This window comes from Legionella antarctica (assembly GCF_011764505.1).
GTDB lineage: Bacteria > Pseudomonadota > Gammaproteobacteria > Legionellales > Legionellaceae > Legionella > Legionella antarctica.
On sequence record NZ_AP022839.1, the window covers coordinates 1,277,743 to 1,335,413 of the forward strand.

The following is a 57,671-nucleotide window of genomic DNA, read 5'->3' on the forward strand; positions in this document are numbered from 1 at the left end:
TAAAAAAAAGACCGGTCATCTAAGTTGAGCGTGCGGGAGAAGCGAGCCATGATTGATGTCAATCACCCTACACTCAGCATCGTACGCCAATGTGCATTGGTTAATTTGTCACGCGCTAGCTACTATCGCACTGCTGGCGAAGGAATATGTACCGAGAGCCCAGAGAATCTGGCTTTGATGGTCTTGATTGATGAGGAATACATGCGCCATCCTTTCTATGGAAGCAGAAAGATGCGTTCTTATTTACGTCGCCTTGGCCATGACGTTAACCGTAAGAGAGTGCAGCGTTTGATGCGGATCATGGGTCTGGTTTCAGTGGCACCAAAGCCGAATACGAGTAAAAAGAACAAGGAACAAAAGGTTTATCCCTACTTGCTACGTGGTTTAGTGATTGATCGACCCAATCAGGTTTGGTGCACCGATATTACCTACGTTAGGATGCAAGGAGGCTTTGTATATTTGGTGGCAATAATGGACTGGTATAGCCGCAAGGTGCTCTCTTGGAAGGTATCAAACAGCATGGATGATGACTTTTGTGTAAGCGCGTTGGAGAGCGCCATCAGGCTCCACGGCAGGCCTGATATTTTTAATACGGATCAAGGCTCCCAGTTTACCAGTAAGGCGTTTACCGATGTTTTAAAAGACCATGACATCAAAATTAGCATGGACGGGAAAGGTCGATGGATGGATAATGTGTTCATTGAACGGCTATGGCGTTCAGTCAAATATGAAGATATTTACATAAAAGAATACGGAACAGTTTTAGCACTACGAAATGGTTTAAGGGTGTATTTCAAGTTTTATAACGACGAAAGACCTCATCAATCATTTGGAATATACACGCCGTCAGAGGTTTATGCTGGCCTATATGAGGCTGCAGCGTAATGGAATGCCTGTGGATATGTGGACGCGTCCTGCGGATCAGCCATCGCCCTTCGGGACATGTGGACAAGCCATGGATAACAAAAAGACGTTATCCACCGCTTGACCACACTCGATGGCTTCGCGCCCACATACCCACAGGCTCAATAACAGGTGTTTCATTAACTGCTATTGTGGTTGACTCGTGTGCTACGCACCCTCGTCAACGAAAGAAAGTAGAATTAAAGTTATATCTTAAATTAAACGGATCGCTGTCTTGACAATGGGGTCCACTGTAATCATCGACTTTTACCCCTGTTTCTATTTCTATACCTAATTCTTTTGCAATGTTTAAAAAAGTGGTTTCAATTTCTGAAGTGGGGACGAAGCCATGTAGTTTCCTAACAGCATCAAAAGCTTCGTAAGTTTTTGAATTTGATAATGACTGACTTTCCAGTTTAAGTATGTGATGACGACTTTACTCTTTATTACGATCCAGAATTTTGATTTGCAAGGCAGGATTATGCAGTTTCATCTCAATAGCAGTAAACAAGCCTACTGGTCCGGCTCCAACAATTAGGACATCAGGTTTCATAGAGTAGTCAATAATGAATAAATGTTGACGCATTATACCGAGAGATTAAATATTGATCAATCATTGTTTGCTATTTTAATTACTCTTCAATTTTATCAATGATGGTATCTAACAGTGGTCTTTTAAATGGAAGGGTACAAACGAAGGTTGTTCCTTTTCCTGGAGTGCTGGTTAATTCAATTTCACCTTCCAAATCAGTCATAAGTTGCTTTACGATATGTAAGCCAAGCCCAGCTCCTGAATATTTATTTTGGTTAGCAGGATGAATACGGTAAAATTTTTCATAAATCAGAGATTGTTTTTCGGGTGAGATTCCAATTCCGGTATCATTGACGATTAACTGTAAAATAAGGTGTCTATCGTCTACCACTCTTCCTAATTTAACTTGAACAAATACATGACCTTTGGTGGTAAAACGAATCGCATTGCTTAGTAAATTTAATAAAATTCGGCGCAGTCTGTAGGGGTCGCCAATAAAAATAGTAGGTAAATCTATATCATACTCAGCGCTCAATTTAAGTTTTTTGGAAATAGCAGCTGATTGTTGCATCGTAACTGTTCTCTCAATGAGTTGTTTAAAATCAAATTTTTTGGCAAGAACGGCAGTGTATTCTGACTGGTAACGTGAGAAATCGATAATATCATTTAGTAAATCAAGGAATTCTTTTGCTGAGCCATAGGTTAGTTCCAGCAGCTCTTTTTTTTCCGGTGCAGTTTCAGCTTCGGCAAGCATCTGGACGATACTGTAAATTCCACTAAATGGAGTGCGTAATTGGTGCTCCATATTGCGTAAGAATTCAGATTTAGCCTGGTTGGCTGTTTCAGCCGCAATTTGAGCCTGACATAGGTCTTGTTCGATTTTTTTTCGATCCGTGATATCAAAGGAAACACCTAAAACACCGATCACTTCCCCTTTTTTATTGAATAAAGGAGCTTTTTTAGATAAAAAAATGGAGACTTGCTCTGAATTTGCCAGTTGAGAGGCTTCTTCAGTAGTCAGGGTTTCTTTATTATTAATTACTGCCAAGTCAGATTCCCTCAGAATATCTGCTTCGTGATGCCAGGGCATTTCAAAATCTGTTTTGCCAATCATCTCATTGGGGTCTGAGAAGCCAGCTGATTTTGCCTGGGCTAAATTGCACCCTTGATAGATCGAGTCTTTATTTTTCCAATATACGTGTCCCGGTAAATTTTCAATAATACTTGCAAGAGTCAGCTCAACTTTTTCTTTTTCAAGCCGAACTTTTTCTTCTGCGTGCTTTCGGGCAGTTATATTAATTGAAATACCAGCAATTCCACTTAATTCTCCCTGCTTATTAAAAATAGGAATTTTCTGGGTCAGATATATCTGGTTCAATCCATTAATATCTTCTATTTGCTCCTCAAAGATGCATGGACCTTGTTTAAAAATTACCTCCATATCATTTTTTCTAATTTGATTCGCTATATTTTGGGGGAGCAGATCGTAATCCGTTTTGCCAATAATCTGATCAGGACTGGAAAATCCCAGATTTTTGGCCTGCAATAAATTGCATAGCAAATATTCAAAATTTAGATTTTTCCAGTACATATGTACTGGCGTAGATTCAATCATTTGTTTGTATAAATCAGCCTGACTGAAGTTATAAAAATCTTTATTTGCCATACTATACCTTTATCATCAGTTTATGGGTTAATCACCTGATAGGCGTCAAAAACAGACCCCACATAAATTTTTTCCAATTGACTGATCTCATCTTGTACACTACTGGCATAGATATGCCTTAAGAAAAAGAGAGATGGATTTTGTCTGGAGCATCCTGAGTGTAAAGCAAATTGTTGCATAAGCAGTAACTTATTTTCATGAAGTTTTTTTCCCTCCAGGTTGTCATCAGGATTTATCAATTGAAATGGGTTTTCTCGAAAAGATTCCAGTCGTTTACCGGAGTACTGAGGATGACTGGCTGTATTAGCTAAAATTAATTTCAATGGAGTTTCACAGAGTACACGCTCAATATATTCTTTGGGAGATTCAATAGGAGTATTTTGTGGATAAGAGATATCTCCTGATACCACCATACAATGTTTTGGCAGGTACTGTTTGCTCGGAACGAGTATAAGAGCAGAGTGGTTTTCTGTACTCGTTAATAAAAAATAAATAACGGAATTTTCCTGTCTATTTTGGTCTGTCAATTGATGGACAATAAAAAGGACAGGTAGTTGTTCTTTAGTACTGTGATGAAAAATTATGTCACTAACTATGTAACAAGGTAACACGGCACGGTCTTCATCAGATATTTGGAAGAGGGCGGGTAAAAGATCCGTATACCCCTGTTCTTTGGGTAAATCGTGTGCAATCTTAATTATGAAATTACACCCCAGGGAGCATATCAGTTGTTGGTATTTGTGGGTTAGTCTTTTCGATTTATACTTGGAAATATGAAATTCTCTACTAATGTACTCGAGATTAATGGCAACGGGGATCTTATTTTCTCGTATATTGAAATGAGTTAAGAAATAACAGGCAATTATAAAAATAAAATCATTGCTTAGAGGAATCAGGAGCTGATGCCTTGCAAAAAAATCATTAATATCTTCTCTTCCATCAAGGTTTTTATTATAGGTTTTTGAATGTTTAATTTCATTTTCCCAGTCAAAAATAATATGTTCCAATTGGACTTTATAATTTCGAAATAGTTCAATTTCATGGGAAAATTGGGTTTTAAGAGGGGTGGAGTAAAGCCATTTTTTTGCAAGATTAAGTATTTTATATGCTCTGATTTGGCATAGGTTTTCTCCTACCTGAGCATCGAATGAGGCTAAACTGCCTGCCATGAAGAGTTCCAGAGCACTAATAGAGAAATCAACAATTGATTTGATAAAATAAAGATCCCCAAGTTTTTGATGTTTATTAATCAATTGAGCATTATCCGAATAGGGTAGCAAAGAAAGAATATTATGCTGTTCGTCTTGTTCATCAATAAACTTTTTCATAATGTTCCTTGTTATTAATGAGACTTGAAGTATTTATAATAAATAATCAAACACGACACCCAACCACAAGTAATAATACTCAAAAAATACCCTCCAGCAAGTAAATAATCTTTTTCTAATAATCCGTGTAACATAGTGAAAAGTTGAATGATATTAAATCCAACAAAGGTTACTAATGAAACACCTAATGCTGATTTATTTTTAATTAAAGTAATAATTTGAGGAATAAATAGTGCGGCATTAGCCAATAAACTAATTGAAAAACCATATTGAACAACGTATTCTGTTAGTGACATGCTATTCCCATTTTATTTATTAATATCATAATATTGTCTTTTGCTAGCCGCCCATTAGTTTCTCTAATCTATCTATTAATATAGCAGCATTTTTCCGGATATATTGTGTTGCTATAGTTTGATTAGGTATCTTAATGGCGTTTAGAATATCCTGTAGTTGTTAAATAAAATGCATTATATCATCCAGAGTTGAATATGACAGATAATTACACACCTATAAATATAGAAACCTTAATATTAGTTGCAGTTTGGGAGTATCCTTTTGTCTTTCAGGGGTCTTTTAGGATTATTGATAAGAACAGGCATAGTGAACGGTTTATTTTTTATAGGTGCGAATGTCTGAAGTCTGAAAAAACTGATATTCTTGAAGATGAATTTTCTCCCTATGATTACCAATTTACTCATTTATACTGCGTTGCTTCAGATCAGACACAGATTGAATTTATGGGGCAATTAATTGGAGAGGCTTTATATTTATTGAAGTATGCACTTTATACAACGTTGACTCAAATGATCCGCAAGAATAAGCAATACCTTACGTATATAGATGAGATTGCCCTTTTAGCTATTAGTAAAAGGGTTGAGGTTATATTGAAAGAGGGGTTGGATACTCAAGAGGATATAGAGCTTGGTTTTGCTGTATCCATGGACTTTAATCCTGGGGAACCCTTGGGGCAGGCAGCAGTATCTGCATTGCTTTTCCATAACTGACGTTAAGCAATGATTCTTACTAGTTACTCGACACTTAGGACAACTCCCTGGTTCAGATCAGGGAGCGGTAAGTTCTTAAATCCCTGATTACAAAGCCTTAATTCTAATTTGATGTTGCATCAACTTTTCTTTAGCTTGTTGTGCCTGAATTAGTTTTTCTTGCTCTTTTGCTATAATTTCAGCAGGCGCTTTATCGGTAAACAAGGGATTACTTAACTTTCCTTGGGCAAGGTTAATGTCTTTATCCAGTTTAGCCATTTCTTTAGCCAGTCGAGAAAGCTCCGCTTCTTTGTCTATTAAATCTGCCATGGGAATTAATAATTCAATGTCGCCTAATACAGCCGTTGCAGATACCGGTGCTTTTTCATCAGCGCTTAAGTAATGAATCTCACCTACCCTACTCATCGCTTTTAACGTTTGTTGATACTTCTCAATGCGTTTTTTAAGTACTGGTGTACTATTACGAATATGCAGCGGAATCATTTTGGCTGGAGAAATCGACATTTCGCTGCGTATGGTTCGTAAGGCTTGAATTGCTGCTTTTAACCACTCCAATTCTTCTTCAATAATATCATTAATGAACTCTTCGTTTACTTGAGGATAAGTACTAAGCATAATACTGACCCCATTTTCACTGGTGAATTTAGTTGTTCTTTGCCAGATTTCTTCGGTAATGAAGGGCATTATAGGATGTAGCAGCTTCAGAATACGATCCAGTACATGAATTAAAGTCCTGCGTGTTCCTCTTTTCAGAGCACTTAAGGCCTGTTCATCCTGAAGCACTGGTTTGGATAGCTCCAGGTACCAGTCACAATATTCATGCCAGACAAATTCGTATAGGGTATTGGCTAATAAATCAAATCTGTAGGTTTCGAAGTAATGGTGTACTTTACTAATGGTTCGTTGAAGTCGAGATAATATCCATTCATCCGCTGGACTGTATTGGAATGCACCATCGCCGAAATCAATTTGCTCTTCATCAGTGTTAAGTAACACATAACGTGCAGCGTTCCATAATTTATTACAAAAATTTCGATATCCTTCAACACGACCTATATCAAAGCGTACATTACGACCTGTTGAAGCAAGTGAACAATAAGTGAAGCGTAGTGCATCTGTTCCATATGCACTGATACCTTCAGGGAATTCTTTACGAGTGGCCTTAATGATTTTGTCGCGTACTGAGGGTAACATCAAATTTGAAGTACGTTTGGCTACTAATGATTCGAGATCTATCCCATCAATAATATCCAGAGGATCAAGTACATTTCCTTTGGATTTGGACATTTTATGTCCTTCACTATCGCGGATTAATCCAGTAATAAAGATGTCTTTAAAAGGAACTTTCCCGGTGAATTTTAAACCCATCATAATCATGCGGGCAACCCAGAAAAATATAATATCAAAACCGGTAACGAGTACAGAGGTGGGGTAAAACTGCTCCAGCTCAGTAGTACGCTCAGGCCAACCCAAAGTTGAAAAGGGCCACAGAGCAGAAGAGAACCAGGTATCAAGAACATCTTCATCTTGTTTTAAGGAAGTATCCTCATCAATTTTATATTTAAAGCGAACATCATTTTCACTGTAACCCACATAAATATTACCCTGACTGTCATACCAGGCCGGAATTCTATGTCCCCACCATAATTGGCGACTGATACACCAATCTTCAATGTTCTCCATCCACTGAAAATAGGTTTTGTTCCAGTTTTCCGGGATAAAGCGGATTTCACCTTTTTTTACTGCCGCAATTGCTGGTTCGGCCAAAGGTTGTATTTTTACATACCATTGATCAGTTAACAGTGGTTCGATGATCACATTTGATTTTTCCCCACGAGGAACTTTTAATTTATGGGGTTCTGTTTTTACCAGAAAGCCCTCTTTGTCCAAGTCCTGGATGATTTGCTCTCTGGCAATAAATCTATCCATACCTTGATATTTCAAGGGGACATTTTTATTAAGCATCGCCTTTTTGTTTAATATATTGATCAAGGGTAAATCGTGCCGTTTTCCTACTTCATGATCGTTAAAATCATGGGCTGGGGTAATTTTAACACAGCCACTGCCAAATTCTTTATCTACATACTCATCTGCAATAATGGGGATGGTTCTGTCGCAAAGGGGGAGATTTACTTGTTTGCCAATTAAATGTTGGAAACGAGGATCAGCAGGATGAACTGCTACTGCCGAATCACCCAGCAAAGTTTCAGGGCGTGTAGTAGCAACCACTACAAACTCAGAAGAATCAACTACAGGGTATCGAATATGCCAAAGAAATCCATCCTCTTCTTCAGAAAGTACTTCAAGATCAGAAACGGCAGTTCCAAGTTTCGGATCCCAATTAACCAAACGAGTGCCTCGATAGATCAGACCTTCATCATGAAGCTGGACAAACACTTTTTGTACCGCCGCGGATAAACCCTCATCCATAGTGAACCGTTCTCGATCCCAATCTACTGAATCCCCTATGCGTCTCATTTGCTGAGTTATCGTGTTGCCAGATTCATTTTTCCATTTCCACACATGTTCTAAAAATTGCTCACGACTTAAATCTTTTCGAGCAATTCCTTGAGCTTCTAATTGTTTTTCAACAACAAGCTGAGTAGAAATTCCCGCATGGTCCGTTCCAGGTTGCCACAACGTTTTGTCACCCGACATTCGGTGGTAGCGAGTTAAAGCATCCATAATGGTGTGTTGAAAACCGTGTCCCATATGAAGGCTTCCTGTAACATTGGGAGGGGGAAGCATAATGCAAAATCGTTTGCCATCGCCTTTGGGCTGAAAGTAATGCTGACTTTCCCACTTTTGGTAATAAGCTTGCTCTATCGCCTCGGGTGAATAGGTTTTATCCATGTTATAGCCTGTACTGGTAAAAAGACAGAATGGTATCACAGACTGATGGGGCATAGCCATTTTCATGAAGGCACATAAAGTTGTTTATTAATAATGAAAATAAAGACTGGTATTTTTGGGGAATACTCAACTATGTTGTTTATTGTTTATTGTTTATTGTTTATCGTTTATCGTTTATCGTTTATCGTTTATCGTTTATCATCTGAAAGATGAAGGATAAAAGTAATTAATTGCCGTATTTTCTCGGACGAGGCTATTACCCCTCCTCAGCCCGAGCGGAACCAGGTCAAATCTTTAAAATCCTTAAATGAGAGTCTCAGACTCTAACGCAACGGGTTCATCCGGTTTACGACGATGGTCTTCAGCGATGTAGGTATAGAGTGTAGGTACAACAAACAAGGTGAAGCAAGTTCCAATCATTAAGCCCGTTGCAATTACCAGACCAATATCAAATCGGCTCACAGCCCCAGCTCCACTTGCAATCAATAGCGGCAGCACACCAAAAACCATCGCCGCTGTAGTCATCAATATTGGGCGCAATCGAATGGCTGCTGCTTCTTCCACAGCTGCACGTCTATCCATATTTTTTTCTCGTTGTAAATGATTAGCAAAGTCAACAATTAGAATGCCGTGTTTACTTATAAGACCTATTAAGGTAATCAGGCCAACCTGGGTATAAATATTAATGCTGGCCAAGCCTAGGTTGAGTGGGATTAAAGCGCCACAAATAGACATAGGCACACTGATTAAAACAATTAGTGGATCGCGGAAACTTTCATACTGAGCCGATAAAACTAGAAAGATAATAATGATGGCAAAAAGGAAAGCAAAAACTAATGCGCTCCCTTCCTGCATAAATTGTCTTGATTCTCCGCCAAAATCATAAGTAAACCCTTTAGGTAAGGTTTCTTTCGCTGCATCTTGTAAAAAATGAAGTCCTTCTCCTAAGGTTTTTCCAGGCATCATCACGGCCTGTATCGTTGCTGAATTTAATTGCTGGAAATGAGTCGCAGCATTAGGTTGTGTTTTTTCAACGGGGGTAACAACAGTTGATAGGGGGACCATAATACCCGCCATAGTCTTAATATAAATTTGACCTAATTGTTCTGGGGTGAGTCGAAATTTACGATCAAGTTGAGGTATGACCTGATAACTACGACCTTCCAGGTTAAAATAGTTTACATAGTTTCCGGAAAGGGCGCTGGTCAAACTGCTTCCTACTGAGCGCATATCCAATCCCATTTCCGAAGCTTTAGGGCGATTTATAGAAAGCTCAATTTCTGGTTGATTGAATTTAAGCGAGTTATCAATATAGATAAACAAACCACTGTTTCTCGCTTTTTCCGTAAGTTTATTAGAGATATCAAATAAACTTTGGAAATCATTAGTAGTCTTTATGACGAATTGAACCGGGGTACCACCTCCTCCACCTGGAAGAGGAGGAGGGACGATAGCAAAGGCGTTTAGTCCAGAAATATTTGATAATTTGTCTTGCAGTGGTTGTTTTAAATCAAACTGACTTTTGGTTCGTTGATCCCATGGCTTAAGAACCATACCCGAGACAGGTTGACTCATATTAACGGTAAAATAATTTTCTGTTTCAGGGAAGCTTTGGTAGATTTTGTCAAAAGGTTTGGTAAACGCTTCGATGTAATTTAAAGTGGCAAATTGAGGAGCAGTAGCCATTACAAAAAAGAAACCCTGATCTTCATCAGGAGCAGTCTCAGCAGAAGTATTCAGGTAAAGGTAAGGGAGCATCAGAACAACAACTGCTGCAAAAAGCAGCATGATTGCTCGGGTATTCAATAAACTATGTAATACCCTCTGGTAAGACACTCTGAGCTTGTTGAATTTATCATCCAGGTAATGAACGAATTTACCGCTGCTTACTTCTGTAGTTAATATTTTGGAACACATCATGGGTGATAAAGTTAAGGCTATTACCCCTGATATAATGACTGCACTAGCTAAAGTGAACGCGAACTCCTTAAATAAAGCGCCGGTTAGACCGCCCATAAAACCTATGGGGGCATAAACTGCAGCCAAAGTAATGGTCATTGCAATAATAGGTATTGCAATTTCTCGGGCACCGATAAGTGCGGCCTCCAAGGGGCTTTTCCCTTCTTCAATGTGACGGTGTACATTCTCTACAACCACAATCGCATCATCGACCACCAGCCCAATTGCCAGAACAAAAGCAAGCAAGGTGAGCAAGTTGATACTGTAGTCTAATGCAAGCATAAGAGTACAAACACCAACCAAAGAAAGTGGGATAGTGACCATAGGTATTAAAACGGAACGAATGGAACCAAGGAATAAGAAGATAACCACAATGACGATAAGACCCGCTTCAATAAGGGTATGGACTACCTCGCTAATTGACGCTCTGATGAAATCGGTAGCGTCATAAACTATGGTACCAGTCAAAGAAGGTGGAAATTCCTTGATGATGGATGGCATCAATTTTCTTACATCACTTATGACAGTAAGAGGATTTGCCGTAGGAGTTGGCGTAATAGAAATAAATACGGCTTTTCTTCCATTAAAGGTTACTGAATTATCATAGCTTTGCGAACCTAATTCTATTTTCGCTATATCACGTAATCGTATAATTGACCCTTTGTCACTGCGAACAATCAATTTACTGAATGCATCAGCATCATTCAGATCGGTTTTCGCAGTCATATTAATTGCAACATATTCACTTTTAGTATTGCCTGCGGCTGTCAGGAAGTTATTACTGGCAAGAACTGCAGAAACATCGGCTGGGGTTACGTTTAGGGCAGCCATTTTAATTGGATTGAGAAATATTCTCATAGAATAGGTAGCGCCTCCCAAGATTTCTGCTTTTGCAACGCCCTCAACAGTTTGTAGTTGGGGTTGAACAACTCGAGTTGCATAGTCAGTGATTTGTTGGGGGGTCATTTCTTTACTGTCAAGACTGATGTACATCAATGCTGTGGACGAATCTGATTTTTTTAGAATGACAGGCTGTTGTGCTTCCTTGGGTAGTTGGTTAATCGTTTGCTGGACTTTACTCATTACGTCAGTAAAGGCTATTTGGGGATCGAAGTTCAGTTTTATGGTTAAAGTAATGGTACTAAGACCTTGAACACTCGATGAGGTCATATAGTCTATCCCTTCCGCACTGGCAACTGCATTTTCTAAGGGTGAAGTAATAAAGCCAGCCATCAGATCCGCATCAGCACCTGGATAGCTGGTCATGATTGTAATCACGGTATTGTCCATTCGAGGATACTGGCGAATTTGCATTTTATAGATGGAATTAATACCAAAAAGAAAAATCAGCATACTAATTACTATGGAAAGGACGGGTCGCTTGATAAATAGATCAGTAAATTTCATAAGTTATCCTGCAAAAAAACCAGCAATTCATTTAATTTTAAAGCCAGCAAATATTATTGTTTTTCCCTGGAACCATTTGAGTCCAGGGTTATTTTTAAACTATATTGGTAACTTCTAAATAACCTCTGGAAAGTCGAACATCTCGACCCCGCACGAGATTTCTGGATTCCATGGACAAGCCGCGGGAAACAGGAAAAGTATTTTTCCGGCCTTATTGAGAAGTAACCTTTATTGTCCCAAAGTTTCTGGAGTACTGTCATTATTTAGCTGAACGCTGTTATTAATGACTACGGGGGTGCCATTTTGTAATTTCAAATCACCAGTAGAAACCACCAACTCTCCTGCTTTGACCCCTTTCTTTATTACCGTGTAATTTCCTTGCTGCTCACCAGTAGAAACGAAGACCCGATTTACAACCAATACGTCTTCACCGTCTTTATTTTTCTTCCCTTCTTTATTTTTTTTGATGATATAGACAGCGTTTCCATAAAGACTATAAGACACGGCAGTTGACGGAACGATAACGGTACCTGGTTCCATAGATTGTTCGATGTCAATGGAAGAAAACATGCCTGGTATAAAGACATAGTTTTTGATTTTATTTTTTTTATTTAAATCACTACTACAGGTGACGATAGATTTATTACCTCTGGTTTCCTGTCGTGTTTTTACCAGCAGGGATTGCTTGGGATTTGCTATTGCAGCCGCTGGGCAATTTGGCAAAGTCGCTTGTACCAATACATTATGGGTATTCAAATCAATTTTAGAGTTAATTGCAGTTATTGTTCCTTCAAAAAGGGCATTGGGAAACTCTTCAACCGAGAATATAATACTTTGATTAATATGAATGCGCTTGTATAGCTGTTCCGGAAGGTAGAACTCAAGAAATAGAGGGTCCAGGGATTGCAGGGAAACTATCGAGGTTTGCCCAGGACTTATATACTGTCCCAAATTAACTTGCCGAATACCCAAACGACCTGCAAATGGTGCAACTATATGCTTATGATTAATTTGAGACTGAATTTGCTCCAGTTTGGCCTGAGCTTGCTGCAGATTTGCTTTAGCCTCATCTACGTTTGAGCTGGGCGTAGCCCCTCTTTTAGACAAATCAGTTTGCCGTTTGTAATTTAATTCTTTAAGCGTAAGCTCTGATTGGTTAAATTTTAACATTGCTTGATCAACGCTATCATCAATAGTAATCAGAGGTGCATCTTTCTCAACGTATTGACCTGATTCAAAATCGATTTTAACAACTTTTCCTGAAGCTTCAGAGTTAACCTCCACACCATTCATTGCCACGAAATTACCTATGGCATTAAGGGTGGGTTGCCAATCAACAGCCTGGGCTACAGCGGATGAAACAGTAACCGCTGGGGGTTCATAGCTGGCAAAGAATTGTTTAATCATAAACGACTTAATCAGATTAAAAGCAATGATTCCACCGAAAACAACCAGTAAGGTCATTCCCATGATAGTCATGCGCTTTTTCATTATCTACCCCTACTCATATACTGTAAATTTTAATAGGCGTGCAATATATCATAAAGACATACTTTATCACCTTATTGTAATGATTTGTTTCAATTTTTATTTATTCATGGGTAGAAAAAAAACCTATTGACTAAATTGAATACTTTGTTACTATGCCATCTCGCTCTCACTAAGGGGAAAACCATGAAGTTGAAGTCTTTGTTGTTTCTGTTATGTTTTAGTCTGTTTTCGAATGTTTTTGCAGCTAATTTGCACATTAATCCGAAAGCAGATGCTGAAGATAAGAAATCTATAACCAAAAATATCTCATATCCTGGCTATTGCCAAATTGAAATCATTAATAACAGCTTCACTGACGTTACTGTATTTGGTACTTATGAAGATGGATCATCACTTGCTTTTGATATTTACAGTTTCGATGCGCCTCATTATATAAGCCTTTTTTATAATTTCTATTGTCATAGTCAAATGTATATCACGGTTCAGTCACCTTATTACACCCTTTACTCCGGTTGGACCAACGTGAACAGTACTATCCGAATTCTTCCTTACTTGAAAAACCAAGCTAAAGCTGAGTTATCAACTCGATAAATAATTAAATTAAAGGAAGGCTCATTTTAAAAATGAACTTTCCTTTTTTTGAGGAGTTTTCCATGAAATACCTCGTTTCCTGTCTTTTAGTACTACCTCTGATTACATCCTGTGTTGAGCAAGATCAATATTACGAACGAAATTATTACAATCCTGCCCCCAGAGTAGAGGTTCAACGCAATTCTCCAAATCATTATCATCACAATGAATACTTTCGGTCAGTGCCTCAAAGTAGTGTTTATCATGGAAGGGCTGATTTAAATCAGAACAGGATTATAGTTAATCCACGCATATCTCAAGGTGATGTTGTGGTACAACAGAATGGCCCCAGGCAAAGTAGAGCCAAGCAAAACAATGCAGTGAGATATCCTTCCACCAATAGAGGATCAGGTGTGGTGCAAGGTAAGATACACGGACATGACAATAATGTTCATAGTAAGCCACAGCAACCCGTTCATGCCCACGAAGACACCCAAGAAACAATACATGGACATAATTAGTATTTATAGTTTGCTTCTGAAGTACAGGTTGGGTTAACAACGGCAGTACCTGGGCGGTTAAATTTGCTGAAAATCGCTCAGGGTTTGGCACAGGAAGTAGGGATATGAAAATTTTTATTTTCTAAAGTTGACAATTCCTCAGGTTTTTAACTTAGCTTTATTTTTAAATTGTGTAGAAAAAATGTGATGGCCCATGACCCAAAGAACTAAAATTGCAAGAATGTTCCCTTCGTATCTGAATTAATTTTGTGGTAATCTTATAAGGTTTTTTCTTTAAGGAGCCTTAATGCGTGACTCACTTAAAATATTATTGATTGGTTTTATTTCCCTGATCATTATTGCGTGTACTGCTTCCCCTCACTCTGAAAGTACAGGCGAGTATCTTGATAGTTCAGCAACGACCACCAAAGTGAAAGCCAGTTTAGTCGATGAGCTGGGAACGAATGGTTTTTTTGTAAAAGTTAAAACCTACAAAGATGAAGTTCAGCTTAGTGGTTTTGTTGATACTCAAAGAGTAAAACTAAGAGCTGGGACTATTGCTGCAGGTGTAGATGGTGTTAGAAACGTACGTAACGATATTATAGTTAAATCAAGGTAAGTATCACACTCCAAGCTAAGGAATACTCATGTTTGATGGAAATTATACCATAGAAAATTTTGATGAAGCACTTTTTCAGGCCATTACTAATGAAAAACGCCGGCAAGAAGATCATATTGAACTGATAGCGTCCGAGAATTATGTAAGTCCACGCATCCTGGAAGCCCAGGGGTCGGTACTTACGAACAAATATGCAGAAGGATATCCCGGTAAGCGTTATTACGGTGGCTGCGAATACGTTGACGTAGCTGAAGAACTGGCCATTGACCGAGCAAAAAAATTATTCGGTGCAAATTACGTCAATGTCCAGCCTCACTCAGGTTCTCAGGCGAATGCAGCGGTAATGTTGGCTTTATTAAAGCCGGGGGATGTCATACTCGGTATGTCATTACCTCATGGCGGTCATTTGACACATGGATCCAAAGTTAATTTCTCAGGTAAATTATATCAGGCTGTTGAATATGGTGTTGATGTTCAGACCGGATTAGTTGACTACGATGCATTGGAGCGTTTAGCTGTAGAACATAAACCGAAATTGATCGTTGCTGGCTTCTCTGCTTACTCAAGAGTACTAGATTGGGCCAGGTTTAGAGCAATAGCAGATAAAGTGGGCGCCTATTTGTTAGCTGACATGGCTCATGTAGCGGGGCTGGTCGCAGTTGGTCTCTACCCATCGCCGTTACCCTATGCAGATGTAGTTACTACAACAACCCACAAAACATTAAGAGGTCCCAGAGGAGGTTTAATCCTTTGTCGTTCTAATGAGGAAATTGAAAAAAAATTAAACTCTTCAGTATTTCCAGGCATGCAAGGTGGTCCATTGATGCATGTTATTGCCGCAAAAGCAGTGGCCTTTGCTGAGGCTTTATTGCCAGAATTCAAACTATATCAACAGCAAGTTTTGCTTAACGCGCGGACTATGTGTGATGTACTAAAAATTCGGGGATATAGCATTGTCTCTGGTGGAACAGATAATCATTTACTGTTAATTGATTTAATTAACAAGGATATAACCGGTAAAGAAGCGGATGCTGCTTTAAGCAAAGCAAATATTACCGTAAATAAAAATTCAGTTCCTAATGATCCTCGCTCACCCTTTGTAACCAGTGGGTTACGTTTGGGAACACCTGCTGTTACAACCAGAGGGTTTAAAGAGAAAGAGATAGAGTTTTTATCTAATTGGGTAGCAGATATCCTTGATAATATAAACGATGAAGCGATTATAGCCAGAGTCAAAGCTCAGGTTTTGCTTTTATGTCGTGAATTCCCGGTTTATGCCTAATCATGCATTGCCCATTTTGTCATGCAGAAGAAACAAAGGTTATTGATTCCCGTTTAGTCGCGGACGGTGCCCAAGTGCGCAGAAGGCGACAATGTCTGGACTGCCATGAGCGCTTTACTACTTTTGAGACGGCTGAATTAATTATGCCATTAATTATAAAACGTGATGGAAGACGAAAACCCTTTAACATTGATAATTTGCGCTCAGGAATGTTGCGCGCTTTAGAGAAAAGACCAGTTAGTGTTGATGCTTTGGAAGAAGCAATTATATCAATCACCCAGGAAATTCGCCGTAGAGGGGAGCGTGAAATTGATTCACAGTTGATCGGTGAACTGGTGATGAAAGAGTTGTTTCGACTCGATCATGTTGCTTATGTGCGATTTGCATCAGTATATAAAAGGTTTAAAGACGTTAGCGACTTTAGACAAACAATAGATCAAATGAAAGAAGACAAAGAGTAGAAACTGTTGCTCTTAGTAAAATTAAAGAATAAATTCATGAGGTAATAGTGGAAAAACAATCTATAAGCGGTAAAAGACGAGCACGTAAACTAGCACTTCAGGCCCTTTATCAATGGTTAATGTCTGGCAGCGATCTTCATGAAATAGAAGCCCAGTTTCGGGTTATTAATAATATGGAAAAGGTAGACGGAGACTATTTTTGTCGTTTATTACACGGGATTCCCGCTCAGATTGTTGATTTGGAGTCCAGCATCTCTCCGCTTATAGATAGAGAGATCAGTGGCTTAAATCCCATTGAGCTTACCGTGTTACGAATTGGATCCTTTGAACTCTTTCATTGTCCTGAAATACCCTATAAGGTAATACTTGACGAATCAATATCCTTGACAAAAGAATTTGGATCACAAGACGGATATCGGTATGTCAATGGGGTATTAAACAATTTGGCAAGACAGGTGCGCTCCGTTGAAATCAGTCTTGGCAATGAATGAATTTTCTATAATTGAGCAATTTTTTAAACCTTTTACGGTTAAACGTAAAGAGGTTCTATATGGCATTGGTGATGATGCTGCCTGTTTGCAAATTCCTACCGGAAATGACGTTCTGATTAGTACAGATACCTTAGTTTCAGGTGTTCATTTTCTTCCTGAGTGGGATCCTTATGATATAGCGTGTAAGGCAGCAATGGTTAATATTAGCGATATGGCAGCAATGGCTGCCGAACCTTGCTGTGCGACTCTTGCTTTAACCTTACCTGAGTTGAACCATAATTGGCTTGAGTCTTTTTCACGGGGCCTAAATGCATCGTTCAACACGTTTAATGTAGACTTGATCGGCGGTGATACCACGCATGGACCCCTATCTATAACTCTGACCATTATGGGTTTGGTTCCACAGGGACAGGCTATCAGACGTAAGGGAGCGAAACCGGGTGATATAATTCTGGTTTCTGGCCAATTAGGTGCTGCAGCTTTGGCGGTCAAATTACTTACCGATCATGATCTTCCTGAGGAAGACAAAACGGAAATGATGAATGCCTTGTTGCATCCAAAACCACGAGTGGATTTAATCCCAATACTGCGTTCTTATGCCTCTTCTGCCATTGATATTTCAGATGGACTAAGTGCCGATTTAAATCATATATGTGTTGCTAGTGGTGTAGGTGCCTGTTTAACTAAAGAAGCAATCCCAATCCATAGATTACTGGACATCTATTGGGGGGACGAGGCTGTTGATTTGGCACTTACTGGCGGTGATGATTATGAATTATGTTTTACCGTATCACCTCAACTAGTAGATACTTTAATGAAAAAATGCCATAGAGCAAATTTAGTGTGTTATCCCATTGGCGTGATAGAAGATCATCCTGGATTAAGAATGAAAGCGGCAGATAAGGCATGTGAAGAATTAAGACCTGCTGGCTACTCACATTTTTAGCTTAGACTTTTTTTGCGATGGCTACTGAGGCCAATCTCGAAGAAAACATCTTCAACATAAGTATGTATTTCGTGTACACTGAATTTTTTCAGATTTATGCCGTGACTTTGTCTCCTCATTGATTGTTTTTAAACGAGTTGAGATCAGGTTAAAGAAGCGTTGTTGCATAAGCTTCGAGAGGGCGTAAACGCCTCCTCAGCGCGAACGGATTTTGGGGTACAAATCCTTAACTTATTGGCAGCGCCTCCAGCTCTCATTGCCATTAAGTTAAAGGACTATCTGGATCTCCGTTCGGGCTGATGAGGTGCGATAGCACCGTCTCGAAGCCTTGATAGATAAGCTTCGAGAGGGCGTAAACGCGCTCTTCAGCGCGAACGGATTTTGGGGTAAAAATCTTTAACTTAATGGCAGCGCCTCCAGCTCTCATTGCCATTAAGTTAAAGGACTATCTGGATCTCCGTTCGGGCTGATGAGGTGCGATAGCACCGTCTCGAAGCCTTGATAGATAAGCTTCGAGAGGGCGTAAACGCGCTCTTCAGCGCGAACGGATTTTGGGGTAAAAATCTTTAACTTAATGGCAGCGCCTCCAGCTCTCATTGCCATTAAGCTAAAGGACTATCTTGATCCCCGTTCGGGCTGAGGAGGTGCGATAGCACCGTCTCGAAGCCTTGATAGATAAGCTTCGAGAGGGCGTAAACGCCTCCTCGGCCCGAACGGATTTGGAATATCAAATCCTTAACTTAATAGCAGTGGACGTGGGGGCAGAAATTGATGCAGCAACACCAGGCAAACCTTGGGATGCAGGTAGTTATATAAAAACTAATTAATGCAACACCGCCGATTAAGGAGCGAAAATGAATCAAGTGAATATAGTTAATCGTGTTTGGCAAGACCCTGTTTACTTTATCGCTTTTGGATTTGGTAGTGGATTGATGCCTATGGCTCCGGGTACCTGGGGCACTTTAGCGGCTATTCCCCTCTACTTCTTACTAGTTGGGAGTCATTGGGGTGTTTATCTGACTTTTACCATTCTGGCTTTTATTTTAGGGGTTTGGGTAAGCGATAAGGTTTCTAATGATTTAGGGATACATGATTATAAAGGAATTGTTTGGGATGAAGTGGTAGGCTATTTGTTGACCATGTTTTTGGCACCTAAAGGATTTATCTGGATGCTATTAGGGTTTATTTTGTTTCGCATCTTTGATATTTGGAAGCCACAACCTATTGGTTATGTCGATAAAAAGGTACATGGTGGATTGGGGATTATGCTTGATGATGTATTGGCTGCAGTTCCTGCATGGTTGATAATGCAAATTTTAGCCTGGAGTTTTGTCTGATGAATGAAACGCATAGAGAACTGATTAGTATGGGCCTGACTGTCGGGATCATTATTCTCACGCTCTTTATTATTCATAAATTCATACCATCGATTACTTGGGCCGCTATTATTGTTATCGCTACTTACCCGCTATACAAGCAGTGGCGTAAACTCTTTGGAGAGAAGCACAATTCATCTGCGTTACTATTTACCATTCTAATAGGTTTGGTGTTCCTTATTCCTTTAAGTTGGCTTGTTGGCATTCTAGTTAAAGAATTACAACTATTTGTTAATTTTTTGCAAAAAACGAATACGAGTGGGGGAGCCGCCCCCGATTTTTTTAAAAATTTACCCCTTATAGGTAATGATGTAATTATGTATTGGGATGAACATATTGGGAAACCAGGAAATATTAAAAGTTTTTTATCTAATTTACATTTAACAATAACACCAACAAGTTACTATATTAAACAAATTGGATTCAATTTGGCACACCGAAGTTTTCAAGTAGGTTTCACCTTGTTAACTTTGTTTTTTTTCTACCGAGATGGAGATAAGTTGCTCTTGCAAATTCATCATTTAGGGGAATATTGCTTTGGGGATCGCTGGTTTCGCTATTCTGACCGTCTACCCAGAGCTTTGCGTGCTACAGTGAATGGTACAATTGTAGTTGGAATAGGAGTTGGTGTCCTGATGGGAGTATGTTATGCCCTGGTGGGTTTTCCTGCTCCTACTTTAACCGGATTTATAACGGCCTTAGCCGCAATGATTCCTTTTGTCGTGCCTATAGTTTTTATTGCGGTTGCACTAATCTTATTTTCTTCGGGTAGTGTGATTGGTGCTATTATAGTACTGGCTTGGGGAACTTTTGTGATGTTTGTAGCGGATCATTTTATTAAGCCAGTGTTAATCGGCGGTGCCATTGAGTTACCGTTTTTAGCAGTACTCTTCGGCATTTTAGGCGGAGTTGAAACTTTAGGTTTATTAGGTTTATTTGTGGGACCAATGATTATGGTATTATTCATTACCTTGTGGCAAGAACCACAAGGTAAGCCTCATCTGCGCTGCTAACAATCAATTGCGCCCTTATCAAAAGCGAAATTAATTGTGAAATTCAGAGAAATAAGTCCATATCTCTGGTTATCCATTTCGGGAAGACTTTTCGTTGTGATGTAACGCAAGTCCATACCTGCCCAGGTAAAGTCATCCATAAAATAACTTAATCCGAGTATTCCTTGGGCTACCTGGGTAGTAAACGTATCATTGAAGCCATGTGAAAAAGAGGTATTCGTATTGACGAAATCACTAAAATTTCTGATTTGTGCCATTCCAATACCGAGTCCAATATAAGGAACAACGTTCGTATTGCTGTTGGGAGTAAAAAAATCATAATAGAGATTTCCGATACCATAGGTTACGGCACTGCTCCCACTATATCCCAAAGCTTTCTCCTGAAACCTATCAAATATTCCTGGAGGACAAAAACCACTGGGGGTAAGTACATTGGGACTTTCAAGAGTACAGCCACCTGGGTTTACTTGTAAGGGGCCAGTGGAAAATCTGTTGTAAAGTATTTCTCCTTCAAGACGAAAATGGCTTAATTTATAACCAAGCATAGCGCCACCACCACCTCCAACTGAGCTGTAGTTAACTATACCTGTAAATAAGGTTCTATCTTCTTCAAAAATCACACTATTATTTGAAGGTCCATGACTTATTCCTGCCATTATTCCTGCATAAAATCCCTGAATCGGATTATTTAGCGCCAAGGCTGCCGAACTTGCTAAAAAGCTGGATAGGACACCAAGTTGAATTAACTGCTTCATTCTAAATCCTTACTTATAATTACCGTAATCAAAATGGTAAACTGCTCCAGCATTAGCTATATGAGCCTGATATCTGGTTCCTAAATTGTCAGATGATGTGGTTGATACATAACGGTAAGCAAGGTTTAAGGTATAGTTTTCAGAAAAATTATAAGTGATTCCAGCTGTTCCTTGATACGCAAATGAACTCTCATCCATGGAAATGAAGGTATGACCTAAAGGACCAAAGCTATTTAGTCGTTGTTGGATATAGGCATAACCCAAGCCCAAACCCAGATAAGGTGCGATACCAGGCAGCATCTCTGGAGTATCATAATAAACGTTGAACATTCCCAAATTAGCGGAAGAATAGCCAGAGACATCAGCTTGTCCGATGAAATTGATTTTAAAGTAACGAGCACCAGCATGAATATAAGTGTATTCAGCCTCGTAACGAAGTGGATTGCTTTGATAACCCATCCGAGCTCCAGCATTATATCCCTGATTAAAAGAGGCACTATTAATATAGTACCCAAAAGAATAATTCCTGACATTATCAGGTACATAGGTATAACCACCGAATACGCTGGTATACCATCCATCAACTGTTGTTGCAGCTGAGGCAATGCCAGTAGCTAATAAGGCAGAAGAAAATAGTGTAAGTCTCATGACATCCCTTTGTTATTATTTTTTTCTAGCTCATGTTAGCGTTTTGCTTTAAATTTGCAAGTATTCTATCATGTTATGACTCAACTAAAATTTTATGCATTAGCACAAGGATTTAGTTACTTGTATAAAATTATTATTAAGGTAATATGAATAATGCAACATGAAAAAGGAGTTTCGCATGCCCAAAAAAAAACCTGAGATTATTGATCACTTAGATAATTTTGTAGATATATTATTAAATCAAATTGCTGATGAATCTGAGAATGGACATAAAGCATTATTAGTGACGATGGGAAATGCCAAGTCATTGTATAACAAGCCTATGGAATCCTGGTTTACCGGCTGGATTTATAAAAACACAAGGACTCGTGGTCCAGATATAGAGCGAGCCATGGAAAGTATCAAAGCATTTCCAGATGCGTATACTCGTTTGCAGGACATCAAAATATTAGTTGAAGAAAAAGGGGCATGGCATGCTTACAGTTCTTATAATTATTATTTATTTTCTGGATTAATAAAATCAGTTCCAGGATATAAGCCTTTAGAGGAGAGCCTGGAACATCATATTACGCTCAAAGTCAGAGATAAAATTATCGATAAAATTGATAATTTCATGTGGCAATACAAAGCCAATCAAGAGGTGATAGCAACTCGAGAAAAAGAGTTTGAGGCAATTCGTCAGAGTGTGCAAAAAGCAGTAGATCACGTACTTATTTTCGATAATTTGGAAGAGGCTCAAATCTCCGCTAAAAAAAACGCATCGCAAACTCACTTTTATCTGACTTCGATCAGCAATAAATGGCATCTTTCATGGATTGATCTAACAGGAAAAGCCTACACACTTTATCCTACTGATGAGTTGATCAGCCTCCTTGTAGACCAAAAAGCCCAAAAAGATGAACAACTAAATCTAATTCAAATAAAACAACAGAAAAAAGAATGTCTTACCGCCCGGGATATATTCCTGGATAAAGTTCAATTACACATTAATCCCAGAGATCCGGCGACTCGAGTCGTATTAAATAACGAGAGTCTCATTGCAGGAGGAGTTGTAGCCACTTTTATTTTAAGAGGTAAACCTAATCAATATTCTCTTTGTTGGATCAGTACTCTAGGTAAAGCACTGGAGATTCCCCTAGTGAAATATCCGCAATTTAAAATGTGGTTAGACTCTCAAAATTCACTAGGTCATGAACAACTTCCCCAGTTAAAAGCTCATTTACTCAGTGTCAATACCTCCAAAGCTCTTACTGGCATCGAAGACTTTAAAAATGAGCTACAAGATTGTTTGACCATGGGACCAAAAAAAGCAGTAAGCAAAGGATCTGAAAAAATTGCTCCTAAACGTCTGGAGATGGGATTATTTGCGAAAATTGTAAAGACCGTAGAGGAACAATATGGAAAGCCTCCAGAAAAAGAACTGACTCGAACAATTGAACCAGAACTAACCAGCAAGAAATCGAATGATACCGAAGAAATACCTGAGCTGGTTCTATCCAAGGTTACCGGACCACAACAGGGTAAATGTGCTCCACAGTTACCGTTATTTAAACAGAAAGAAAATCAGTTCCCTGAGTCAAAGGATGAACCGAAATCAGTTTATCAGCCCAGTTAGTTAAATCCATTACTAATAGGATACCGCCAGTCTTTACCAAAAGCGATTGGGCTGATCTTGATTCCGGGAGCAGCCTGTCGACGTTTGTATTCATTGTGTTTAATTAATCTAATAACTTTATAAACTTCGTCAGGATAAAAACCTTGCTTGATAATTTCAGCTGGGCTGATGTTATGCTCCATGTATGCGACAATAATGGCATCCAAAACGGAGTAATCAGGTAAGCTGTCCTGATCGGTTTGATTTGGTTTTAGTTCAGCGGAAGGGGCTCTTGTGATTACTCGTTCCGGGATTACTTCTGAAAGGGAGTTACGATATTTAGCCAAAGCATAGACTTGGGTTTTGAGTACATCTTTTAAGATGGAAAACCCCCCAGCCATATCACCATATAAAGTAGCATAGCCGACTGCAGTTTCGCTTTTATTACTGGTAGTAAGAACCATTTTACCTGTTTTATTGGATATGGCCATAAGCAACATACCCCTTATCCTGGCTTGAATATTTTCTTCCGTGGTATCAAAAGGTAATCCTTTAAAAACAGGATCCAGGGTGGATAACATGGTTTTATAAACAGGTTCTATAGGAAGAAAGGAGTGCGAAACATGAAGGGTATTAATTTGCTGAATGGCATCTTCATTGCTCATCGAAGCAGTAAATTGAGATGGCATCATGACGACATAGACCTGCTCACTTCCCAGAGCATCAACTGCAATGGCCAAAGTTAGTGCTGAATCAATTCCACCAGAAAGCCCGAGTAAAACACCGGAAAAATGATTTTTCCGGACATAATCTTTGGTACCACAAACCAATGCTTTATAAATCAAGGCCTCTCTGCTGAGAAGAGGAGTAACATAACCAGTGACTTTATTAGGGCTTATTTGTACACTGCATAAATCTTCTTCAAAGGCTGGAGAGCGAGCAAAAACAGTTCCTGTGTGAGCCATTGCTATCGATTGGCCATCAAATAGCAACTCATCCTGACCACCGATTTGATTAACATAGATAATGGTTATACCTTGTTGGGCATAGGACTTAATAAGTTTCTCTCGTCTGAGGTATTTATCATAATCAAAAGGAGAGGCATTCAGGACCATCAAGGTTGAAATACCCTGTTGAATCAGGTCTTCTACCGGCCCTGGGAGCCATAAGTCCTCACAAATAATAACCCCGATTTGATGCTCATGCAGTGCAAAAATGCAGGGGGTTTTTTCGCCTGGAGTAAAATAGCGTGCCTCATCAAATACATCATAATTTGGCAGATTTTGTTTATGGTATTCGCTGATTTTTTGTCCCTTATAGAATATGGTTGCCGTATTGTAACAACATTCTTCTTGCTGTTTGGGGTGACCAATAATCACATGACAATTTTTTGTCGCAACCTGGATTAACTTTAAGCTCTCAGTAACTGCATAATGAAACTCCTTGCGAAACAGCAAATCTTCTGGGGGATACCCTGTTAATGCCAGTTCAGGGAACAGAATCACATCATGTCGATCTTGGCAGGTTTTAATGATGTCAATAATTTTATCACGATTAGACTCAATAGCGCCTACTGTCGGATTAATTTGAGCCATAAGAATATTGAGAGCAGAGTGCATTGGTTCTATTAATTATAAAAGTTTATTAGCCGATAATTGTAGCCGATGCACGAGTAAAGATATACGAATTCCACAGATCATCAGTTCGGCTGACAAAATTAATAATAATTTTGTCAGCTCGCATACCAGGAATCAATTAACAAATTATGAGTGTTCCAGCTGCATCCCTGACTCAATTACTGATTTAGAGGATATAACCTCACGGGATTTAGTTCCATTAACAATCCAGGGAACAGTAAAATGTTCCTGGATAGACTCCAGAGGTAATTCCTCTGCAGGTTCAGGTTTTACATTACCCATTTGAATTAATAACTTTTTATATGAACCTTCAGCCTCATGAATAGTATGGGTTGGATGTGCTATAACACTAGCTTTTAGTATTTGATTGGGGTAGAAAAACTCTCCGATGCTTTTAAAAAAGCTATGTACTGATGCAAATGCTCCATGCAGAGCATGTCCCGATTTTACATCAAAAAGAGCGGTTACCCTGCCTAAAATCATTCCTAGCACATATGCTGGAGGTTTGACCAGTACGCTTAATCCTGTATAAACCAAATACAGCAAGTGCGTTGAAAAAACGAGTAATCTGCTTAAATCTCTGGTTATTTTTTCAAATAAAGCTATTGACGCTCTTTTGATCGGTTCAAATGGATGGTTTTTGCCACTTCCCAATGCAAAAGCACACAATACGAACGACGCGGTAAAACGTAAGACAGCTGGAATATAAGAGAGTGGAATAGCGAATAGCTGATATGCAATAGAATGGTGAGGTTCAGGATAAAGTATTTTATATAGTGATTTACTTTGTTCTTGATCAAAAAGGGCATCAATTTGTCTTGATATGTCAAATCGTAATTTCTCATTGAGTTTGGGAATAGTATCAGTATTCATCGATATCCAGGATGCTAAAATAAAACGATCAATTATTTTTTGCTGTTCAGGATCCTCTGATCTCAGCGAACGCGCTTTTTCTATCAATTCAAATAAGAACTCAGGTTGCGAGTGATGCCCTTCTTTATGTATGAGTAAGGCTTCATAAAGCAAAACTGCAATTTTGGCACCGATGAATGGATAACTACTCTCTGGAGAGGTACCCAAATCCTCTTTAAGAAAATCACTAACTATGGGAATTGGATAGCCAGCTATACCATTTACCAGAACATATCCTACTAGCGTAGCGGTTGCCAAATAGGTACCGACTGTTAGAGGGTCTTCACCCAATTGATACAGGGCATTCGTTGCTAAACCACTAGGTCCATGCATTAAGCCATCCCATCCCGTGGCGAATAGCTGTGCCTGAGTTGAGCCACCTGAAATAACCGCAGCTATTTTTGACGAGCCTACTGAATAGCCAAAGTGAGTAAACCAGTTGACATAAGCAGATCCAAAAACTGCTGAGGTGGCAGTGGGCAGATAAATTGCCCCAGCACCCACTGCAAACGCCGCAGTAAATACCAAGCCCGCTACCGGATCTTTTGCATAGATATTGTGACTGAAGACTGATGCAAACTCATTAAGTCCTCGAGCCATGACAGTTAAAATATCATTTTGTTCTCCAGCAGTAAGAGCATATTCCACGGTGGCTAATTTGCTATTGGGCGTTGAGGCAATTCCAATAGAGCTGCTGATGTTGCACCGATTCAAAATAGTCTTTAACCGCTCATCTTCGATACTTTTAATTGCAGCAATTTCTTTTTCGGATTCCTCAAATACTTCTTTTAAGGTTGGTAATTCATTACAGGAATCCCAATCATTTAACATATCCTCAGGCATTTTAAAGGCCAATTCGCTACCGAAATCACGAACTCCATTGTAAACATCAACAAGTGCATAACCTATTTGTTTAAATAATCTTATGGGTTTTTGCCACATGGGCTCATTAGGGGTGACGTGTTCCCGTAGGGTTGTAGCAAACAGATGAAAATTTTGATTGGTCCAGGCTTCTTCTTCCCAGGTTTTGGTGGGAAGAAGAATACTTTTAAAAAAATTCAGGAGATAAAATCCCATGCTTTTGGCAAAAGTGGTAAAATTACGATGATTTTTCCATCGAGTTGCGTTAATGACATCCAGTGATTCTGAACCGGATTGATTGCTTATTGTTAGTGACTCAGTATCTACTTTGTCCCATCCTTCAATAAAACTTATTGCAAGCAGTACTTCACGCTCTCTCTTGCTGGATAAGCCATCTCTTGAAAAATCGTAAGAAAAAAGCGTGTCACATTCTTTTGAGAAAAGGCCATGATGATTCTCGGTCACTGCATTGCGCATATCTGCCTGTTGGTCCTCAATTTCTTTACGAGCATCCTCGATAAAATCGTTGAGTTCTCCTCGTGTCAAAGCAAAGGCACGTTTGGTACTGTAAGTAAGATCTTGATTTATTCCTTGCAGCTCATAAAGCCCATGCATCATTTGGTTTTTAACAAACTCAAGAATCGATTTATGACCTCTGGCTTCATTGTAATTTGAGAGGTTAGGACTATTTCTTAATGAATCCAAATAAGAATTTGTTCGTTCTATATCTGTTTCGAGATCTTTTTTAAGTTGTTCGATTGTTGTCTGATCCAGCCCACCCTGGTTAAGCACATCTAAAACATATGTAGCTAAATTAGCTTTAATATGATCCAGTTTTTCCAGGTAAGATTCAAATTCGGATTCATATTCAACCAGGCTATTATCCTTATTTACCATTGATTCTAAAGATTGTAATGCTTCAAAGCGATCTTGGTAAAGGTCGAGTAATTTAAGTTTAACGGCTTGGGAGTTGCTTATCATGCCCTTTGCAATTCGCTCATGGGCAATTACACGATAGTTTCCTAGCGCTGAAATGACTTTACTGGTAATTGAATGAGGCTTGAGAATACCCCATCGGACCGCATTTTTTAATTTTTTGGCGCTCGTCTGCCATATAAAAGAGTGGGCTTGATCATTTTTAGTAATAAATTTAACGTGGTGAGCATTGCCAGGATATTGGTCGTTACCAGGATTAATTATTTTTTTTCTATAAACATCGCTTCGCTGAGAAGCACCAACACCTGGAACTGATGAAACTGCTGTTAATTTTAGTACTTCATCACTATTGAGAGTGAATAATCTGTATTGATTTTTATTGTAGCGATAAAACAATTTTTTCGCGCTATGTGCTCCGCTCATATAATAATTCCAGGCAAATTAATCGACTAAGGATTCTGTTTAATTTTATTCATAGTGAGTCATGTGTGGTCAACTATTGTGCATTATATCATAATAATATATTTTTTTGGTGTAAATTGATTATATTTAGATCTTCGGGTATTGTCCCCTGATTATAGAGGAGAGAGGTATACCCTCATTGTCCAGACTGACCTTACTGGGGTGTGACCTCGAATTAATGTCTTGTAGCAAAGTCACTAAGTGAGCGATTCCGGTGTGTGCTAACGCTCTTTACGCAGTCATACTGTTCAAGTATAATCCAATGATTGATTGATTGATTGATTGATTGATTGATTGATTGATTGATTAATCGTTCATCCAAGGAATCCCATGCAAGATAAATCAGAATCTACATTAGAAATTGATATACCCGCCGACATGCAGTGTGAAATCGTTAAACATTTGCCAAGAACTGATTTATTTAATTTTTATCTGGCTTCAAAGACACATCAGGCTTTATTTCAACCCGAACTGAATGCTCGTAAAACGATTCATACTTTTTTACGTCATGTTGTCTGTGGGGAGCATGAGCAGGTTAAAGCCATGCTCGAGAAAAACATCGATTTGCTCTTTAAAAGAGAACAGGTAAAGGATTGCTCTGAGCGAGTTTTTTCCGAAATTAGTGGTTTTGAATACGCACTTTGGTCCTTGGATAAAGACCTGTGGACGCTGATGCTTGACTGCATACCTAAAAACGAAGAGGGCCAAGAGGTATTGGCGAGGTTATTGACACAATACAAAAAACTAGAGGCAAAGGTTGTTACTTACAGCCTCAATGGCAATCCCATCACAGAAGTGCATTTTGATTTTAAAGAAACCATCATTAAGGAATTGGAAACGCAAGTGACTTCCATCAATGCATCTGGACCAAAGAATTGGGATGCCATTAAGGAGCAATGGAGAAAAGGTGTTGGCGGTGCGCAAAGGCTATTACCTGTCCATGTTGTTCATTGGTATTGCTGTGAAACACCCTTTTATCCGATTCCAAAATTTAGGGAGCAACAACCCTCACGCCAAAAACAATTTTATAATTCGCTAACCGGAAAAGACGAGGATTGGTTTCATAAAGGCTCTAAATTAAGTGTGGATTTTGCAATATTTAAGGGCGTGCGGGGCGTTGTTGTGTGGAGCGTAGGGCGGCCGGAGGTGGGGGCGTCGTCGGTCGATGATTTAGCCGCCATGAAGGAGTTATGTGAAGTAAGAACAAATGATTTTAACAATATTAACCAACAGCTGGAAGATCAACTGTTGGCAGATAATCGGCCCATGGCCGCTCATATTTGATTGATTGACTACCTTGCGTGTGAAGAAGCCCAGTGGCGTAGGCCGCCACGGGGTTTGGAGTCCACACGACCGGAAACGTACGCTAAGATAAAAAACCCTTATCTTTCAATGGGTAAAAATTTTAAGCACTTGATAAGTAGTTTAATATTTGCAAAATAAAGCTCAAAATAAATCTTTTAGAACAAATATTTAATAAAATTTAAATTAATTCTAGCTTAGCGTACGTTTCCGGTCGTGTGGACTCCAAACCCCAATTACTGCAGAAGGATTTTATCAAAAGCTTGGGTATAGCGTGTTACGTAACGAGTACTATGGGGAAGAAAGAACTATTATCATGGAGAAAAAAATATCTGAGCTTCCTTAGCGTACGTTTTCGTACCATTGGACTTCAAACCCCAAAAAATTTCTATCTGTCTCACCGGCGCAATGCCATTGCTGCGAAGCGATTTTTAAAGAAAATGATAAAGAGCAATCCAGCGTGTGATGTTGGTGAAATTAATACGGATAAAAATCCTGCTTACGGTCAATCGATTAAAGAGTTAAAACAAGAGGGTACAGTTGCTGAACATGTTCAGCACTTACAAATTAAATACCGTAATAATCGCCTGGAAGCCGATCATGGGAAGCTTAAGCGACTTATTAACCCAGTAAGGGGGGGGCAGTCCATGAAAACTGCCTATGCAACGATTAAAGGTTTTGAAATTATGCGGATGTTTAAAAAAGGACAGTTCGATATCTGGATGTATGGAGCTCGAACCGAAGTATCTTTCATTAAGGAACAGTTCGGACTATACAGTTGAGATCTGCCCAAAAACCAAGATTTTTTAATTTGAATCTTTTTTGCAACGGAGCCTTTATTCGGCATAATCCCGTTGCTAAATTCAAACGGACAGCATCCTAACAGATTACAGGAAAAAGTCATTTGTATGTTTGATTATTGAGCTAAGAAACAAAGCCCTACACAGGCTGATGACGATAGAAACCCGTTTTCAACTTCTCAGGAATGTGCAAAATGCACAATAATCGATCTATTTGGTTGACTATAAATTATTCTGCTGCTAATATGACATTTTTTATGATTAGTTGTTACCATACCAATTAAATACTACAAACCAAGTAAGAGTTAAATTAAATGCGCATTATACATATAGCCCAGCTACATAAAATTCCTTTTATAAATAAACCTACTAAGGAAGTATTTGATAGAGTTATTCAATCTCAATTAAAAGTAGCGCAAGAAATTAAAAAACATCCTCACCACTTTCCAGTAGTAGTTGAAGGTCTATCGAAGAATTTAAAAGATGCATCCTTCTCTGGGATGTCCAATTACCTGAAAATGAGATTTCCATCTGGACTCCCAACAAATTCCAATGAGTTAAATCAAAAGGAGAAAGAATTTATATACGAGTATGGTGCTGCTCTCACACTGTTTATTCTTGGCGAGATACCATCGATATATAAATCAATTCATAAGGAGGCTCATGAAGTTATTCGCACTGAAATATCAAACGGTAACTTTCAAAATATATTCGCCCCACGAGAAGAAGAAGCCATAAAATGTATTAAAGAGACAGCCATCAATCATTTTGGAAAAATTGATGATTCGACCGTCATCATCGTTTTTGGAGCAAAACATAACTTTAAACCTTATTGCATTCGTGAAAATTTTGATCTCGAAGTAATTGATACTACTTTAATAGATAGTCCTTTAATAGATAGTCCTTTAATAGATAGTCCTTTAATAGATAGTCCTTTAATAGATAGTCCTTTAATAGATAGTCCTTTAATAGATAGTCCTTTAATAGATAGTACAACCGCTAGTAAGCTGAGTGATGAAAGATATAGTTCTGTTTATAGAAATACGAACTCAGCATTTTTTTCACATGAGATTAAAATCAGGAGGATTGTTCCAGAAGGACTTCAGAAGATTATAGAAGAATCTGGGGTAGAATCTGATTATGTTGAAACCGGACATACATCGATGGATAATTTAATTGAGCTTTATGAAAAAAAACCATGGGTCATTGACGCATTACGCTACAGTAATATCCGAGAAGGGATTTGGGATGATTATATCAGCATTGAACAATACAGTGGACCCCATTGTCAAGACAGCGATCCGTTTAATTTAAGATATAACTTTAATTCTACTTTCTTTCGTTGACGAGGGTGCGTAGCACACGAGTCAACCACAATAGCAGTTAATGAAACACCTGTTATTGAGCCTGTGGGTATGTGGGCGCGAAGCCATCGAGTGTGGTCAAGCGGTGGATAACGTCTTTTTGTTATCCATGGCTTGTCCACATGTCCCGAAGGGCGATGGCTGATCCGCAGGACGCGTCCACATATCCACAGGCATTCCATTACGCTGCAGCCTCATATAGGCCAGCATAAACCTCTGACGGCGTGTATATTCCAAATGATTGATGAGGTCTTTCGTCGTTATAAAACTTGAAATACACCCTTAAACCATTTCGTAGTGCTAAAACTGTTCCGTATTCTTTTATGTAAATATCTTCATATTTGACTGAACGCCATAGCCGTTCAATGAACACATTATCCATCCATCGACCTTTCCCGTCCATGCTAATTTTGATGTCATGGTCTTTTAAAACATCGGTAAACGCCTTACTGGTAAACTGGGAGCCTTGATCCGTATTAAAAATATCAGGCCTGCCGTGGAGCCTGATGGCGCTCTCCAACGCGCTTACACAAAAGTCATCATCCATGCTGTTTGATACCTTCCAAGAGAGCACCTTGCGGCTATACCAGTCCATTATTGCCACCAAATATACAAAGCCTCCTTGCATCCTAACGTAGGTAATATCGGTGCACCAAACCTGATTGGGTCGATCAATCACTAAACCACGTAGCAAGTAGGGATAAACCTTTTGTTCCTTGTTCTTTTTACTCGTATTCGGCTTTGGTGCCACTGAAACCAGACCCATGATCCGCATCAAACGCTGCACTCTCTTACGGTTAACGTCATGGCCAAGGCGACGTAAATAAGAACGCATCTTTCTGCTTCCATAGAAAGGATGGCGCATGTATTCCTCATCAATCAAGACCATCAAAGCCAGATTCTCTGGGCTCTCGGTACATATTCCTTCGCCAGCAGTGCGATAGTAGCTAGCGCGTGACAAATTAACCAATGCACATTGGCGTACGATGCTGAGTGTAGGGTGATTGACATCAATCATGGCTCGCTTCTCCCGCACGCTCAACTTAGATGACCGGTCTTTTTTTTAAGCCAGTCTAACTCAACCGCTAGCTGGCCTATTTGCGTGTATAATCGATCTCGTTCTTGTATGATGGAGTCCATGTCTTTGTCATGCTTGCCGCTAAACAATTGCTTGCTTCCATCCAGTAATTGTTTTTTCCACAGATTGATTTGTGTTGCATGCACCTCAAATTCAGATGCCAATTCATTGGTCGTCTTGTGACTTTTTAATGCCTCAATTGCTACCTTTGCTTTGAAGTCAGATGTAAATTTTTTTTTAGCCACTTGGTACCCCGTTTAACAATGGTTTCTATTTTACACCACTGTCTCATTTTTGGGGTCCACTATACAACTTGCTAAATTAACTCAAAAACAAGTTGAATATATTCAGTGTAAATATTTTTCTGATGAAGAACTAAAATTACAAATAGAATCTTTACAGAGTTCGCTTGTAACAGAGGAAAGAGAGTATGAGGGTAGGCCGGAATTCTGACGAAATTAGGGTGCTAATGGTGTAAGTTTTTTCTTTATTTGGCAGGGAAATTCAATCTTTAAATGGCATGATTATTGAAAAGGAAAAGGCGGATTATTTTTTTCTATTGTTTCTTCAACCGCTTCAGAAGATTGTACCTTATCAGATCGATCTTCGGCTAAAGCATTTCGAAATCGTTGAGTTAATTCTCGAGCGGATTCTAACCTCCCCACCTCTTCTGCATTATGCACAGGCATATCAGCCTCATCTGCATATTGCCTCTGCACCTCATGAGCCGGCTGATGATCTGACAATTTTGAAAGAGCAGAAAAAAATGAAGCGTGTTCATGAGATTCTGGTAAAGATTCTTCAAATAAGTATTTCGGGGCGCTATGAAGAAAATGAATGGTCACTTGATCTTCCTTAATGCTTATTTTGAAATCTTGATTCTTTTCAGGTAAAAAGTCAGTCTCTGAGATTCGTATAAGTTTTATTTCCTTATCGAATTCTTTGCATATTAAACCGCCATCTTTGACAAATAACTCTCGCTTCTCTTTGAAGGGGTTCTGATATACTCCCTCAAATGTTTCCAATGGTGGGGAGAGTTCTGGCCTTGCTTGTTTGGACTGCCGCACCACATTAAACCAATCCAGGCGCAGTTGTCTGGATTGGTCATCAGGCGATGACTCAATCGCTGCTGCAAAAAAACTTCTCGCTCTTTCAACATCGCCTTGATCTTCAGCGAGCATCCCCTCAAACGTTTCTTTCCATCCTGGTTCATCACTTTGAGTATAATGAGGCATGTGTTTAAATAGCTCATGCAAGTCACCAACAGGTGCTAAATCAGGAGAGCTCAATATTTGGGTTGCAATACTCATCCCATGTTCAGAGTTAGTAAAAAATGCTGCCCCTTTTTTATCGGTGACATTGATTGCAATAAAAGATCGCGTATTAAGGTTCTCACCATATTGATATGCGATCAGCTTAACTGCATCTTTATATAAATGCCAACCTAAGCCACATGTTTTCGTGATGCTGTAAGTCCTTATTGGCTCAGACACCAATTTCGAACTTAAATCCCTGATTTCCGTTTGTGTTGATTCGTCCATAGCACGTTTTAAGGAATTAAATTCAGTCTGGTTGAAAGGAACGCGCTTATAATTCTTATCTGTTGCACTCTTGAGGTATTTTTGGGTGTTATCATCGTTGCTTAGACTATGGAGTTCTTCTGGTGTCAAACCTGAAAGTGCTAAACTTGTTTCAAATTCAAATGCTTGTTGGAAGGTGGGATCGCCCATATTTCTTAACCAAGCGGTCATGAATTTTGAAAAATCTTCGGCAGTTGTAAGTAGTGAACCGGCAGCATTAAGATGAGGGGTGTGACCTGCTTTTGATGTCATCGCCAACATATCGCTTTTAAATGAAAGATTATTAAGTTTTTTTGCCAGGTTTGTTAAATCAATCTCTGGAGGAATGGACGCTGGTTCACTCATTCCTTTTACATAGTACTCATTATCGGATAAATAAATTTTACCGCTTTCAGATTGGCTGAGAGTTGACAATGATGACATCAATTCAAGGTCATAGATAAGGTCAGGAATACTTTCATAAATTGATGTGGGTTTCCCTAACTCAGTATGAACTGAAACAATATTGCTGCTGCTATCTGGTTGTGGTAAAAATGTAGAGTGCTCCATACCCAGAGGGCCAAAAACATACTCTTTAGCCAAGGCCTCCAAATTTTTACCCATTTTTGTCTCGATGACTTTTTGTAAGTAAAGAATAGCTTCACCTGAATAAGAATATCCCTTGCCCAAGTCTGAATCATCTGTAAATGATAGCGGAGAAGATAAATCAGACCCTGCGCCAAAATTGGGTAAGCCTGTGGTGTGCGACAATACATCTCTAGCCGTTAATTGTGTCGCTTTTTCAGGATATTCACCATCTACCTTGAATCGCTCATATTCCTGACCTTTTTGTTGCAAAACAGGAAGTAATGGATCATCTAACGTGATATGCCCTTCCTTGACCAATTGCAATACCAAATAAGTAAATACAATTTTGCTAAGGGAGGATGCCGGAAATTGGGTATCATTATCTACTCCATTCCTGCCAGTATCGGTGGCGTCTTTTTGGCCAATAGCGAGTGAAGTGCTTACAAATTCATGTCCACTTCCTTCTTTCGGCTCGACATAAGCATAACCTATAGCTGGAATATGAGCAGGCTCTGTTAGTTTTTGTAAAGCATGAATAGAGGGTATAGGCATGGTGTATTGAAAATGATTTAAAGATATATTTATTATAAACCAAATCTTCGTGAAGGGTTTAGCCTTTACCTCTTACGAGTGGGAGTATCCCCAAAACCTTCTAACTAGGTAGGATTTAATTGTTGAAAATGGCAATGACTCTAATCATCATTTTTTCTCTTGCTCTTCAAACTATTAAACTCCTGCTCTGAGCTTTCTTTTGGCTACATAAGTATTAAGTCCGATATGATTACTATATCCTAAATAGTTTGCAATTTTTCTAACCGATAGACCTAATGCTAACAGTTCTTGGATTTTAACAGCATCTTTGTCAAATTTACTTTTTTGAATGGTGCCTTTTGGTTTCCCTAACTGAATTCCTTGCATTTTTTTACTTGCCAATGCTTCTTTAGTTCTTAAACTAATAAGATCTCTCTCCAACTCAGCAAAGAGTGAAAATAGGGTGATCATGATTTTAGAATTCATATCATGTTGCTTCATATCCAGATTTTGCTTTATGGCAATTACTCGAACCTGCTTTTTGATTAATTCATTAACTAATCCAATAACCTCTGCAGTGCTTCGACCCAGTCGACTGAGCTCAGTGACAATTAGTGTATCGGCATCATCCAATACTGAAAGCATTTCATCAATGCGACGTTCTTTGCTGGTTTTTCTACTTGAGATAGTCATCTCAATAAAATCATTCACCTCCAACTTATTTTTTTTGGCAAATTCAAAAATTTCAAGTTTTTGATTATTCAAGAATTTCCATATAATTTAATTGTAGTCCTAGTTTATGAGCATACTTGAAAAAAGATTTATTTAGCTTCATAAGCGGCAACGTTCGCAAAACCCCCCGGCCTGTTGAAAAACATGAGGAAACTTTACACAAGTTGTCAATAATGATCTAATTCATAATTTTCAATAGGTTACAGTGGTTGTATGCAGGGAATAATAAATTTTAATAAAACCGTTTCTAATTCTGATTTTGAAGATTTGATACGTAAGCGCCAAACCAAAGACCTACTTGTCTTCATACTGTAAAACAGGAATGATTCTTTGATCCTTGAGTAACTCTGGGTTGACGTTGTAGGGCAATAAGAGTTGAATATCATGCTCATTATTACATTTGGCGACACTCTCAAGCGCGAATTTAAAGTAAGCAAAGACATCCACGCTATGCTCTTTGCATGTTTGCACTAGAGAAAAGAGAATACTCGAAGCATCAGCACCTTTAGTTGATGTATTAAACAACCAATTTTTCCGCCCGATCACAAAGGGTTTGATGGCGCGTTCAGAACGATTATTATCTATTTCAAGCCGACCATCATTAATGTATTGCGTGAGACTATCCCAGTGCTTTATTGAATAAAAAAGTGCTTTTCCGAGTGGCGACTTTGGCAAGGTGGTTTTTTGTTGTGTTAACAACCACTGCTTGAACTCACTTAAAATCGGCTTGGCTTCAGTCATTCGTGCCTGTTTAACTTGCTCATTTGTTGCCTTGTCTTCTTTTAAGCGCTTTTCAATAGCATAAAGTTTCGCGAACCACTCAACCGCTGATTTAGCAATACCGGGTTTGTTTTTAGTGGCTTTGACAATATCAACAAAGTAACGTCTGGCATGCGCCATACAAGCAACATGCTTAATGCGCGACTTATCAAGATTTACATAAGCACTGTAGCAATCGGCATGAAGATAGCCTTCAAACGAATCAAAGAACTGCTTGGCAATCGCATCTTGGCGACTCGAATGATATTGATAAACAAAACAGCGCTTATCTGGTGGACCCCCACCAAAAAGCCACATGTAGGAGGTGCTGGTTGATAACTTGCCTTGTTCATTAAGGACTTGAAGTACGGTTTCATCAGCATAGGCTACATCATAGCTTTGTATTTGTGTCACCATTTTATCAACGATGGGCTTGAGCAGCTCGGCAGCTTTTACCACCCAGTTACCCAAATTAGTACGACTAATCTCAGCGCCCATGCTTTTAAACATATCCTCTTGGCGATATAGAGGTAAATGACGGTTGAACTTAGCATCAATGACCGCTGCCACAAGACCTGCCGTGGCAATGCTCTTTGGAAAAGGTTGTTTAGGTGGCTTGGCTGTTTTAATAGTATCTTCGCATGACTTGCAGGCGTATTTTCTTCTGATGTGAATCACGCGATAAGTGACTTGAGGCAATACATCAAGTTGCTCACTGGTTTCATTGCCAATGTGTGTTAAGGCACAACCGCAAGCACAGTGTTTGTCTGCATCATTGATGTCATGAATGTGCTCGATATAAGGCATGTTTGAGGGGAGTGGCTTGCGGCCAGGTTTTTTCTTTTTAATCGTAATGGTTTTGGTTTCAATAACTTCTTCAGATGTAACATCTTGTGAGCTCAACAGTTCTGCTTCATCAAAGCCTAAATCCAGCTGTTTGTCTTCTTCAAGCTTCTCGCTTTTTCGGCCAAATTTAGCGTTTTTTAATACAAAGAGCTGATGGTGCAGCGCAGAAATAATAATGTCTTTTGATTGAATATGTTCTTGGTGTTTTTTCTCGGACTCGACCAATTTCAGCTGTAAATCAGCCACCATTTGTTCCATGGTTTTGGAGTCTTTTTGAGTGATGTAATTGGTCTTTTTCATGGGCTTATTATACCAAAAAACCAGTGGCCAAACCATCATTTGACCCAATAAAACCAACACGTTTCATTAATAAAAACCACTGTAATCAAGGGCTTTATTCTGAGCCATCAGGTCATAATCAAGGCCTGCCAATAACCAACTTAATTGCTTGTTATCAAGTGTTGCAACATCCATATTTTCATCATATTTTATGATTTTAAACCGGCCTTTTTCCAGACGTTTATAAATCAGGACAAAGCCATTCTTGTCCCAGTACAGCAACTTCACTTTATCACGAGCCCGATTATAGAATAGAGTCAGTGAACCATCTTGTACTATATGGCTCGATAGGTCACTAATAATATAACTCAAGCCGTTAATTGATTTGCGCATATCTATGGGCTGGCTGTATAAATAAATCTGCTGCTGGTCAAATGATATCATCGTGCATCGCCTAATAGCTGGATAAGCGCACTGGCTTTGCTGATGTCTGCTTCAGTTTTAATGTGCAATTTAATACCCGTAGGTAGGATAACTTCCAGACAGGATGTCGGCGCAGCTTTAACTTGGGATAGTTCACGTGCTGGGGTCGTTGATACCTTCAACAGCTTCGGCTCAGCGTTCCCGGAGATCTTTTTATTAAGTCTTCCGCGCCAATAAACAAATTGCTTATATACCAGACCTTGTTGTTCACAAAATTTTGGTTGCGCTAATCCACTTGATTCCCAGAGGCTGTTTTGCTCTGACCAATAGGCCTGTCGATTTGAACTCATACTCATGTCTCCTTTGTTTGTAATTTAAAGGAGTTTGAGTTAATTCACTTGTCCTGTGTAGATGGGGTTGCTTTGGCGCTTACTTTGATACCAGCTAATCACTTCTTGAAAAAAGTGAATCATTACGTGGATTTTTCTTTTGCTAATAAACTTACTGAGGCTCTCTATAGTCCTAATAAAGGTCCGTCCCAGCATTTCCCCTGAGCTCTATTTGCGAATAAAATTAATCGGCCACTTTTATAACATTCATTCTAATCGTAATTTGATCGAACACATTAAATACAATATTTGTTATCGTTGGTTTTGTGGGATAACTCTAAAGGATAAGGTGCCTCATCATTCTTCTTTAAGTAGGATAAAAAAACGCCTTGGAGTCGAGATTCTAGAACTATTTTTTTTAGAAATTGTGCAGCAATGTAAAAATGCCGGTTTATTAAAAGGTAGTAGTGTAATGACGGATAGTACATTACTTGATGCAGATGCATCGCTTGATTCCTTAACTTTAAAAGAAAAAGATGCAAATGCTCCACCTATTGAGAAAGGTAAACGTCCACTATCCAATATAACTCATATCAGTAAAACAGATCCGGAAGCTACATTAGCCTTTAAATCAGGTACGCCAAGAATATTAAAATATAAAGCCCATGTCACTAGTGACAGCAAGAATAGGATCATTCTTGCCATAAGAATAACTACTGGTGCAGTTCATGATTCTGTTCCTTATTTAGAGCAATTGGATTATGTTAAAGAAAAAGTTTCATATAATATCAATGAAACCATAGCGGATAGGGCTTACGGCTCAGGGCAAATCATTTCTACTTTAAAAGATAAAAAGATAACTACCTACATTCCTTTGTTCAGCTCACGAAGCGGAAGTTCTGAGAACAGTAACATTCCAGGTTTTCAGTATGATGAAGTAAATAATTATTATGTTTGCTCCCAAAAGAATGTATTAAAACCTTGTAAATCACAAAGTGATACCACCATTTATCTATCATCGACCGCTGACTGTAAGAAATGCTCTTTCTCAGAAACTTGTTTGGCAAAATTAAAAAATAAGGGACCAGCACGATATGTTACAAGAAATAGATATGCGGAGCTTTATACTCAAATGATACAAGAAATGGAACTCCAATTTTTTAAAGAAAAATTGTACGAAAGAATGTGGAAAATTGAAGGAATCATGAACGAACTAAAGAATTATCATGATTTAAAACGAGCTCAATACAGAGGTCTGCAAAACACGCAGATACAAGCTTATTTTGCTGCTATAGCTCTAAATATCAAAAGATTAGTATTTTTTATCATTTATTATTACATAGCATGTTTGTATCCTGTCAGAATCGCCGGGTAAGTGTCTGCCACTGAGTCCGGATTAATCCGAGCCGCGCGCGTCAGCAAGCGGAATTCTTTAAAAATATTCAAAATACCTATTGACACGGTTTTTCTGTAAAACTGATGTTTTTCCATATCAAACGTAAGTCATGCAATATGCATGCCCTAAGATCCCCAAGATCACAATGTAGCCCCTTTCACTAATAAAACATCTCCCTCCTGAGGTCAGATTTTTTCTTAGCCCTTAGTGGCGTTAAAACTCGAAAAATGCGTTCAAAAAAAGTCATGTTATGATTGCCGTATCAGCATTAGTAACGCAGTGGTAGATGATGAAACGCCAAGAAATCAAACAAGTTTTAGATGAGTTAACAAAAGATATCGATAGTCTTGCCGACAAAAAGGCCGTGACTATCATTAAGGTATTGGTTAATTTGGTCGAAATGCTTGCCGAAGAAAATGCTTTGCTCAGAGAGGAAAACCAAGTATTACGTGATGAGATAAACCGCCTTAAGGGTGAACAGGGCAAACCTAATATTCGCGGTCAATCCAAAGGTAGCAATGGCGATAATACAGGCAATTCCAATCATTCATCTGAAGGAGATCGCAATAAACGTGGTAAAGGGAACAATAAAAACACAGGCAAAGACAAAAAAAACGTACGTATTGATAGACGTGTTACGATTGCTCTGGACAAAGCAACGCTGCCAGATGACGCCAAGTTCAAGGGTTTTGAGATTCGAATCATCCAGGATCTAAAAATCATCACGGATAATGTTGAATTCAAGCTGGAAACGTATTACTCACCATCTTTGAAAAAAACCTTTATTGCGCCGATTCCTGGCGAATATAAGGGCAGTGAATTTGGTCCTGGGGTTAAAGCGCTGGTCATCACATTATACCGTGATGCAGGGATGACGGAGAGCGCCATTGAGCGCTTTTTAAAAACATGTGGTATTCAAATATCACATGGTAAAATTGCTTCCATGCTGACAGAAGGCAATGATATTTTTCATCAGGAAAAAGAAGATATTGTCGATGCCGGTAGCAACGCAGGCTTGTACCAGCAGATGGATGACACAGGCAGTCGTGTTAACGGCAAAAATCACTACACCCATGTTTTATGTAATGACTTTTTTACAGCATACTTCACTCGTCGTAAAAAAGATCGCTTGACCTTATTGGAGTTGCTGTGTCGAGACCAATTAAAGTTTATGTTTAATCAGGAGGCTTATGAGTTAATGGATGAGTTTGGTCTCGCAAAAAAATGGTTGGATCAAATTAAACCAATGCTGCATGCACAACCCCTCACACGTGAATCAATCGATAGTTTGATGGGAACACTTTTTCCAAATCCAAAAAAACACAGCACGAATCGACGCATAATTCTTGAGTCAGCAGCTCTTGCCTATTATCAGCACTCGAAATACTTCATCCATTATTTAATGACAGATGATGCGCCTCAGTTTAATAAATTGGCCCTACATCATGCGCTGTGCTGGATCCATGAAGGTCGTCATTATAAAAAACTCACTCCATTCTCAGATATGAATCAGAATATATTGGCTGTATTTCTTGAGCAATTATGGGATTTCTACCATGCATTATTGACTTACAAGACGGCTCCATCTCAATCAATGGCCCAACAACTATCAATGCAATTTGATACTTTGTTCGCAACCACGACAGGCTATGATGTTTTAGATCAACGCATTGCAAAGACACGTGCTAAAAAACAAGCGTTATTATTGGTGTTAGACCATCCATTTCTGCCATTGCACAACAATGCCTCTGAATTAGGGACACGGTTTCAAGCAAGGATACGCGACATCAATCTCCAAACGGTCTCCCAAAATGGCACCAAATCAAAGGATACGTTTGCCACGATTGTACAGACGGCCAGAAAACTGAAAGTTAACGTTTATCAGTATATTTACGATAGGGTGACTAAAAAATTTGAAATGCCATCATTGGCTGAATTAATCTTACTTAAAGTGCGGCAGGTTCCATGCACCACATAAGCATCTCGAGATAATTCCGCTTGCTGACGCGCGCGGCTCGGATTAGTCCGGGCTCAGTGGCAGACACTTACCCGGCGATTCTGACAGGATACGCATGTTTGATCTTTATTTAACCATGTTTTTCAACAGGCCGCCCCGTTTTATTTACTAACAATACTTGTTAAGTATAGTAAAATTTGCTATAGTAATATTTACTATAAAAGGCAGATATAATGAGAATAATAAAAACAAAATTGTTTGCCAAATGGGCTATTAAAAATGATGTTAGTAATAAATCACTTGTTGATGCTGCTAACGAAATTGCTAGTGATAACTACGAGGCCAATTACGGTGGAGGAGTTATAAAAAAACGCGTTGCCAATAAGGGCAGAGGTAAAAGTGGTAGTGTAAGAACTATCGTAGCCTTCAAAAAGAAGAATCACTGTTTTTTTGTGTTTGGGTTTGAAAAAAACGCAAAAAGTAATATTTCTTCGAATGAAGAAAAAGCCATTAAAATTATTGCTAAAGCTTTATTGGCTAATTCTGAGGAAGAGCTAAATAATTTAATTAAAGATGGATCATTAGAAGAGGTTCAAAATGAGTAATATTATTGATGCGATGTTAGAAACAGCAAAAGATCTTCGATTAGATTCAATTACACTCAAGGAAATTGAAGTCCTCAACTTAAGCGAAGTTAAACTTCTTGAGTCTGAAGATATCAAAAAAATGCGAGTTAAAGAAAAACTAAGTCAAGCGGTAATGGCAAAGATATTAAATGTAACGCCATCAACTTATCAGAAATGGGAAAGGGGTGAAGTACATCCTAAAGGTGCCAATTTGAAATTACTTCGATTAGCCCATGATCATGGGATCAATTATATTTTGTCATAAGCTTATTAAATGGAATAAAATTAATATCTTGGAGCTGTACATCAATGAGTAATTTTTCAACAAGAAAAGGTCTTGCCATACGAGTATTTCAACAAGAATCAATTAATACGAAGCTTATGACAAGTTTATGGAACTGTATTTTTGAAATATTTAAGGAAAATATAAAAGTTCGTTCATTTGATGGTAGTTGCTTTTGGACAGAAGGAATGCTGGATGCTGTTCAAAAATGTTGGACTGATTTCTTTTATTGTGAGTATGATAATTTTCCTATGTCACCAACTAATTTTATTAACGCATTTAAAAGTAAATTTTTTAAATTAAAGTGGAATGAAGTTTATGATTTGCTGGAATTTCTTGCCGAAACTCTTCCAGAGAGTTTTAAAAAGAAATGTAACCTAATTTTAGAAAAAGAGTACTCCGCTTATCGATTTGTTGGAAGTGCTATCTTAGAAATAATTAATGGTAAGGAAATATTATCAGTTGAAAGTGCAATGCAATCACCATTTTATTTAGTAAATGAGCATATAGAAAAAGCGGTTAAGCTCCTATCCAATAAAGAAAATCCAGATGTACAAAATAGTATCAAAGAGTCAATTTCTGCGATAGAGGCTTTAATCAGAATAATTACGAAAAATAAGAAAGGTACACTGGGTGATTTAATGAATCATCCAAATTTACAATTGCATCCTTCATTGAAGGAAGGAATTAAAAAATTCTATGGTTTTGCCAGTGACCAGGGCGGTATACGTCATTCAAATAAAGAAAATAGTATAAGTGTTGGATACAGTGATGCACTATTCAAAGTCGTTTTCTGTTCTTCATTTATTAATTATATGATAAGTAAGCTAGGTGACGATAATTTGGTGGCATCACAATAAGTCTGATTAATCTGAAAAGTAGACCTAAATACACACCTGGTCTTTTAATAAAAAATTACTTGAAAAATGATTTAATGAGCTCCATGAATCGCGCGTTCGTAAAACCCCGTTATATTTATTTGAAAAGTTCCCGGAATTTGGGTACAATGTTATATTATAAACTATAATAAAAATCATTGATGAGTATATATGTAAGCGCCAAACCAAAGACCTACTTGTCTTCATACTGTAAAACAGGAATGATTCTTTGATCCTTGAGTAACTCTGGGTTGACGTTGTAGGGCAATAAGAGTTGAATATCATGCTCATTATTACATTTGGCGACACTCTCAAGCGCGAATTTAAAGTAAGCAAAGACATCCACGCTATGCTCTTTGCATGTTTGCACTAGAGAAAAGAGAATACTCGAAGCATCAGCACCTTTAGTTGATGTATTAAACAACCAATTTTTCCGCCCGATCACAAAGGGTTTGATGGCGCGTTCAGAACGATTATTATCTATTTCAAGCCGACCATCATTAATGTATTGCGTGAGACTATCCCAGTGCTTTATTGAATAAAAAAGTGCTTTTCCGAGTGGCGACTTTGGCAAGGTGGTTTTTTGTTGTGTTAACAACCACTGCTTGAACTCACTTAAAATCGGCTTGGCTTCAGTCATTCGTGCCTGTTTAACTTGCTCATTTGTTGCCTTGTCTTCTTTTAAGCGCTTTTCAATAGCATAAAGTTTCGCGAACCACTCAACCGCTGATTTAGCAATACCGGGTTTGTTTTTAGTGGCTTTGACAATATCAACAAAGTAACGTCTGGCATGCGCCATACAAGCAACATGCTTAATGCGCGACTTATCAAGATTTACATAAGCACTGTAGCAATCGGCATGAAGATAGCCTTCAAACGAATCAAAGAACTGCTTGGCAATCGCATCTTGGCGACTCGAATGATATTGATAAACAAAACAGCGCTTATCTGGTGGACCCCCACCAAAAAGCCACATGTAGGAGGTGCTGGTTGATAACTTGCCTTGTTCATTAAGGACTTGAAGTACGGTTTCATCAGCATAGGCTACATCATAGCTTTGTATTTGTGTCACCATTTTATCAACGATGGGCTTGAGCAGCTCGGCAGCTTTTACCACCCAGTTACCCAAATTAGTACGACTAATCTCAGCGCCCATGCTTTTAAACATATCCTCTTGGCGATATAGAGGTAAATGACGGTTGAACTTAGCATCAATGACCGCTGCCACAAGACCTGCCGTGGCAATGCTCTTTGGAAAAGGTTGTTTAGGTGGCTTGGCTGTTTTAATAGTATCTTCGCATGACTTGCAGGCGTATTTTCTTCTGATGTGAATCACGCGATAAGTGACTTGAGGCAATACATCAAGTTGCTCACTGGTTTCATTGCCAATGTGTGTTAAGGCACAACCGCAAGCACAGTGTTTGTCTGCATCATTGATGTCATGAATGTGCTCGATATAAGGCATGTTTGAGGGGAGTGGCTTGCGGCCAGGTTTTTTCTTTTTAATCGTAATGGTTTTGGTTTCAATAACTTCTTCAGATGTAACATCTTGTGAGCTCAACAGTTCTGCTTCATCAAAGCCTAAATCCAGCTGTTTGTCTTCTTCAAGCTTCTCGCTTTTTCGGCCAAATTTAGCGTTTTTTAATACAAAGAGCTGATGGTGCAGCGCAGAAATAATAATGTCTTTTGATTGAATATGTTCTTGGTGTTTTTTCTCGGACTCGACCAATTTCAGCTGTAAATCAGCCACCATTTGTTCCATGGTTTTGGAGTCTTTTTGAGTGATGTAATTGGTCTTTTTCATGGGCTTATTATACCAAAAAACCAGTGGCCAAACCATCATTTGACCCAATAAAACCAACACGTTTCATTAATAAAAACCACTGTAATCAAGGGCTTTATTCTGAGCCATCAGGTCATAATCAAGGCCTGCCAATAACCAACTTAATTGCTTGTTATCAAGTGTTGCAACATCCATATTTTCATCATATTTTATGATTTTAAACCGGCCTTTTTCCAGACGTTTATAAATCAGGACAAAGCCATTCTTGTCCCAGTACAGCAACTTCACTTTATCACGAGCCCGATTATAGAATAGAGTCAGTGAACCATCTTGTACTATATGGCTCGATAGGTCACTAATAATATAACTCAAGCCGTTAATTGATTTGCGCATATCTATGGGCTGGCTGTATAAATAAATCTGCTGCTGGTCAAATGATATCATCGTGCATCGCCTAATAGCTGGATAAGCGCACTGGCTTTGCTGATGTCTGCTTCAGTTTTAATGTGCAATTTAATACCCGTAGGTAGGATAACTTCCAGACAGGATGTCGGCGCAGCTTTAACTTGGGATAGTTCACGTGCTGGGGTCGTTGATACCTTCAACAGCTTCGGCTCAGCGTTCCCGGAGATCTTTTTATTAAGTCTTCCGCGCCAATAAACAAATTGCTTATATACCAGACCTTGTTGTTCACAAAATTTTGGTTGCGCTAATCCACTTGATTCCCAGAGGCTGTTTTGCTCTGACCAATAGGCCTGTCGATTTGAACTCATACTCATGTCTCCTTTGTTTGTAATTTAAAGGAGTTTGAGTTAATTCACTTGTCCTGTGTAGATGGGGTTGCTTTGGCGCTTACGTATATATAAAGTAATTATCGAGAAGAGTGCTAAAAGAGATTTACAAAAGGTTCCTAAATATATAGCAATTAAATTATATGAATGGATTGAGGCAGTATCCCATGATGGTTTATTAGAAGTTAGAAGGTTTTCATGATGAGCCTCTGAAAGGCAAAAGGAGTGGCCAGAGATCAATTCGTTTAAGTAAGAATTATAGAGCAATATACAAGATTGGTAACAATGGTGCGATGGAGATTGTTGAAATAGTGGAGGTGAATAAACATGATTACTAACGAAACAAAAGAAACTCTAAATTATTTAGAGTCATTAATTGGAAAAAAACCTACATTAGGCGATTATATATTATCAATTCGCCAAGGTGAGGAAGTAACACAGGTTGAGTTTGCCAGATTACTTGGCATTTCTCGTCATAATTTATGTGATATTGAACATAACAGACGTTTTATTAGCCCTAAAATGGCAGCGCAATTTGCAAATAAATTGGGATACTCCGAAAAACAATTTGTACGTTTATGTTTACAGGATATGCTTAATCGGGAAGGGTTGGCTTTAACGGTAGATATTGAAAGTGCCGCTTAAGTATCAGCTCAACTCGATTACAAAAGAAGAGCTTCATGCATTATCAAATGACGATTTATGTGATCGTATGGAGAAAACCTTAATTAATATTTTACATGAATCATATTCAGATATTCGGGCTATTGAAAATTTTCCACGACATAGTATCAAGGATTTTTATGAAACAAAGACAATCACAAGATTAGAGCCGGAGCATCAACGAAAAGTACTTAGAAAGTGTATCCTGTCAGAATCGCCGGGTAAGTGTCTGCCACTGAGCCCGGACTAATCCGAGCCGCGCGCGTCAGCAAGCGGAATTATCTCGAGATGCTTATGTGGTGCATGGAACCTGCCGCACTTTAAGTAAGATTAATTCAGCCAATGATGGCATTTCAAATTTTTTAGTCACCCTATCGTAAATATACTGATAAACGTTAACTTTCAGTTTTCTGGCCGTCTGTACAATCGTGGCAAACGTATCCTTTGATTTGGTGCCATTTTGGGAGACCGTTTGGAGATTGATGTCGCGTATCCTTGCTTGAAACCGTGTCCCTAATTCAGAGGCATTGTTGTGCAATGGCAGAAATGGATGGTCTAACACCAATAATAACGCTTGTTTTTTAGCACGTGTCTTTGCAATGCGTTGATCTAAAACATCATAGCCTGTCGTGGTTGCGAACAAAGTATCAAATTGCATTGATAGTTGTTGGGCCATTGATTGAGATGGAGCCGTCTTGTAAGTCAATAATGCATGGTAGAAATCCCATAATTGCTCAAGAAATACAGCCAATATATTCTGATTCATATCTGAGAATGGAGTGAGTTTTTTATAATGACGACCTTCATGGATCCAGCACAGCGCATGATGTAGGGCCAATTTATTAAACTGAGGCGCATCATCTGTCATTAAATAATGGATGAAGTATTTCGAGTGCTGATAATAGGCAAGAGCTGCTGACTCAAGAATTATGCGTCGATTCGTGCTGTGTTTTTTTGGATTTGGAAAAAGTGTTCCCATCAAACTATCGATTGATTCACGTGTGAGGGGTTGTGCATGCAGCATTGGTTTAATTTGATCCAACCATTTTTTTGCGAGACCAAACTCATCCATTAACTCATAAGCCTCCTGATTAAACATAAACTTTAATTGGTCTCGACACAGCAACTCCAATAAGGTCAAGCGATCTTTTTTACGACGAGTGAAGTATGCTGTAAAAAAGTCATTACATAAAACATGGGTGTAGTGATTTTTGCCGTTAACACGACTGCCTGTGTCATCCATCTGCTGGTACAAGCCTGCGTTGCTACCGGCATCGACAATATCTTCTTTTTCCTGATGAAAAATATCATTGCCTTCTGTCAGCATGGAAGCAATTTTACCATGTGATATTTGAATACCACATGTTTTTAAAAAGCGCTTGTCATGGGCCACGATTACTAGCCCACTAAAGGTCGGGTTTGGCCACGATTAATGGCCCACTCCATGGCCATCTCTGAGTCCCACTTTGAGTAGCAAATAAACAGTGTTAGTTTGGTCATTACCAATAACTAACGGATTTGTTATGAGATGAGGATTAAAACAATGGCAGAAATTAGAGAGGTGCTATATCAGCACAAAAAAGGGATGACTCAACGCAATATTGAAAAGTCTCTAAGCGTTTCACGAATGAGCATACGCAAGTACGTTTCAATGGCCAAGGATTTGGGTTATCAGGAGGATATTTCCAATGATGAGCTCGAAGTTATCGCTTTGCAGATACATAATAAAATCGTTAATACTACAGCCAACAACAGACCCAATAAATCAGAAAAAGAACTTGAGGCGCATCACGAAAAAATAGCATCACTCCTCACTGAGAAGTGGATTACCCATATGCAGATACACCGAATTTTAAGCGATAATGGTCTTGTTAGCAGTCGAAGAAGTCTTAGTCGTTATATTGAACGTCATTTCCCCTCGTTGCCTAAGGCTACGGTACATTTGTTAACAAAGCCTGGGCATGAAGCACAAGTTGACTATGCGTTTGTTGGGTTTATCAATAATAAAAAAACATACGCTTTTATTATGACGTTATCACATAGTCGGTATCGATATGTTGAGTTTGTACATTCTCAAAATCAGCAATCATGGGCGCAAAGCCATATCAATGCCTTTCATTTTTTTGGAGGCGTGCCCAACTGCATTCTTTTAGACAATTTGAAATCGGGAATTATTAAAGCACATATTTATGATCCAACGGTCAATGAAACCTATGCAGAGTTATCTCGCTTTTATGACTTTATAGCCGATCCGGCGAAGGCTCGAACGCCCGAGCACAAGGGGAAGGTTGAGCGTAGTGTTCAATTGGTAAAAGAACAGGTTATCGCGGGGATAACCTATGATGATTTGGCCTCGATGAACGCCTTTGCACGTGATTGGTGCGCTAATAAGGTATCGCACGTCATCTGCAGTACCACTGGTGAAAAGCCAATTGACGTATTTAAAAATGAAGAATTTAATTTATTAAACCCACTGCCAGCAGGCGCTTTTGATATGCCCATTTGGATGGATGCTCAAGTTCATCGTGACCATCATTTTGTTGTTGCTGGTAATTTTTATTCTGTGCCAACGATACATATCGGGACAAAGGTTAAAATTAGAGTTGGCTTGAAGACCGTTCAGGCCTATGTGAATCATGCTTTGATTAAGACCCATATTCGTAACTACGGGCGTGGACAGTGGGAAACGGATCCCAATGACTACCATAATTCTGCAAAGTATTACTTAGAAAATACTGCTGGCGTTTGTATTGAAGCGGCCAAAGCAATTGGTCAGGCAACGGAGGAAATGGTCACAAAGGTACTGGCTGAAGGCTCTAGAACGAGCTTAAGAAAAGCCCAGGCTATCATCCGCTTGGTTGAGGAATACGGTAATGAGCGCCTTGAAAATGCATGTTTACGCGCGATTTTATTTGATAATTATACTCATCAATCATTGAAAAAAATCCTCACGGAAGGCCTGGATAAAAAAGACACGAGAACATTCTCCACTAAGCGCTCGGCCAATCATGAGAACTTTGCCTATATTCGCGCAGCAAGTGATTACAGCTCAACGATGGAGGCTCATTATGAGTGATATCAATATGTTAGAGCTTGCAAAAAAACTACGTTTGACAGGGATCCCAGACACACTGCTAGCAAGAGTAGAACAGGCTCGCGCAGCGTCCCTCTCTTATGAAGAGTTGCTCTCAATGTTGTTTCAGGATGAGGATGAGGCTCGTCAACAAAAATTGCTTGCTGGGCGTGTAAGGCAAGCTCGATTTGAGGAGCCTCAGTGTTTTGAAAATTTTGAACTGGCTCGATATTCAACACAAGTCACACAAGCCATCCGCACCCTGATGACAGGGAAGTTTATCAAAGAAAAAAACCATGTCATCATCATGGGACCTGTTGGCACCGGAAAGACTCACCTGGCTCAAGCCCTGGGTCTAATGGCATGTCAACGACATAAAAAAGTCTGCTTTATAAGAGCGAATGAACTGTTAAATCAGTTCCACCAAGCAAGAGCGGATGAAACATGGACTGCGCTTTTTAAACGTTACTCACGATACGATGTGCTTATTTTAGATGACTTCGGGCTGAAAGCATTATCGCCAGAACAGTCCACTGATCTGTATGATTTAATAGCAGCTATCCATGTAAACTCTATGCTAATTATAACTACTAACCGTAAAATAGAAGGATGGATGGAGCTATTTTATGATCCGGTTATGGCAAACGCAGCATTAGATCGTATCGTAAATAAAGCTTATCGAATTGTTCTTGATGGGGAGTCATACAGGAAAAAATTTATACCGAAATTTAATTTAGTAGATGACAAGTGAGTTAAAAAAATTTACCCTAAGTGGGCTACTTTGAGTGGCCAGAGGGTGGGCTAGTAATCGTGACCCATGACAGCGCTCAATGGCGCTCTCCGTCATCCCTGCATCACGGTATAATGTGATGACCAGCGCTTTAACCCCAGGACCAAATTCACTGCCCTTATATTCGCCAGGAATCGGCGCAATAAAGGTTTTTTTCAAAGATGGTGAGTAATACGTTTCCAGCTTGAATTCAACATTATCCGTGATGATTTTTAGATCCTGGATGATTCGAATCTCAAAACCCTTGAACTTGGCGTCATCTGGCAGCGTTGCTTTGTCCAGAGCAATCGTAACACGTCTATCAATACGTACGTTTTTTTTGTCTTTGCCTGTGTTTTTATTGTTCCCTTTACCACGTTTATTGCGATCTCCTTCAGATGAATGATTGGAATTGCCTGTATTATCGCCATTGCTACCTTTGGATTGACCGCGAATATTAGGTTTGCCCTGTTCACCCTTAAGGCGGTTTATCTCATCACGTAATACTTGGTTTTCCTCTCTGAGCAAAGCATTTTCTTCGGCAAGCATTTCGACCAAATTAACCAATACCTTAATGATAGTCACGGCCTTTTTGTCGGCAAGACTATCGATATCTTTTGTTAACTCATCTAAAACTTGTTTGATTTCTTGGCGTTTCATCATCTACCACTGCGTTACTAATGCTGATACGGCAATCATAACATGACTTTTTTTGAACGCATTTTTCGAGTTTTAACGCCACTAAGGGCTAAGAAAAAATCTGACCTCAGGAGGGAGATGTTTTATTAGTGAAAGGGGCTACATTGTGATCTTGGGGATCTTAGGGCATGCATATTGCATGACTTACGTTTGATATGGAAAAACATCAGTTTTACAGAAAAACCGTGTCAATAGGTATTTTGAATATTTTTAAAGAATTCCGCTTGCTGACGCGCGCGGCTCGGATTAATCCGGACTCAGTGGCAGACACTTACCCGGCGATTCTGACAGGATACTAGAAAGTGTTTTGAATTTCTTATACACTCATGTTACGCACATGGACTTGCAGATTGAACAAAAAGCATTAGAATTCCGCCCTTAATTTTAGGGAGGGATTCAATGGATATGATTGATCTTTATAGTGAGTATTTAATTTTCCAAAATAAATATGCGACAGCTACAGGGTTGTCTGATTTGGTTGATGGAGCATTTGCTCATGACAAAGTAACCCGATTTCTTCGTCTTGAGGACTTTGGTTCAAAATCACTTTGGTGCTATGTAAAAAAGCCAGTTAGGTCGCAAGAAACAGTTGGTGGAGTATTGATTCTTGATGACTCCATTGAGGAAAAACCTTACACCGATGAGAGTGAAGTGAATTGCTGGCATTACTCTCATGCTAAAGGGACTGTACTCAAAGGGATAAACATCTTGTCGTGCATGGTTCGCTACGCTGACTTCAGCCTATCCATAGGATATGAGGTGATTAAAAAAGATATCGCTTATTGTGATATTAAAACCAGACAAACGAGAAGAAAATCATCAGTGACCAAGAATCAATTATTTCAAAACCTGATTGCCCAGGCTATTACCAATAAGGTGACGTTTGATTATGTGCTAGCTGACAACTGATTTGGCTCGAAGGCCAATATGATTCACATCCATAAAGACCTTCAAAAGTCGTTTATCAGTAAGCGCCAAACCAAAGACCTACTTGTCTTCATACTGTAAAACAGGAATGATTCTTTGATCCTTGAGTAACTCTGGGTTGACGTTGTAGGGCAATAAGAGTTGAATATCATGCTCATTATTACATTTGGCGACACTCTCAAGCGCGAATTTAAAGTAAGCAAAGACATCCACGCTATGCTCTTTGCATGTTTGCACTAGAGAAAAGAGAATACTCGAAGCATCAGCACCTTTAGTTGATGTATTAAACAACCAATTTTTCCGCCCGATCACAAAGGGTTTGATGGCGCGTTCAGAACGATTATTATCTATTTCAAGCCGACCATCATTAATGTATTGCGTGAGACTATCCCAGTGCTTTATTGAATAAAAAAGTGCTTTTCCGAGTGGCGACTTTGGCAAGGTGGTTTTTTGTTGTGTTAACAACCACTGCTTGAACTCACTTAAAATCGGCTTGGCTTCAGTCATTCGTGCCTGTTTAACTTGCTCATTTGTTGCCTTGTCTTCTTTTAAGCGCTTTTCAATAGCATAAAGTTTCGCGAACCACTCAACCGCTGATTTAGCAATACCGGGTTTGTTTTTAGTGGCTTTGACAATATCAACAAAGTAACGTCTGGCATGCGCCATACAAGCAACATGCTTAATGCGCGACTTATCAAGATTTACATAAGCACTGTAGCAATCGGCATGAAGATAGCCTTCAAACGAATCAAAGAACTGCTTGGCAATCGCATCTTGGCGACTCGAATGATATTGATAAACAAAACAGCGCTTATCTGGTGGACCCCCACCAAAAAGCCACATGTAGGAGGTGCTGGTTGATAACTTGCCTTGTTCATTAAGGACTTGAAGTACGGTTTCATCAGCATAGGCTACATCATAGCTTTGTATTTGTGTCACCATTTTATCAACGATGGGCTTGAGCAGCTCGGCAGCTTTTACCACCCAGTTACCCAAATTAGTACGACTAATCTCAGCGCCCATGCTTTTAAACATATCCTCTTGGCGATATAGAGGTAAATGACGGTTGAACTTAGCATCAATGACCGCTGCCACAAGACCTGCCGTGGCAATGCTCTTTGGAAAAGGTTGTTTAGGTGGCTTGGCTGTTTTAATAGTATCTTCGCATGACTTGCAGGCGTATTTTCTTCTGATGTGAATCACGCGATAAGTGACTTGAGGCAATACATCAAGTTGCTCACTGGTTTCATTGCCAATGTGTGTTAAGGCACAACCGCAAGCACAGTGTTTGTCTGCATCATTGATGTCATGAATGTGCTCGATATAAGGCATGTTTGAGGGGAGTGGCTTGCGGCCAGGTTTTTTCTTTTTAATCGTAATGGTTTTGGTTTCAATAACTTCTTCAGATGTAACATCTTGTGAGCTCAACAGTTCTGCTTCATCAAAGCCTAAATCCAGCTGTTTGTCTTCTTCAAGCTTCTCGCTTTTTCGGCCAAATTTAGCGTTTTTTAATACAAAGAGCTGATGGTGCAGCGCAGAAATAATAATGTCTTTTGATTGAATATGTTCTTGGTGTTTTTTCTCGGACTCGACCAATTTCAGCTGTAAATCAGCCACCATTTGTTCCATGGTTTTGGAGTCTTTTTGAGTGATGTAATTGGTCTTTTTCATGGGCTTATTATACCAAAAAACCAGTGGCCAAACCATCATTTGACCCAATAAAACCAACACGTTTCATTAATAAAAACCACTGTAATCAAGGGCTTTATTCTGAGCCATCAGGTCATAATCAAGGCCTGCCAATAACCAACTTAATTGCTTGTTATCAAGTGTTGCAACATCCATATTTTCATCATATTTTATGATTTTAAACCGGCCTTTTTCCAGACGTTTATAAATCAGGACAAAGCCATTCTTGTCCCAGTACAGCAACTTCACTTTATCACGAGCCCGATTATAGAATAGAGTCAGTGAACCATCTTGTACTATATGGCTCGATAGGTCACTAATAATATAACTCAAGCCGTTAATTGATTTGCGCATATCTATGGGCTGGCTGTATAAATAAATCTGCTGCTGGTCAAATGATATCATCGTGCATCGCCTAATAGCTGGATAAGCGCACTGGCTTTGCTGATGTCTGCTTCAGTTTTAATGTGCAATTTAATACCCGTAGGTAGGATAACTTCCAGACAGGATGTCGGCGCAGCTTTAACTTGGGATAGTTCACGTGCTGGGGTCGTTGATACCTTCAACAGCTTCGGCTCAGCGTTCCCGGAGATCTTTTTATTAAGTCTTCCGCGCCAATAAACAAATTGCTTATATACCAGACCTTGTTGTTCACAAAATTTTGGTTGCGCTAATCCACTTGATTCCCAGAGGCTGTTTTGCTCTGACCAATAGGCCTGTCGATTTGAACTCATACTCATGTCTCCTTTGTTTGTAATTTAAAGGAGTTTGAGTTAATTCACTTGTCCTGTGTAGATGGGGTTGCTTTGGCGCTTACGTTTATCATTGGAATCAAGTCTAACCGAACATTAGCCTTATCTGAAAACGATGCCAAAAACGGACGGTACCAACAAGTAAGAGCATTAGATGTTGAAGAGGATGTAGCCCAAACAGTCTGGCTTAAAGGCCTAGACTTCCCAGTGAGGCTCCTGAAAAAAGTATTCAAAAACGAAAACGGTTCAACAGGAATTCTCTATCTTGTTTCTAATGACATGCTAAGTAGTGCCGAACGTCTTTATGAAGTGTACTAGAAACGGTGGCGGATTGAAGAGTACCACAAATCAATTAAGCAAAACGCAAGCTTAACCAAGTCTCCCACTAGAACCGTCAAAACACAGTGTAATCATATTTATGCTTCTATTATTGCCTATTGCAAGCTGGAAATGTTAAAGATAAAACTCAATTAAATCACTTTGCCATTAAGTACAAACTAATTGTTAGGGCTAACCAGATTGCATGGCAGGAGCTTGTTAGTAAATTAAAAAGTGCAATCACCTACTTTAGCAACCAAAAACACCGTATGAACTATAGCCAATATCAGTCGCAAAATTTCTCAATCGGTTCAGGGGTAACTGAAGCTGCCTGCAAAACACTCATTAAACAGCGTCTCGGCCAATCAGGAATGAAGTGGAAAACTCAGAGGATCGCTATGGTACTTCGTTTAAGGGCATTGATGTCTACCAAAGGTCGATGGAAACAATTTTGGGATCGTATTAATCAAGCAGGTTTAGTGGGTTTGGCTCAGTTGGGTTCGTAAGTGCTACCATCAATTGTTACATCAATTCGAGGTCACACCCCCTTACTGGAGATAATTTTTCGTTAACTCTCAGATACAATTGTCAATTAGACTAAAAATTGACTACAATAGACCCTTTTGCCTGGACTAATCTATCCTATGCTAAATGAAGCAATATCTAAAATGCCAGAAGCTTTTGAATCAAGAATATTGTTACGAGGACAAGAATATTTTCAAAAAGGCCAGGTACTGAATATTCGTTTAAGTGATGGCTTATTAAAGGGGCGAGTCAAGGGCAGCTCAAGTCAGATCTATGATATTCATATGGATTTAAAAGCTTGGCCAGGAAAGCCGTCTCGTTGTACCTGTGCTTATCAAATTAACTGTAAGCATGCGGCTGCTTGTCTGTTTGCATTGCGCGATAGAGAAAAAGTAAACAATACGTCCTCCATCCCTTTGGATAAATTAGACAGAAAGTTAGATACCTGGTTAAAAAATCTTCGTGCTCAGGAAGAAACTTCAGTTAAAAAGCATGAAGCAACGCATCATTTGAATTATATAATTACTTTAAGATTAGATGGACATGAGCATAAAGTCAGCATTGACTTAGCTCTAGCCAAGCTATTAAAACGTGGTGGATATGGAAAAAGAATTATTTTTAACAGTCTTCCTGACTCTAAAAAACAGCATTTCATCGGAGATGATAATGATATCGTGGCGCAATTATTATTTAAATGTGGTGTTTCCGGGTGGTTTGACCACTTAACTATTCGTAACAGTGAACTTTTAAGCAGAATCATATCTACGGGTAGAGCTTTTTTTAACGTGGATGCAGAAGAACCTATCCAGATGGGAGAGGAACTCACAGGAATATGTCAATGGGTTCTCTCTCCAAATGGAAATCAAAGTCTATTATTAATGCAAGATAATAAAACTCTGACTCCATTATTATTGGATGAGTGTTGGTATTATAATGCTACAGAATCAGTGATGGGCTGCTTAAATACTTCCTATCCAGTCAAACAGCTTCGCCATTTACTTGAAGCTCCCCCCATTCCTCTTGAACAGGCAAAGTTACTGGCCGAAAAAATGGCTAAAACATGCCCAGAGTTTCCTACACCACGAGTTTTTGAAAAGCGTGAAACCCAGGAGATTACTCCTGTGCCTGTTCTTATTCTCGATGCGATCTGTGAATATGAGAATGAGTCTTCCTGGTTTTATGATAAAGAGGAAGATATTAATGCGTTATTTGTTGCAAAAATAGCTTTTGATTATTCAGGATTAATTATTGCCAGTAGTGAAGATTGTGCCACAGTGGTGCGTGAGCAAAAAGATATATTATGTGAATATAAACGTGATACACATTTTGAGGCATCAAAACTTCTGGAACTTCATCAATTCATCAATTTAAGACCCATCCACAAATGGGAAAATTATAATTTGGATTTAAAAGAAAACTCATACTTGGTATTAAAGAATATTAAAGTACAAGCTGATTTGGAAACTCTTTACAATAAAGCGATCCCTAAACTGAAAAGTCAAGGATGGCGAATAGAATTTGCCAGCCCCTTATATCAGGAAATCATTAGTGCTGATGAGGTGGAGTGGTATTCAGATTTACATGAAAGCACTACGGATTTCTTTTCATATCAATTGGGTATTTTGGTTGAAGGCAGCCCAGTAAGTATTGTTCCTTTAGTCGCAGATCTCATTCAACGATACAATGGGGAGGATTTAGATAGTTTGCCAGACTCACAGCTTGTTAAACTGCCCTTACATGACG

Annotated in this window: 45 protein-coding genes and 6 pseudogenes (2 of these 51 only partly in view); 27 read left to right on the forward strand and 24 right to left on the reverse strand. The window is 39.0% G+C overall.

The features are described 5' to 3' along the window. A pseudogene (locus HRS36_RS06110) lies at nt 1-885 on the forward strand (IS3 family transposase) (it extends 257 nt beyond the left edge of the window). Between the two features lie 650 nt (nt 886-1,535). Here the strand turns inward: HRS36_RS06110 and HRS36_RS06115 are convergent. Genes HRS36_RS06115 through HRS36_RS06125 form a run of 3 tightly spaced genes read right to left on the reverse strand, consistent with a single transcriptional unit; the run spans nt 1,536 to nt 4,725 of the window. Beyond that, nucleotides 1,536-3,101, reverse strand: a complete 1,566-nt coding sequence (locus HRS36_RS06115; RefSeq protein ID WP_173236612.1) for a PAS domain-containing sensor histidine kinase — start codon at nt 3,099-3,101, stop codon at nt 1,536-1,538. A 20-nt stretch (nt 3,102-3,121) separates the two neighbouring features. Continuing rightward, nucleotides 3,122-4,429 (reverse strand): hypothetical protein, encoded by a 1,308-nt coding sequence (locus tag HRS36_RS06120; RefSeq protein ID WP_173236613.1) that lies wholly within the window; start codon nt 4,427-4,429, stop codon nt 3,122-3,124. Between the two features lie 14 nt (nt 4,430-4,443). Next, on the reverse strand, nt 4,444-4,725 hold the full coding sequence (locus tag HRS36_RS06125; RefSeq protein WP_173236614.1) for a PQ-loop domain-containing transporter: 282 nt from the start codon (nt 4,723-4,725) through the stop codon (nt 4,444-4,446). A 195-nt stretch (nt 4,726-4,920) separates the two neighbouring features. Here HRS36_RS06125 and HRS36_RS06130 point away from each other — a divergent pair, with 195 nt between their 5' ends. After that, complete coding sequence (locus HRS36_RS06130) at nt 4,921-5,436, forward strand: hypothetical protein (RefSeq protein ID WP_173236615.1); 516 nt, start codon at nt 4,921-4,923, stop codon at nt 5,434-5,436. Nucleotides 5,437-5,523: 87 nt separating this feature from the next. On the opposite strand, the gene HRS36_RS06135 is transcribed toward HRS36_RS06130, so the two are convergent. The 3 genes from HRS36_RS06135 to HRS36_RS06145 all read right to left on the reverse strand — a co-directional run bounded on the left by HRS36_RS06135 (nt 5,524) and on the right by HRS36_RS06145 (nt 13,146). After that, on the reverse strand, nt 5,524-8,289 hold the full coding sequence (locus tag HRS36_RS06135) for a valine--tRNA ligase (protein ID WP_173236616.1): 2,766 nt from the start codon (nt 8,287-8,289) through the stop codon (nt 5,524-5,526). A gap of 303 nt (nt 8,290-8,592) precedes the next feature. Beyond that, nucleotides 8,593-11,655, reverse strand: coding sequence for an efflux RND transporter permease subunit (locus HRS36_RS06140; RefSeq protein WP_173236617.1), 3,063 nt, complete (start codon nt 11,653-11,655; stop codon nt 8,593-8,595). Between the two features lie 228 nt (nt 11,656-11,883). Next, nucleotides 11,884-13,146, reverse strand: a complete 1,263-nt coding sequence (locus tag HRS36_RS06145; RefSeq protein WP_173236618.1) for an efflux RND transporter periplasmic adaptor subunit — start codon at nt 13,144-13,146, stop codon at nt 11,884-11,886. Between the two features lie 183 nt (nt 13,147-13,329). On the opposite strand from HRS36_RS06145, the gene HRS36_RS06150 reads away from it, so the two are divergent. The 9 genes from HRS36_RS06150 (at nt 13,330) to HRS36_RS06190 (ending at nt 20,404) form a co-directional block, all read left to right on the forward strand. Then, entirely contained in the window at nt 13,330-13,737 is a 408-nt protein-coding gene (locus HRS36_RS06150; protein ID WP_173236619.1) for a hypothetical protein, read from the forward strand. Nucleotides 13,738-13,769: 32 nt separating this feature from the next. Next, on the forward strand, nt 13,770-14,237 hold the full coding sequence (locus HRS36_RS06155) for a hypothetical protein (protein WP_173236620.1): 468 nt from the start codon (nt 13,770-13,772) through the stop codon (nt 14,235-14,237). Between the two features lie 286 nt (nt 14,238-14,523). Further along, nucleotides 14,524-14,835 carry a BON domain-containing protein gene (locus tag HRS36_RS06160; protein ID WP_173236621.1) on the forward strand — a complete coding sequence of 104 codons (312 nt, stop codon included), beginning with the start codon at nt 14,524-14,526 and terminating at the stop codon, nt 14,833-14,835. 28 nt (nt 14,836-14,863) lie between these two features. Beyond that, complete coding sequence (gene glyA / locus HRS36_RS06165; protein ID WP_173236622.1) at nt 14,864-16,117, forward strand: serine hydroxymethyltransferase; 1,254 nt, start codon at nt 14,864-14,866, stop codon at nt 16,115-16,117. 2 nt (nt 16,118-16,119) lie between these two features. Next, the gene (gene nrdR / locus HRS36_RS06170; RefSeq protein WP_173236623.1) at nt 16,120-16,578 is read left to right on the forward strand and encodes a transcriptional regulator NrdR; all 459 of its coding nucleotides are present in this window, start codon (nt 16,120-16,122) and stop codon (nt 16,576-16,578) included. A 47-nt stretch (nt 16,579-16,625) separates the two neighbouring features. Continuing rightward, nucleotides 16,626-17,069 (forward strand): transcription antitermination factor NusB, encoded by a 444-nt coding sequence (gene nusB, locus HRS36_RS06175; protein ID WP_173236624.1) that lies wholly within the window; start codon nt 16,626-16,628, stop codon nt 17,067-17,069. Then, nucleotides 17,062-18,015 (forward strand): thiamine-phosphate kinase, encoded by a 954-nt coding sequence (gene thiL / locus HRS36_RS06180; RefSeq protein WP_173238476.1) that lies wholly within the window; start codon nt 17,062-17,064, stop codon nt 18,013-18,015. The genes nusB and thiL overlap by 8 nt, the downstream gene beginning before the upstream one ends. Nucleotides 18,016-18,869: 854 nt before the next feature. Then, nucleotides 18,870-19,352 (forward strand): phosphatidylglycerophosphatase A family protein, encoded by a 483-nt coding sequence (locus HRS36_RS06185; protein ID WP_173236625.1) that lies wholly within the window; start codon nt 18,870-18,872, stop codon nt 19,350-19,352. Beyond that, nucleotides 19,352-20,404, forward strand: coding sequence for an AI-2E family transporter (locus tag HRS36_RS06190; protein WP_173238477.1), 1,053 nt, complete (start codon nt 19,352-19,354; stop codon nt 20,402-20,404). Before HRS36_RS06185 ends, HRS36_RS06190 begins: the two co-directional genes overlap by 1 nt. Here HRS36_RS06190 and HRS36_RS06195 read toward each other — a convergent pair. Next, a complete protein-coding gene (locus tag HRS36_RS06195; RefSeq protein ID WP_173236626.1) occupies nt 20,401-21,159 on the reverse strand; it encodes an outer membrane beta-barrel protein in 759 nt (252 codons plus the stop codon). The genes HRS36_RS06190 and HRS36_RS06195 overlap by 4 nt on opposite strands. Before the next feature lie 9 nt (nt 21,160-21,168). Then, nucleotides 21,169-21,807 (reverse strand): outer membrane protein, encoded by a 639-nt coding sequence (locus HRS36_RS06200; protein ID WP_173236627.1) that lies wholly within the window; start codon nt 21,805-21,807, stop codon nt 21,169-21,171. 178 nt (nt 21,808-21,985) lie between these two features. Here HRS36_RS06200 and HRS36_RS06205 point away from each other — a divergent pair, with 178 nt between their 5' ends. Then, a complete protein-coding gene (locus HRS36_RS06205) occupies nt 21,986-23,422 on the forward strand; it encodes a hypothetical protein (protein WP_173236628.1) in 1,437 nt (478 codons plus the stop codon). Here HRS36_RS06205 and HRS36_RS06210 read toward each other — a convergent pair. Together HRS36_RS06210 and HRS36_RS06215 are read right to left on the reverse strand one after the other, a co-directional pair. Further along, nucleotides 23,419-25,020 (reverse strand): NAD+ synthase, encoded by a 1,602-nt coding sequence (locus HRS36_RS06210; RefSeq protein ID WP_173236629.1) that lies wholly within the window; start codon nt 25,018-25,020, stop codon nt 23,419-23,421. The genes HRS36_RS06205 and HRS36_RS06210 overlap by 4 nt on opposite strands. A gap of 144 nt (nt 25,021-25,164) precedes the next feature. After that, nucleotides 25,165-28,170, reverse strand: a complete 3,006-nt coding sequence (locus HRS36_RS06215; RefSeq protein WP_173236630.1) for a hypothetical protein — start codon at nt 28,168-28,170, stop codon at nt 25,165-25,167. 369 nt (nt 28,171-28,539) lie between these two features. Here HRS36_RS06215 and HRS36_RS06220 point away from each other — a divergent pair, with 369 nt between their 5' ends. The 3 genes and pseudogenes from HRS36_RS06220 to HRS36_RS06230 all read left to right on the forward strand — a co-directional run bounded on the left by HRS36_RS06220 (nt 28,540) and on the right by HRS36_RS06230 (nt 31,657). Continuing rightward, nucleotides 28,540-29,493 carry an F-box protein gene (locus HRS36_RS06220; protein WP_173236631.1) on the forward strand — a complete coding sequence of 318 codons (954 nt, stop codon included), beginning with the start codon at nt 28,540-28,542 and terminating at the stop codon, nt 29,491-29,493. Nucleotides 29,494-29,894: 401 nt separating this feature from the next. Beyond that, nucleotides 29,895-30,293 (forward strand): annotated as a pseudogene (locus tag HRS36_RS06225) (DDE-type integrase/transposase/recombinase); the annotation flags it as partial. 332 nt (nt 30,294-30,625) lie between these two features. Continuing rightward, the gene (locus HRS36_RS06230; RefSeq protein ID WP_173236632.1) at nt 30,626-31,657 is read left to right on the forward strand and encodes a hypothetical protein; all 1,032 of its coding nucleotides are present in this window, start codon (nt 30,626-30,628) and stop codon (nt 31,655-31,657) included. Nucleotides 31,658-31,856: 199 nt separating this feature from the next. Here HRS36_RS06230 and HRS36_RS06235 read toward each other — a convergent pair. The 6 genes and pseudogenes from HRS36_RS06235 to tnpA (HRS36_RS06260) form a co-directional block, all read right to left on the reverse strand. Continuing rightward, nucleotides 31,857-32,998: pseudogene (locus HRS36_RS06235) on the reverse strand (IS3 family transposase). 279 nt (nt 32,999-33,277) lie between these two features. Next, nucleotides 33,278-35,452 (reverse strand): serine hydrolase domain-containing protein, encoded by a 2,175-nt coding sequence (locus tag HRS36_RS06240; RefSeq protein WP_173236633.1) that lies wholly within the window; start codon nt 35,450-35,452, stop codon nt 33,278-33,280. A gap of 174 nt (nt 35,453-35,626) precedes the next feature. Then, nucleotides 35,627-36,196, reverse strand: a complete 570-nt coding sequence (locus HRS36_RS06245; protein ID WP_226905592.1) for a recombinase family protein — start codon at nt 36,194-36,196, stop codon at nt 35,627-35,629. Between the two features lie 261 nt (nt 36,197-36,457). Next, entirely contained in the window at nt 36,458-38,107 is a 1,650-nt protein-coding gene (gene tnpC / locus HRS36_RS06250) for an IS66 family transposase (RefSeq protein ID WP_226905466.1), read from the reverse strand. Nucleotides 38,108-38,134: 27 nt separating this feature from the next. After that, nucleotides 38,135-38,491, reverse strand: coding sequence for an IS66 family insertion sequence element accessory protein TnpB (gene tnpB, locus HRS36_RS06255; protein WP_173236292.1), 357 nt, complete (start codon nt 38,489-38,491; stop codon nt 38,135-38,137). Further along, nucleotides 38,488-38,820: an IS66 family insertion sequence element accessory protein TnpA gene (tnpA, locus tag HRS36_RS06260; RefSeq protein WP_173236269.1), complete on the reverse strand. Its 333-nt coding sequence runs from the start codon at nt 38,818-38,820 to the stop codon at nt 38,488-38,490. Before tnpA (HRS36_RS06260) ends, tnpB (HRS36_RS06255) begins: the two co-directional genes overlap by 4 nt. 42 nt (nt 38,821-38,862) lie before the next feature. Between tnpA (HRS36_RS06260) and HRS36_RS06265 the strand changes: the two are divergent. From HRS36_RS06265 to HRS36_RS06285, 5 genes and pseudogenes are all read left to right on the forward strand, one after another. Next, nucleotides 38,863-40,174, forward strand: a pseudogene (locus HRS36_RS06265) (transposase). 307 nt (nt 40,175-40,481) lie between these two features. Next, on the forward strand, nt 40,482-42,173 hold the full coding sequence (locus HRS36_RS06270; RefSeq protein ID WP_173235423.1) for an IS66 family transposase: 1,692 nt from the start codon (nt 40,482-40,484) through the stop codon (nt 42,171-42,173). 212 nt (nt 42,174-42,385) lie between these two features. After that, entirely contained in the window at nt 42,386-42,757 is a 372-nt protein-coding gene (locus tag HRS36_RS06275; protein ID WP_173236634.1) for a type II toxin-antitoxin system RelE/ParE family toxin, read from the forward strand. Then, the gene (locus tag HRS36_RS06280; RefSeq protein WP_173236635.1) at nt 42,750-43,043 is read left to right on the forward strand and encodes a helix-turn-helix domain-containing protein; all 294 of its coding nucleotides are present in this window, start codon (nt 42,750-42,752) and stop codon (nt 43,041-43,043) included. Before HRS36_RS06275 ends, HRS36_RS06280 begins: the two co-directional genes overlap by 8 nt. A 44-nt stretch (nt 43,044-43,087) precedes the next feature. Continuing rightward, nucleotides 43,088-43,921, forward strand: coding sequence for an AbiJ-NTD4 domain-containing protein (locus tag HRS36_RS06285; RefSeq protein WP_173236636.1), 834 nt, complete (start codon nt 43,088-43,090; stop codon nt 43,919-43,921). Between the two features lie 211 nt (nt 43,922-44,132). On the opposite strand, the gene tnpC (HRS36_RS06290) is transcribed toward HRS36_RS06285, so the two are convergent. Genes tnpC (HRS36_RS06290) through tnpA (HRS36_RS06300) form a run of 3 tightly spaced genes read right to left on the reverse strand, consistent with a single transcriptional unit; the run spans nt 44,133 to nt 46,495 of the window. Next, nucleotides 44,133-45,782: an IS66 family transposase gene (gene tnpC, locus HRS36_RS06290; RefSeq protein ID WP_226905466.1), complete on the reverse strand. Its 1,650-nt coding sequence runs from the start codon at nt 45,780-45,782 to the stop codon at nt 44,133-44,135. A gap of 27 nt (nt 45,783-45,809) precedes the next feature. Next, the gene (gene tnpB / locus HRS36_RS06295; RefSeq protein WP_173236292.1) at nt 45,810-46,166 is read right to left on the reverse strand and encodes an IS66 family insertion sequence element accessory protein TnpB; all 357 of its coding nucleotides are present in this window, start codon (nt 46,164-46,166) and stop codon (nt 45,810-45,812) included. Next, nucleotides 46,163-46,495 (reverse strand): IS66 family insertion sequence element accessory protein TnpA, encoded by a 333-nt coding sequence (gene tnpA, locus HRS36_RS06300; RefSeq protein ID WP_173236269.1) that lies wholly within the window; start codon nt 46,493-46,495, stop codon nt 46,163-46,165. The genes tnpB (HRS36_RS06295) and tnpA (HRS36_RS06300) overlap by 4 nt, the downstream gene beginning before the upstream one ends. Before the next feature lie 345 nt (nt 46,496-46,840). Between tnpA (HRS36_RS06300) and HRS36_RS06305 the strand changes: the two genes are divergently transcribed. After that, nucleotides 46,841-47,158 (forward strand): helix-turn-helix domain-containing protein, encoded by a 318-nt coding sequence (locus HRS36_RS06305; protein ID WP_173236637.1) that lies wholly within the window; start codon nt 46,841-46,843, stop codon nt 47,156-47,158. A 310-nt stretch (nt 47,159-47,468) separates the two neighbouring features. On the opposite strand, the gene HRS36_RS06310 is transcribed toward HRS36_RS06305, so the two are convergent. Further along, the gene (locus HRS36_RS06310) at nt 47,469-48,569 is read right to left on the reverse strand and encodes an IS66 family transposase (RefSeq protein WP_173236638.1); all 1,101 of its coding nucleotides are present in this window, start codon (nt 48,567-48,569) and stop codon (nt 47,469-47,471) included. A 135-nt stretch (nt 48,570-48,704) separates the two neighbouring features. Between HRS36_RS06310 and istA the strand changes: the two genes are divergently transcribed. Continuing rightward, nucleotides 48,705-50,252: an IS21 family transposase gene (istA, locus tag HRS36_RS06315; protein WP_173235442.1), complete on the forward strand. Its 1,548-nt coding sequence runs from the start codon at nt 48,705-48,707 to the stop codon at nt 50,250-50,252. After that, the gene (gene istB / locus HRS36_RS06320) at nt 50,245-51,000 is read left to right on the forward strand and encodes an IS21-like element helper ATPase IstB (protein WP_173235440.1); all 756 of its coding nucleotides are present in this window, start codon (nt 50,245-50,247) and stop codon (nt 50,998-51,000) included. Before istA ends, istB begins: the two co-directional genes overlap by 8 nt. Here the strand turns inward: istB and HRS36_RS06325 are convergent. Beyond that, nucleotides 50,983-51,681: a hypothetical protein gene (locus tag HRS36_RS06325; RefSeq protein WP_173236639.1), complete on the reverse strand. Its 699-nt coding sequence runs from the start codon at nt 51,679-51,681 to the stop codon at nt 50,983-50,985. The genes istB and HRS36_RS06325 overlap by 18 nt on opposite strands. Nucleotides 51,682-52,116: 435 nt before the next feature. On the opposite strand from HRS36_RS06325, the pseudogene HRS36_RS06330 reads away from it, so the two are divergent. Then, a pseudogene (locus HRS36_RS06330) lies at nt 52,117-52,623 on the forward strand (IS701 family transposase); the annotation flags it as partial. Between the two features lie 81 nt (nt 52,624-52,704). Here the strand turns inward: HRS36_RS06330 and tnpC (HRS36_RS06335) are convergent. Genes tnpC (HRS36_RS06335) through tnpA (HRS36_RS06345) form a run of 3 tightly spaced genes read right to left on the reverse strand, consistent with a single transcriptional unit; the run spans nt 52,705 to nt 55,067 of the window. Further along, entirely contained in the window at nt 52,705-54,354 is a 1,650-nt protein-coding gene (gene tnpC, locus HRS36_RS06335) for an IS66 family transposase (protein ID WP_226905466.1), read from the reverse strand. Nucleotides 54,355-54,381: 27 nt separating this feature from the next. Further along, complete coding sequence (gene tnpB / locus HRS36_RS06340; protein WP_173236292.1) at nt 54,382-54,738, reverse strand: IS66 family insertion sequence element accessory protein TnpB; 357 nt, start codon at nt 54,736-54,738, stop codon at nt 54,382-54,384. Further along, nucleotides 54,735-55,067: an IS66 family insertion sequence element accessory protein TnpA gene (gene tnpA / locus HRS36_RS06345; protein WP_173236269.1), complete on the reverse strand. Its 333-nt coding sequence runs from the start codon at nt 55,065-55,067 to the stop codon at nt 54,735-54,737. Before tnpA (HRS36_RS06345) ends, tnpB (HRS36_RS06340) begins: the two co-directional genes overlap by 4 nt. A 48-nt stretch (nt 55,068-55,115) precedes the next feature. Here tnpA (HRS36_RS06345) and HRS36_RS06350 point away from each other — a divergent pair, with 48 nt between their 5' ends. From HRS36_RS06350 to HRS36_RS06360, 3 genes and pseudogenes are all read left to right on the forward strand, one after another. After that, nucleotides 55,116-55,403, forward strand: coding sequence for a hypothetical protein (locus HRS36_RS06350; RefSeq protein WP_173236641.1), 288 nt, complete (start codon nt 55,116-55,118; stop codon nt 55,401-55,403). 209 nt (nt 55,404-55,612) lie between these two features. Further along, nucleotides 55,613-55,909 (forward strand): annotated as a pseudogene (locus HRS36_RS06355) (ISKra4 family transposase); the annotation flags it as partial. 138 nt (nt 55,910-56,047) lie between these two features. After that, a protein-coding gene (locus HRS36_RS06360; RefSeq protein WP_173236642.1) for a DEAD/DEAH box helicase crosses the window boundary here: on the forward strand, nt 56,048-57,671 show its start. Its footprint extends 1,655 nt past the window's final position; the window shows 1,624 of its 3,279 coding nt (coding positions 1-1,624); the start codon lies at nt 56,048-56,050; its stop codon lies off the right edge, out of view.

What these genes read in the sequence shown, in the direction of transcription:
- HRS36_RS06160 (WP_173236621.1), top strand. Translation starts at nt 14,524, where the DNA reads ATGCGTGACTCACTTAAAATATTATTGATTGGTTTTATTTCCCTGATC.
- HRS36_RS06125 (WP_173236614.1), bottom strand. Translation starts at nt 4,725, where the DNA reads ATGTCACTAACAGAATACGTTGTTCAATATGGTTTTTCAATTAGTTTA.
- HRS36_RS06205 (WP_173236628.1), top strand. Translation starts at nt 21,986, where the DNA reads ATGCCCAAAAAAAAACCTGAGATTATTGATCACTTAGATAATTTTGTA.
- HRS36_RS06240 (WP_173236633.1), bottom strand. Translation starts at nt 35,452, where the DNA reads ATGCCTATACCCTCTATTCATGCTTTACAAAAACTAACAGAGCCTGCT.
- HRS36_RS06230 (WP_173236632.1), top strand. Translation starts at nt 30,626, where the DNA reads ATGCGCATTATACATATAGCCCAGCTACATAAAATTCCTTTTATAAAT.
- istB (WP_173235440.1), top strand. Translation starts at nt 50,245, where the DNA reads ATGAGTGATATCAATATGTTAGAGCTTGCAAAAAAACTACGTTTGACA.
- HRS36_RS06135 (WP_173236616.1), bottom strand. Translation starts at nt 8,289, where the DNA reads ATGGATAAAACCTATTCACCCGAGGCGATAGAGCAAGCTTATTACCAA.
- HRS36_RS06275 (WP_173236634.1), top strand. Translation starts at nt 42,386, where the DNA reads ATGAGAATAATAAAAACAAAATTGTTTGCCAAATGGGCTATTAAAAAT.
- HRS36_RS06190 (WP_173238477.1), top strand. Translation starts at nt 19,352, where the DNA reads ATGAATGAAACGCATAGAGAACTGATTAGTATGGGCCTGACTGTCGGG.
- tnpA (WP_173236269.1), bottom strand. Translation starts at nt 55,067, where the DNA reads ATGAGTTCAAATCGACAGGCCTATTGGTCAGAGCAAAACAGCCTCTGG.
- HRS36_RS06280 (WP_173236635.1), top strand. Translation starts at nt 42,750, where the DNA reads ATGAGTAATATTATTGATGCGATGTTAGAAACAGCAAAAGATCTTCGA.
- HRS36_RS06215 (WP_173236630.1), bottom strand. Translation starts at nt 28,170, where the DNA reads ATGAGCGGAGCACATAGCGCGAAAAAATTGTTTTATCGCTACAATAAA.
- istA (WP_173235442.1), top strand. Translation starts at nt 48,705, where the DNA reads ATGAGGATTAAAACAATGGCAGAAATTAGAGAGGTGCTATATCAGCAC.
- HRS36_RS06150 (WP_173236619.1), top strand. Translation starts at nt 13,330, where the DNA reads ATGAAGTTGAAGTCTTTGTTGTTTCTGTTATGTTTTAGTCTGTTTTCG.
- glyA (WP_173236622.1), top strand. Translation starts at nt 14,864, where the DNA reads ATGTTTGATGGAAATTATACCATAGAAAATTTTGATGAAGCACTTTTT.
- HRS36_RS06325 (WP_173236639.1), bottom strand. Translation starts at nt 51,681, where the DNA reads ATGATGAAACGCCAAGAAATCAAACAAGTTTTAGATGAGTTAACAAAA.
- HRS36_RS06200 (WP_173236627.1), bottom strand. Translation starts at nt 21,807, where the DNA reads ATGAGACTTACACTATTTTCTTCTGCCTTATTAGCTACTGGCATTGCC.
- HRS36_RS06155 (WP_173236620.1), top strand. Translation starts at nt 13,770, where the DNA reads ATGAACTTTCCTTTTTTTGAGGAGTTTTCCATGAAATACCTCGTTTCC.
- nrdR (WP_173236623.1), top strand. Translation starts at nt 16,120, where the DNA reads ATGCATTGCCCATTTTGTCATGCAGAAGAAACAAAGGTTATTGATTCC.
- HRS36_RS06115 (WP_173236612.1), bottom strand. Translation starts at nt 3,101, where the DNA reads ATGGCAAATAAAGATTTTTATAACTTCAGTCAGGCTGATTTATACAAA.
- HRS36_RS06120 (WP_173236613.1), bottom strand. Translation starts at nt 4,429, where the DNA reads ATGAAAAAGTTTATTGATGAACAAGACGAACAGCATAATATTCTTTCT.
- thiL (WP_173238476.1), top strand. Translation starts at nt 17,062, where the DNA reads ATGAATGAATTTTCTATAATTGAGCAATTTTTTAAACCTTTTACGGTT.
- HRS36_RS06285 (WP_173236636.1), top strand. Translation starts at nt 43,088, where the DNA reads ATGAGTAATTTTTCAACAAGAAAAGGTCTTGCCATACGAGTATTTCAA.
- HRS36_RS06185 (WP_173236625.1), top strand. Translation starts at nt 18,870, where the DNA reads ATGAATCAAGTGAATATAGTTAATCGTGTTTGGCAAGACCCTGTTTAC.
- tnpA (WP_173236269.1), bottom strand. Translation starts at nt 46,495, where the DNA reads ATGAGTTCAAATCGACAGGCCTATTGGTCAGAGCAAAACAGCCTCTGG.
- HRS36_RS06140 (WP_173236617.1), bottom strand. Translation starts at nt 11,655, where the DNA reads ATGAAATTTACTGATCTATTTATCAAGCGACCCGTCCTTTCCATAGTA.
- tnpB (WP_173236292.1), bottom strand. Translation starts at nt 38,491, where the DNA reads ATGATATCATTTGACCAGCAGCAGATTTATTTATACAGCCAGCCCATA.
- HRS36_RS06305 (WP_173236637.1), top strand. Translation starts at nt 46,841, where the DNA reads ATGATTACTAACGAAACAAAAGAAACTCTAAATTATTTAGAGTCATTA.
- tnpA (WP_173236269.1), bottom strand. Translation starts at nt 38,820, where the DNA reads ATGAGTTCAAATCGACAGGCCTATTGGTCAGAGCAAAACAGCCTCTGG.
- HRS36_RS06210 (WP_173236629.1), bottom strand. Translation starts at nt 25,020, where the DNA reads ATGCACTCTGCTCTCAATATTCTTATGGCTCAAATTAATCCGACAGTA.
- tnpB (WP_173236292.1), bottom strand. Translation starts at nt 46,166, where the DNA reads ATGATATCATTTGACCAGCAGCAGATTTATTTATACAGCCAGCCCATA.
- tnpB (WP_173236292.1), bottom strand. Translation starts at nt 54,738, where the DNA reads ATGATATCATTTGACCAGCAGCAGATTTATTTATACAGCCAGCCCATA.
- tnpC (WP_226905466.1), bottom strand. Translation starts at nt 38,107, where the DNA reads ATGATGGTTTGGCCACTGGTTTTTTGGTATAATAAGCCCATGAAAAAG.
- HRS36_RS06130 (WP_173236615.1), top strand. Translation starts at nt 4,921, where the DNA reads ATGACAGATAATTACACACCTATAAATATAGAAACCTTAATATTAGTT.
- HRS36_RS06220 (WP_173236631.1), top strand. Translation starts at nt 28,540, where the DNA reads ATGCAAGATAAATCAGAATCTACATTAGAAATTGATATACCCGCCGAC.
- HRS36_RS06270 (WP_173235423.1), top strand. Translation starts at nt 40,482, where the DNA reads ATGATGAAACGCCAAGAAATCAAACAAGTTTTAGATGAGTTAACAAAA.
- tnpC (WP_226905466.1), bottom strand. Translation starts at nt 54,354, where the DNA reads ATGATGGTTTGGCCACTGGTTTTTTGGTATAATAAGCCCATGAAAAAG.
- tnpC (WP_226905466.1), bottom strand. Translation starts at nt 45,782, where the DNA reads ATGATGGTTTGGCCACTGGTTTTTTGGTATAATAAGCCCATGAAAAAG.
- HRS36_RS06195 (WP_173236626.1), bottom strand. Translation starts at nt 21,159, where the DNA reads ATGAAGCAGTTAATTCAACTTGGTGTCCTATCCAGCTTTTTAGCAAGT.
- HRS36_RS06145 (WP_173236618.1), bottom strand. Translation starts at nt 13,146, where the DNA reads ATGAAAAAGCGCATGACTATCATGGGAATGACCTTACTGGTTGTTTTC.